Origin of the sequence: Peteryoungia aggregata LMG 23059 (assembly GCF_030814435.1) — a bacterium.
GTDB lineage: Bacteria > Pseudomonadota > Alphaproteobacteria > Rhizobiales > Rhizobiaceae > Allorhizobium > Allorhizobium aggregatum.
Genome location: NZ_JAUSUW010000018.1, coordinates 1 through 57,065 on the forward strand (window position 1 = coordinate 1; position 57,065 = coordinate 57,065).

Here is a 57,065-nt window from a genome sequence, read left to right on the forward strand (position 1 = left end):
AAGAGCCGTCTGTTCGGGAGCAGGTTTCTTCAACATGTCCCAGTGAATCATAAACCCCTGGATGTGACCAGGGGTTTGTCAGCAGTCTGAGGGCGGGCAATGCCCGCCATTTCCATCAAGGTGATCTGCCGTGAGGCTCAGAACTCTTCCCATTCCTGACCGCTTGGCGCGGGCTTCGCACCCATGGCAGAGGCAATCTTGCCGGCCAGTGCCCGGGCGGGAGACGCAACCGGACGGGCGGCTTCGCTCGCGGGTGACGGACGAGCCGGGGAAGCGGGGCGGGCGGTCGCTGGTGCGGGGGCGCTATAGGGCCGTGTGGCCTGAGCCGGCGTTGCCGTGGGGCGCGAAGCTGAACCGAGATTGAACTGGGCAAGGCGGGCGGACAGGGCCTGCACCTCCGATACCAGCGTGTGCGAGGCCGCATTGGTTTCCTCGACCATGGCGGCGTTCTTCTGCGTTCCCTGATCCATGATATTCACGGCCGAGTTGATCTCGGCGAGCCCGGTCGACTGCTCACGGGCGGCTTCGACGATCGCGTGCACGTTGGTGTTGATCTGCTGGACCTCGGCAACGATCGCCGTCAGGGCTTCGCCTGTCTGGTCGACGAGCGAGACACCATGCTTGACCTGATCGCCGGATGCAGTGATCAGCGTCTTGATCTCCTTGGCGGCGTTGGCCGAGCGCTGGGCGAGTTCCCGCACTTCCTGGGCGACGACGGCGAAACCCTTGCCGGCTTCACCGGCGCGGGCGGCCTCCACGCCGGCATTGAGGGCGAGCAGGTTGGTCTGGAAGGCAATTTCGTCGATGACGCCGATAATGTTGGAGATCGACTGCGAGGACTGCTCGATCGCGCTCATGGCATCGATCGCGGAGCGCACGACTTCGCCGGAGCGCTCGGCGCTTTCCTTGGTGCGGCTGACCTGCTGGCCGGCCTCTTCGGCCCGTTGGGTGGATTCGCGGACCGAACGGGTGATCTGCGACAGGGCCGCCGAGGTTTCCTCGACCGACGCAGCCTGCTGTTCGGTGCGGCGGGCCAGATCGTCGGCGGCGGAACGGATCTCGTTGGAGCCGCTCTCAATTGTGGTCGCGTTGTCGCGGAAGGAAATCATCGCAGCGCGCAGCTTCTCGATCGACTCGTTGAAGTTGCCGCGGATCTCGTCGAGAGCAGGCGAGAAGGGCTTTTCGAGCCGGACTGTCATGTCGCCGTCGGACAGGCGGGCAAGTCCGGCGCGCAGTTCGTCGACGACGAAACGGATCTCCTCCTCACGCGCCTTATGACCCTTGGAGCGTTCGACGCGTTCGATTTCTTCCTGCTCGTAGCGGGCTTCGGCTGCCTTTTCGAGATCCACCTTCTTGCGATTGCTTTCCAGGAGAACGGCCAGCGAACGGGAGAGATCCCCCAATTCGTCGGTGCGGTCCTTGTCTGTCAGATGGACGTCGAGCCTGCCTGCTGCAATATCGGTCGTCTGGCCGATCACACGGTTGATGCGACCAATGAAGCGGCGGGCGAGAAGCCAGCCGACAATGATGAGGATCACCGTGGCGCCGGCGATGATGAGCGCCGAGGTCCAGACGGTATGGGTCAGTGCGCCGAGAACGGTGGCACTCGGCACGGCAACGACGACGTTCCAGACGGCCCCGGGGAAGGGCTCGATCTGAACGGCGATTGCCATGCGTTCGATGCCGTCCTTGTCGATCATTGTGCCGACGGCGCCCGGCGTCTTCAGGAGGCCTTCCCAGGCGGAGGCATCCAGGCCACTGTCTTTCAGCGCCTTGCCCATGACAGCCTTGTCGGGATGGCTGACAAAGGCGTTTGCGGACGAGAGCAGCGCGACATAGCCGTCTCCGAGCGGCCGCTTTGCCGCAAGATCGGCGGCCGTCTTGTCGAGGTCGATATCGGCGCCGACATAGCCCAGCGCCTTTCCACCATCGAGCACGGGGATCGAAATGGTCGTCATCAGGACGTCCTTGCCGTCCACCGGATAGACATAGGGTTCAAGGAGAACCGATTTGCCTGTGGTCACGGGCAGGATGTAATAGTCGCCGGCACCGGGCTTGTCGTAGTCGACCAGTACGTCGCTCTTGATCGCACCACCGGCACGGTAGATGTAGGGCATGAAGCGACCGGTCTGGTCGTGAACGGGTTTGCCGGCAAAATCCGCGTCCTTGCCGTCAAAGGCATTGGGTTCCCAGCCGCTCGACACGCCGATGGCACCAGGGAAACCTTCGAGCGTTCGGGTCATCACGGCCATCGCTGTGTCGCGATCGGTGAGGCCCTGGGTGCGGAGGGCGGAAATCGAAGCTTCCATGCCGGCGACCATCTGATGGGCGATGCTGAGCGTCTGGTTGACTTCAGCAGCGGCATCCGAGGCTGCCGTCTGCATCTTGTCGATGCCGGCGCCGCGGATCGTGCCGTAACTCAGGCCGACCAGGGTCGCAGCGACACCGATCGTGGTCACGACGCCCAGACCGACGGTCGAGAAAATGTTTCGGCTGGTAGCGGATTTGAATAACATGGGCCGTTCCCTCATTAGCCTTTGAATGCAAGGCAGCGGACAACGTCCGCTGCGCCGGTCTTGCACCGGCCTTTGAAGCAGACTCTAGCTCTCCATGGTTAAGTAGATATTTATATTCGACTGAACGGTTTTGTTCGCGGCCGCTTGATTGATCGCCGGATTGCGCTGACTGTGACCGCAAATCTGCCAGAGTCGGATGGGGGAGACGATGTTCAAGGACTATGCAGCGTATGATGCGCTGGGGCTCGCGGATCTGATCCGGCGAAAGGAAGTCTCGCCCGCAGAGGTCCTGGAGGCGGCCATAGCGCGCATCGAGGCGATCAACCCGCAGCTCAATGCGGTGGTGCGGCCCTTGTTCGATCGGGCACGCAAGAGAGTGGCCTCAGGTATTGCAGACGGACCGCTTTCGGGCGTGCCGTTCCTGGTCAAGGATCTGCTGGCACAGATCAACGGTGTTCCCACGGGAAATGGCAACCATCTCTGGGCAACGCGGCCCGCCGTTGGCAACAGTGAACTGGTGACACGCTGGGAGCGGGCAGGGCTGGTGATTGCCGGGCGGACCAATACACCGGAGTTCGGCCTGACACCCTATACAGAACCCGCAGCAAACGGGCCGACCCGCAATCCGTGGGATCTCACGCGCACTCCGGGCGGTTCGTCCGGCGGCTCGGCGGCGGCTGTCGCTTCGGGAATGGTGCCAATCGCTTCCGGCGGTGACGGGGGTGGTTCCATCCGCATTCCGGCCTCTGCCTGCGGGGTCTTCGGGATGAAGCCGACGCGGGGGCGAACTCCGGCCGGTCCCTTCATCGGCGAGGCCTGGTCTGGTTTTGCCGTCGAGCATGTGCTGACGCGCTCGGTCCGGGACAGCGCTGCCGTGCTTGATGCGACCCACGGGCCGGACCGCGGCTCGCCGCATCCTTTGCAGACACATGCCGGTACCTTTCTCGATGCCGTCCAGCGGGCGCCGGGACGGCTGAGAATTGCAGTCTCGCGCGAACCCATGCTCGGCAAGGCCGTGGCGCCGGAGGTGATCGCGGCTTTCGACGAGACGGTGAAGCTGCTTGCCGATCTCGGACACGAGGTCCTGGAGGCGGCGCCGCCCGTCGAGCGGGAGGCCTTCTCCATGGCCTTCCTCACGGCTCTTGCCGGAGAACTGCGGGCCGATATCGAGTTCACCGCGAAGACCTTCGGCATCAAAATCCGACCGGGCGACTACGATGCCTCGTCCTTCGGCATGGGATTGCTGGGTGAGGGGTTCACGGCCTCCGACCTGATCACAGCGCATCGCTATCTCACGCTTTCGGCCCGCTCCATCCTCGGCTTCTTCGATGGTGTCGACGTCCTCATGACGCCGGTCCTCTCCTCGCTTCCGGTCAAGATCGGCGCCCTGCAGCCGAGTGCCATCGAGAAGAAACTGCTGACGGTGCTCGGCTATGTCGGTGGCGGGCGGCTACTGAAGAAGCTCGGGATCGCCGAGCAGCTGGCGGCGCAGACCTTCGAGTTCATTCCCTGGACGCCTGTCTTCAACGTCACGGGCCAACCGGCGATGTCGGTGCCTACAGGCTGGTCGCCCGAGGGACTTCCGATCGGCATGCAGTTCGTCGGCCGCTTCGCCGACGAGGACACGCTGTTTGCGCTGGCCGGCCAGCTTGAGATGGCCCGGCCCTGGAAGGACCGGCGTCCGCCGCTCTGATCAGAGCCCGGGGACGACGAGCACCTTGACCTCGCCCGGCTGTGGCGGGTTGCTGACGACCGAGGGGGCCTCATCGAGTGAGACCTTGCGTGAGATCAGTTTTGCCACCTCGATTTTTCCCGAAGCGATCAGGTCTGCGGCGCGCCGATGGGTGAAGGGGTTGAGGAACGAGGTGACCAGCTTTACCTCCCGAAAAAGCAGGTCGAAGGGTTCGATCGTGATCTTCTCGCCCTGGGGCATGACGCCGAGGATGACGGCAGTGCCGCCCGACCGCACCAGCTTTGTCGCCTGAATGACGGTTTCACCGACGCCGGCGCATTCCAGCACGACATCGACGCCGCCGGGAACCAGACCATTGTCGCCGGCGATCTGTGCCAGTACGTCGCCCGCCCCCGGGTCGACGCTGGCCGTCGCGCCCAGTTCCTCGGCCAGCCGGCGGCGGGTCGCCTGCCGTGTGACGAGGATCACCGTTGTCGCGCCCGCCAGCCTGGCGAGTTGGACCGTCAGAAGGCCGATAACGCCTCCTCCGAGGACGACAACGGACGCGCCGGTCTTGATTTCGGCGAGGTCAATGCCGTGAAGGCAGCAGGCGAGCGGCTCGCAGAAGGCGCCGTGCATGGGATCAAGGTCACCGGGAAGAAGGAAGGCCTGCTTGTGGGGGACCACGACATAATCGGCGAAGCCGCCGTCGCGGTGAATGCCGATGGCCCTGAGATTGCGGCAGAGATTGACGCGACCGTTGACGCAATGACTGCAGCGCCCGCAGGCGATATTGGGGTCGCCGGTAATGCGATCACCGATGGCAAAGCCGGAGACGGCTGCCCCAATTCCCTCGACAATGCCGCTGAATTCATGGCCGAGCGTCACGGGCGGCGTACAGGGAAACTCGCCGTGGAAGAGGTGACGATCCGTGCCGCAGACACCGCAAGCCTCGACCCGGACCAGCAGGTCTTCCGGCCCTGGCTTCGGTTTCTCCACTTCACGGTTGAACAGCTGGCCGGTTGCTTCCAGTCGCATCGCCTTCATGTCGCCAATCCTCCCAAAGCGCATCTGCCAAGGAGATTTGCATGCGGGACCGGGCGTGCCAAGCCGCCTGAGCGTGTCATGTCACCTGTCGCGTCCGAGAAAGTTGCATGCCTCGGGTCGACGGAGGCGCCTTCGGTGGCTAGATAGTTCAAGCCGCGACAATCGAGAGATATTCCTTCATGATCACCGTGCATTACCTGGACAATTCCCGCGCCCACCGGATTCTCTGGCTGCTGGAGGAGCTGGGGCTCGACTATCAGGTCACGGTCTATCGTCGGACGAAGGACTATCGCGCGCCAGAGAGCCTGAAGCTTATCCATCCGCTCGGAAAATCTCCGGTCATCGAAGACAAGGGACGAATGATCGCGGAAAGCGGTGCGATCATGGAATATCTGATCGAAACCTATGGCGGCGAGGGCTTGCGGCCGGCGGCCGGTACCGAGGAGCGGCTGCGTTATCGCTACTGGATGCATTATGCCGAGGGGTCTGCCATGCCGCTTCTGGTCATGAAGCTGATTTTTGCCCGTATTCCAGGCCAGGTGCCCTTCTTCATCCGACCTGTTGCAAGGATGATCAGCCAGGGTGTCTCGCGCAAGCTGCTCGATCCCCAGCTCGCCGATCACCTTGATCTGTGGGTCGCCGAGGTTGCGAAGGATGGCTGGTTCGCCGGCAAGGATTTCTCGGCGGCGGATATCGCCATGAGCTTTCCTGTCGAAGCCGGGATGACCCGTATCGCACAAGGGAGGGACACCACCGCGCTGCGTGGCTGGATGGAGCGTGTCCGGGCGCGACCGGCCTATCAGCGGGCACTCGCGCGGGGCGGGGAATATGGTTACGCCAAGAGCTGAAGCCGCGAACCGATCCCCAAGCCGGTCCTGGAGGCCCAGGACCGCATTTCCGTCTTTGGTGCTGGGGAACAGTTCGGCTATCTTCTCATTGTGAGGACTAGAGCGCAGAGGGGAAGCATCATGGAGTGGCGAGGCCGTCGGCAATCGGACAATATCGAGGACCGGCGTGGGCAATCCGCCGGTGGCGGTTCAGGCCGCAGCCCCTTCGGTCGCTCGGGAATCCAGATCCCGATGGGCGGGCGGCGCGGCGGGGGCCTCAGCTTCGGAACCATTATCTTCATTGTCATCATCTATTTCGTCCTGAAAGCCATGGGCATCGACATGCTGCAGGTGCTGGGCGAGGGCAATGTTGGAGGAACCGGCTCAGGATACGAACAGTCGATCGGCCAGCGTCCCGCAGGACAGGCCAGCGATGACGCGACCGCCTTTGTCCGCACCGTTCTGGCCGAGACGGAGACAACCTGGAACGCGATCTTTTCGGCTTCCGGCGAACGATATCGGGAGCCTGTGCTGGTGCTCTTTGCCGGCTCCACAACGTCACCCTGCGGGCAGGCGTCTTCGGCGACCGGTCCGTTCTATTGCCCTGCCGACAGCAAGGTCTATCTCGACACCGAGTTCTTCGACCAGCTGGAGCGACAGTTTGATGCTGCCGGCGATTTCGCCCAGGCCTATGTAATCGCCCATGAAGTCGGGCATCACGTGCAGAACCTGACGGGTGTGCTCCCGGAGTTCAACCGGCAACGCCGCTCGATGGGGCAGCGCGAGGCGAACCAGATGTCGGTGCGGGTCGAACTGCAGGCGGATTGTTATGCCGGAATCTGGGCCAAGTCGGCGGACAAGGCGGGCATCCTTTCCGACGGCGATCTCGAAGAAGCGCTGAATGCCGCTCAGCAGATCGGTGACGACACGCTGCAGAAGCGCAGCCAGGGCTATGTCGTGCCCGACGCCTTCAACCACGGGACATCCGCACAGCGGATGAAGTGGTTCAAGCGCGGCTATGACAGCGGCAAAGTCGGCGCCTGCGATACTTTCTCAGGCGCGATCTGACAGGTCACTTCGGCTATCCGACGACGAGTGCCGTCAGCCACAGGCCGAGCCCGAACACGGTATGGGCCGCAAGGTTGAGGGCCCGAACCTTGTTCGGGTTCGGCGTCTTTGACGCGGCCCAGCCGATGCCGAGGCCCGGTTGCAGCAGGAACCAGCCGGCTGCGACCGTCACGATGCCCCAGATCCATGCCGGGAAAAGGGTGGGTGCTGCAAACCAGGCGGGACCGACCATCAGGGCGAGCATGATGCCGTAGGCGATGCCGACGGCGTAGTGAGAGATCCAGCCGAGTGCCAGTTCATGCCCGTAGGGTTCGGCATCGGCGATGCTGTGGTGAAAGATCTGACCTTTCTTCAGGTGATAGAACCACCGGCCGACGGGCGCCCAATTGGCCTTGGGCTGCTTGAAGACTGCTGTCAGGACGACGGCCCAGAGGTCCATCACAAGCGTTGCGCCGGCGCCAATCAGCGCGCCCTTCCAGATCAATTCCAGCATGCTTTGGCCTTCTCCTGCTGCCGTTTGGAGAATGACCATAGACTGGGAGCAAGGAGTTCGGAAAGGCCGGTTCGAGGGCGAGGTGTCGGCTCGTCGCCTTGTTTTTCATCAATTTCAGTGATGTCATGACCAATAATTCTGCAGTTTGCTGATTTGATATTGCCGGATCGTGGCTGGCGACTTATCCATCTGCGACATGCCGCTCGCCAGTTCCTGGAAGCGGCTTTTTTCGTTGAGATTGAAGCCATGCATACAGATGTCGCCCCGCTTGAAACATACAGCCCCGCACCTGTCGGCGCCGGCAGCTGGATGTCGCATATCCGCGCAACGCTCTCGCTTGGCATTCCGCTGATTGGAGCGCAGCTGGCGCAGCTCGGCATCCACACCACCGACGTGGTGATCGTCGGTCAGCTCGGAGCCGTGCCGCTTGCAGCGATGGTGCTCGCGGGCCAGTTCTTCTTTACGATCTTCATTTTTGGATCGGGCTTCTCCATGGCGGTCATGCCAATGGTGGCGCAGGCCTATGGACGCGGGGATGTGGTGTCGGTGCGGCGGTCGATCCGCATGGGCATGTGGGTGTCCATTCTTTATGTGCTTCTGACCATGCCGCTATTCTTCCACGCCGAGGCGATCCTTTTGTCGCTTGGACAGAAGCCGGAAGTGGCGAAACTTGCGGCCGATTATGTCTTCATCGTCCAGCTTGGCCTCTTGCCGGCCCTGCTGTTTGCCGTGTTGCGTGCGCTTGTCAGCGCAACGGGACGGGCGCGGATCGTGCTTTGGGTCACGATCGGCATTTTGATCCTGAATGCCATCCTCGCCTATACGCTGGTATTCGGTCATTTCGGAATGCCGGCACTCGGGATGACGGGGGCTGCGATCGTGGCCGTCATCGTGCAGTGGGTGAGCGTGATTGCGATGGTCGTCTATATCCAGACCCGTGACGAGACGCGCCGCTACGAGCTCTTTGTCCGCTTCTGGCGTCCTGACTGGCAGGCGTTCCGGGAAGTCCTGACACTCGGCCTGCCGATCAGTGTGACGGTGCTGGCAGAGGTGAGCCTGTTCAGTGCTGCCTCGCTGCTGATGGGCAGGATCGGCACCATCGAGCTTGCCGCCCATGGTATCGCGCTCCAGCTCGCCTCGATCGCCTTTATGCTGCCGCTTGGCCTGTCACAGGCTGCGACCGTTCGAGTGGGGCTTGCGCATGGGCGCCGGAACTATCCGGAACTGGTGCGGGCAGCAATCACCGTTTTCGCCATCGCCGGCCTTCTCTCCTTTGCCGGTGGTGTGTTCTTCCTCCTGGTCCCCGGGCCGCTCGCGTCGATGTTCCTCAATGAAAGCACGCCGGATGCCGCAGCGGTCTTGGCCTTCGCAGGCCCGCTTGTCATCGTCGCCGGGCTTTTCCAGCTGGTTGACGGGTTGCAGGCGATTGCCGCCGGGCTTCTGCGCGGGCTGAAGGATGCACGGGTGCCGATGATCCTGGCGCTCGTCTCCTACTGGCCGATCGGGTTCTTTCTTGCCTGGCTCATGGCCTTCCCGCTCGGGGTGGGGGGCATCGGCATCTGGTACGGCTTCTGCCTGGGGCTTGCGAGCGCCGCCGTCATGCTCTGCCTGCGCTTCTATCTGAAGGTCAGGCGGGAAATGAAAACGGCCCGGGGATGAACCCGGGCCGCCAATTTTCATCAGTCTGACTGCTCTCAGCGTTCGGCGAGTGCCGGTTCGCCCTTGGTCTCGCGCACCATGTTGATGAAGCGGCGGAAGAGGTAGTGGCTGTCCTGCGGGCCGGGCGAGGCTTCCGGGTGGTGCTGGACGGAGAAGACCGGCTTGCCCTTCAAGCGCAGGCCGCAGTTCGTGCCGTCGAACAGCGAAATGTGAGTCTCCTCAACGCTTTCCGGCAGCGACTTCGAGTCGACTGCGAAGCCGTGGTTCATCGAGACGATCTCGACCTTGCCCGTGGTGAAGTCCTTCACCGGATGGTTTGCGCCGTGATGGCCCTGGTGCATCTTCTCGGTCTTGCCGCCAAGCGCGAGGCCCAGCATCTGGTGGCCGAGGCAGATGCCGAAGACCGGCTTGTCGCTCTTCACCAGGGTCTGGATGACGGGAACGGCGTATTCGCCGGTCGCGGCCGGATCTCCCGGGCCGTTCGACAGGAAGACACCATCCGGGGCGAGCGCCAGGATGTCTTCGGCCGAGGTGGTCGCGGGTACGACGGTGACTTTGCAGTCGAGGCCAGCGAAGAGGCGCAGGATGTTGCGCTTCACGCCGAAGTCGACGCAGACGATGTGATGCTTCGCATCAGAAGCGCCGAGCGTTGTGTGGCCTTCGGTCCAGGACCAGGCCTTCTCGCTCCAGACGGAGGACTGGCCGGAGGTTGCGATCTTGGCGAGGTCGAGGCCGACGAGGCCGCTCCAGGCCTTGGCTTCCGCCTTCAGCGCCTCGACGTCGAAGACGCCGTTCGGATCGTGGGCGATGACGGCGTTCGGTGCACCATTCTCGCGGATCCAGGCGGTCAGCGCTCGGGTGTCGATGCCGGAGAGGCCGATGATGCCGCGGGCCTTCAGCCAGACGTCGAGATGGCTTGCGGCACGATAATTTGATGGCTCGGTGATATCGGCCTTGAAGATGGTGCCGACCGCGCCGTGGCGGGCTGCCGGCGTCAGGTCTTCGATGTCTTCGTCATTGGTGCCGACATTGCCGATATGCGGGAAGGTGAAGGTGACGATCTGGCCGAGATAGGACGGATCGGTCAGGATTTCCTCGTATCCGGTGAGGGCCGTGTTGAAGCAGACTTCGGCCTGGACCTTGCCGGTCGCGCCGATGCCATGGCCTTCGATGACGGTGCCGTCGACGAGAACGAGGAGGGCGGTCGGCTTGCGGGTCGTCCAGGGGGCTGTCGCGGTCATGGTCGTTCCTTGTTCGCCCGCGTGCCGGCCCCTTGTCGGAGCGGTCTCGCAGGACCATTTATGTTGCAGATCGAGGGCGCGCGAAGTCGCGCGATTTCAGCCCTGATGACAATTTGCGTGCAGGTGCCGAGCAATAGACGCATGTTAAGGAGAGGTCAATTCCGGAGTTGCCGGAGTGTCTGATTTCTCCCAAGCCATTTCAATGGTTTGCTCAATTCGTTTGCACTGCAGCAGATGTCTGGCTATGAGGACCACTTAACGAACACGGAAAAGCCACAATCACCGAAGGTGAACGGGCGCTTCCCCGGAGAAGAAAATGATACGCGACACGCTCGCCAACTCGCTGAAAGAGGCCCTGAAGGCCAAGGATGTCCGTCGGACATCGACCGTGCGTCTGATCCAGACGGCGATCAAGGATCGTGACATTGCCCATCGCGGCACCGGCAAGGATCCCGTCACGGACGACGAGATCATGCAGATCCTGATGAAGATGATCAAGCAGCGGGACGAGTCGGCCAAGATCTATGCCGACAACGACCGCCCTGAACTCGCCGCGCAGGAGCGGGAGGAAATCGTCATCATCAAGTCCTTCATGCCGGAACAGCTGTCGGAGGATAAGGTGCGCGAACTCTGCGCTGCCGTGATCTCGGAAACCGGCGCCCAGGGCCTGCGCGACATGGGCAAGTGCATCAGCACGCTCAAGGAACGCTATCCTGGCCAAATGGACTTCGGCAAGGCTTCCGGGGTGGTCAAGGACCTCTTGAAATAGGTCGGATCTCGCCGGCTCACATCTTTGGCGCCGCCTTCGGGCGGCGTCTTGCGTTTCAGGGCTTGGAGCGCTTCTGCTCGTCGACGAAATGGCGCAGGACAGCGTTGATCCGGGTCTGGTATCCCTTGCCCGTCGCCTGGAAGAAATCGATGATGTCGGGGTCGAGGCGGATGGAGATCGCCTTCTTTCTGTCCGGGATCACCATCTTGGCCTTGGACCAGTCGATGTCCATGTGGTCCTGCCAGTCGGGATCGTCACGCATTGCGCGCTCGATATCCTCGTCGGTCATGGCATCGACGCGGGCCCAATCGGTCTGGCTCTTTTCGCCCCGCGCTCGCTTTTCCAAAATTTCAGCGATGGTAGTGCGCGTGATATTCTCTTCGCTCATTTTTTCTCGCAACGCGGGCGGATATAATCCGGCAGGCGTTTCCTCTCATGGTGTAGACTGCTGTAATCAATCGGCCGCTTTCCGGGCATGTCGCAAGGATACGAAGTTCGCCGCTGGTCATGTTCTGCGTCTCAAGGCGAGGCCCGGCCAGGGCCAATACAACGTCGTCAAAATCAATCCCGTGCTTATGGCGATTGATGATCCGTTTAGCCTCGTCCCATTCGAAGGCCCATTCTTCCTGCGGAATGTCGTCCAGGCTTCGCATGGTCGAGGCTCTCAAAGTCTATAGTCGCGACTGTATATACAGCTGTGATAACAATCAACCTCTGTGAATAACGGGCACTGCGCGCGAAAGCCTTGGCGCTTCATGACGGCCACGCCTATATGGAGGATCAGCTTCCCAGGGATACAGATGCGTTTTTCCAGCGACTTCCTCGACGAGATCCGTGACCGCGTGCCGATTTCGGCCGTCGTGGGTCGCCGCGTGACGTGGGATCGGAAGAAAACCAATGTCTCCCGGCAGGACTATTGGGCCTGCTGCCCCTTTCATGGCGAGAAGAGCCCGAGCTTTCACTGCGAGGATCGCAAGGGGCGATATCACTGCTTCGGTTGTGGTGTGTCCGGCGACCATTTTCGTTTCCTGACCGACCTAGAAGGCTTGAGCTTCGTCGAGGCGGTACAGCAGGTTGCCGACATGGCCGGCATTGCCATGCCGCAGCCGGATCCGCAGGCCGAGCGTCGCGAGCGCGAGCGCACGACCTTGCAAGACGTCATGGAGATGGCGACACAGTTCTTCCAGGACCAGCTGCAGACGGCAAGCGGCGCGCGGGCGCGGGCCTATCTGCGCGAGCGTGGGCTTTCCGGGCGGACGATCGAGACGTTTCGGCTGGGCTATGCGCCGGAGAGCCGCAATGCGCTCAAGGAGTATCTGGCGTCCAAGGGTGTGCCGAAGGAGCAAATCGAGGCTTGCGGGCTCGTCGTCCACGGGCCGGATATTCCCGTCTCCTATGACCGCTTCCGTGACCGCATCATGTTTCCTATCCTGTCGTCCCGCGACAAGGTCATCGCCTTCGGTGGTCGCGCCATGGCGGCGGATGCGATGGCCAAGTATCTCAATTCCAACGAGACCGAACTCTTCCACAAGGGTAATGTGCTCTACAACTTCTCCCGTGCCAAACGGGCGATGGCCGGTGCTGACGGTGCCGATACGCTGATTGCCGTCGAAGGCTATATGGATGTGATCGCCCTTTATCAGGCGGGGATCGAGAATGCCGTGGCGCCGCTCGGCACGGCGTTGACCGAAAACCAGCTGCAGCTGATGTGGAAGACGACGCCGGTGCCGGTGCTGTGCTTCGACGGCGATGGTGCCGGCCAGCGTGCGGCATTCCGGGCTGTGGATCTGGCGCTGCCGCATATCAAGCCGGGACAGTCGCTGCGCTTCGCCATGCTGCCCGACGGCAAGGATCCGGACGATCTTGTCAAGCGCGACGGACGCCAACCGTTCGACCGGGTGCTGTCAGAGGCGCGGCCGCTTGCCGAGATGGTCTGGATGCGTGAGACGCAAGGTGGTGGTTTCGATACGCCGGAGAAGCGGGCGGAGCTTGAGGCGAAGCTGAAGCAGATCGTCAATGTCATTGGCGACGAAAACGTTCGGCGCCATTACCAGCAGGATGTGCGGGACCGGCTCTACAGCTTCTTCCAGAGCGCCCAGCCCGGGCGTGGCGAGCGCGGCAATTTCCAGGGTGGCGGCCGTGGACAGGGGCAGGGCGCCCGCAATGGCGGACGGCCTCCAGGGCCGGTTGCCTCCAGCCGCGGGGCGATTTCCGATCGGCTGGCGCGTTCGGGGCTCGTGCGCGGTGCGCTTGACCAGCCGACCCTGCGCGAGAGCGTGCTGGCACTCACCATCGTCAATCATCCGCAATTGCTGGAAGACGAGTATGACGAGATCGCCTCGATCGATTACGAAAATGCTGGGTTGCAGAAGCTGTGGTCCTCGCTTCTGACAGCGGTGGCCGAGGCGGGATCGTCGCTGACGCGCGAGGTTCTGATCCAGAAGCTGGAGGCGCATGGTCACGGTACGCTGCTGCGCGGTCTCGATCAGCAGATCCGTAATGCCAGGCTTTGGATCGCAACCGAGATCGCCGCTTCCGAAGATGCGCGAGAGGGATATGGGCAGGCTCTCGCCCTCTACAAGCGTGCGCGGGCGCTGAAGCGTCAGCGGATGGAGCTGGAGCGCGAAATCGCCGAGGCGACTGAGACAGACGATGCCGGTCGCATCGAGCAGGTGATCAGCGCGCTGCACGAGGTTCAGCTCGAGGTTGCACGGATGGAAAACCAGGAGGCGATCATCGACGGGTTCGGAGTGATGTCCGGGCGCGTGAAGGGGGCGGCGACCGGGCACGGCTGATGTAATCGTTTGCACAAATCGGTTGCGCTGAGGCGGCAAATAGGGGATTCAGGTCCTGTTCCATCCTCACCGGACATAAGAGTGGCGCAGAACGAGTACGACTTCATAGCCCGCAACGGGCGCACATTTCGCTCGTTCTGGCGATTGCCGAATGCAATCTGGTGGGTGGCGCGGATCGGCACGTCCGGCTATCCGCCGAGAATCCGTCGCAGGCTCGCGGTGACCAATGTCATCTCGGCCATGGTCAGCCTGATGACCATTCCCTACATCGTGATCTACGCGCTCTACGACTGGTATGGGCTCCTGCCCGCGATCGTCGCCTTTTCGCCGCAGATCGTGCTCTACGCGCTCGCTCCCTTCTTCCATCGTTTCGGGCCGACGTCTGCGGCCCTCTATCTCTGTTCGATCTGGCTGATATTCGGCGTCGGCTACTGCATGTTCTTCGGACGGGAATCGGGCCTGCATTTCTATTTCCTACCGGGGGCTGCCGCATCCATGCTGGTCTTTGGGCCGGAGCGTCTCTTTCTGTCGGCCTGCGTGACGATCGTTGCACTCGCCGCCTTCCTGACGACGGAGGTGGTGTTCGTCGCTCCTCTCGATTTTATCCACGTCGAGCCCGTATTCCTCGACACCCTCTACTATCTGACGGTGCCTTTCGCGTTCCTGCTGATCTTCACGACGTCCTATTTCGCTTTCAAGGAAGCCTCTCAGGCGGAGATGGCGCTCGAATCCGAGCATGAGTTTTCCGAGCGCCTGTTGCAGAACATCCTGCCGCGCGCCGTGGCCATCCGGCTTCGAGACCACCATACGCAACTGGTGGCCGACCAGATTCCGTCTGCGACCATCTTGTTTGCCGATATCGTCGATTTCACGCCGCGCGCGGCGCGGTGGGAGCCACAGCAGGTCATTGCCTTTCTCAGCCGTGTGTTTAGTCAGTTCGATGCGATTGCCAGTGCTCACGACCTGGAAAAGATAAAGACGATCGGCGACGCTTACATGGTGGCCGGCGGTCTGCCGGAGCCGAAAGCCGAGCACGAGGCGGCCGTGGCGCTGATGGCGCTCGACCTTCTCGATTGTTGTCGGCGGATCTCCGAGGAGGTGGGGGAGGCGGTCGAGGTGCGAATCGGTCTCGATTCCGGTCCGGTGGTCGCGGGCGTGATTGGGCCCAACAAGCTGCTCTATGACGTCTGGGGCGATACAGTGAACACGGCAGCCCATATGGAATCCCATGGCGTGGCAGGGCGGATTCAGGTCGCCGATGGGCTGAAGAAGAGGCTGGAGGACCGGTTCGACTTCGAATTTCGCGGTGAGATCGACGTCAAGGGCAAGGGGCGAATGCGCGTATGGTTCCTCACCGGGACCAAGTCCGATGTGGTTGTCGCCGCCTGATGTGTGTACGACTGCCGTGCCCCTTGTTTCTTGGGCCTGATGTCCTACATCTGCGAAGATCGGTGATAAAAACGCCGTTGCACGGCTTGTTTTGTTGATTTTCCCTGTCTGGTCTGCGGAAAGGCTTGACGTCAGGAAAAATTGTGGGAATCACCAATCCAAGCACACAAGGGTGAAGTGGGTTCAGGTGGATCTCTGGTATGATGACCGGTCATGCACGTAATCGAGATTTTGGCGCTGGACCGCAATGCCCATAGTTAATCAGGAATTAAGCAACACTCCGTTAGGTCACTGACAGCTATTCGCCCGGGTGAGTGGTCCGCTCTCCCAATCGTCCGGCGGCCAGCAGCATGATCAGACGTCAGGGAAAGCGACAAGATAAATGGCATCGAAAGTCAAAGAAAACGAAGAAGCCGAAGGCGAACGCGACGGCGCGACGGACGGCCCGCTTCTCGATCTTTCGGATGACGCGGTCAAAAAGATGATCAAGGCCGCCAAGAAGCGCGGCTATGTGACCATGGACGAGTTGAACTCGGTTCTGCCCTCGGAGGAAGTCACCTCCGAGCAGATCGAAGACACGATGGCCATGCTTTCGGACATGGGTATCAACGTCATCGAGGACGAAGACGTCGATGAGCCCCAGGGCGGCGAGGACGACGCCGAAGAGGATGGCGAGAGCGAAGGCGGCGAACTTGCCCCGACCGCCGGCACGGCTGTTGCGACCGCCAAGAAGAAAGAGCCGACCGATCGTACCGACGACCCGGTGCGCATGTATCTGCGCGAAATGGGTTCGGTCGAACTTCTGTCGCGCGAGGGCGAAATCGCGATTGCGAAGCGCATCGAGGCCGGTCGCGAGACGATGATTTCGGGTCTCTGTGAGAGCCCGCTGACCTTCCAGGCGCTGATCATCTGGCGCGACGAGTTGAACGAAGGCACGACCCTTCTGCGCGAGATCATCGATCTCGAAACCACCTATTCCGGCCCTGAAGCCAAGGCTGCCCCGCAGTTCCAGTCTCCTGAAAAAATCGAGGCCGACCGCAAGGCGGCCGAAGAGAAGGAAAAGGAACGCGCCAAGCGCCGTCCGCAGTCTGCTGCCTCCGGCGATGACGACGACATCACGGCCATCGGCGGCGAAGGCATGCCGCCGGAAGAAGAGGAAGAGGACGAGGACGAATCGAACCTGTCGCTGGCCGCGATGGAATCGGAGCTGCGTCCGCAGGTCATGGAGACCCTCGACCTTATCGCCGACACCTACAAGAAGCTGCGCAAGCTGCAGGACCAGCAGGTGGAGGCACGTCTCGCCTGTGCCGGCACGCTGTCGTCCGGCCAGGAGCGTCGCTACAAGGAGCTGAAGGATCAGCTGATCACGGCGGTCAAGTCGCTGTCGCTCAATCAGAACCGCATCGACAGCCTTGTCGAGCAGCTTTACGACATCTCCAAGCGTCTGATGCAGAACGAAGGCCGTCTGCTGCGCCTCGCCGAAAGCTATGGCGTCAAGCGTGACTCGTTCCTCGAACAGTACCAGGGTGCTGAACTCGACCCGAACTGGATGAAGTCGATCGCCAATCTTTCGGCCCGCGGCTGGAAGGATTTTGCGCGCGAGGAAAACCAGACGATCCGCGACATCAGGGGCGAGATCCAGAACCTCGCGACCGAAACCGGCATCTCGATTGCCGAATTCCGCCGCATCGTGTCGATGGTCCAGAAGGGCGAACGCGAAGCGCGCATCGCCAAGAAGGAAATGGTCGAGGCCAACCTGCGTCTCGTCATCTCGATCGCCAAGAAGTACACGAACCGCGGGTTGCAGTTCCTCGACCTCATCCAGGAAGGCAATATCGGCCTGATGAAGGCGGTCGACAAGTTCGAGTATCGTCGCGGCTACAAGTTCTCGACCTATGCGACCTGGTGGATCCGTCAGGCGATCACCCGCTCCATCGCCGACCAGGCCCGCACGATCCGTATTCCGGTGCACATGATCGAAACGATCAACAAGATCGTCCGCACCTCGCGCCAGATGCTGCACGAAATCGGTCGCGAGCCGACGCCGGAAGAGCTGGCCGAAAAGCTCGCAATGCCGCTCGAAAAGGTCCGCAAGGTCCTGAAGATCGCCAAGGAGCCGATCTCGCTCGAAACCCCCGTGGGCGACGAAGAGGATAGCCACCTCGGCGACTTCATCGAGGACAAGAACGCGCTTCTGCCGATCGATGCCGCCATTCAGGCGAACCTGCGCGAGACGACGACCCGTGTTCTCGCATCGCTCACGCCGCGCGAAGAGCGCGTTCTGCGCATGCGCTTCGGCATCGGCATGAACACCGACCATACTCTCGAAGAAGTCGGCCAGCAGTTCTCGGTGACCCGCGAACGTATCCGTCAGATCGAGGCCAAGGCGCTCCGGAAGCTGAAGCATCCGAGCCGGAGCCGCAAGCTGCGGAGCTTCCTGGACAGCTGATCAGGAACACGATCTTTGACATCAGAACCCGTCGGAGCGATCCGGCGGGTTTTTTTCATCAGAGCGGTAGGACAGGGTGGGCACTCGTGCCGCGCCCAATCGTGACGGCTGACTGGCATTGTGGTCATCAAAGCCTTATCTGCCGTGCGAGAAAAGGATGGGTGACGGTGTGGTTGGGGCTGGGATTGGATTGCCACCTCCCTTTTTGCCGCAATCGTCGTTATGGATAACCTCATGGCGGACACGAGGAAGACAGGCTGGCGGCGTCTCGGCGGAGGGATGGCCGTTTCCCTGCTGCTGCATGCGCTTGCGGTGGCTATCTTTCTGTTGAGTTTCGACAGCCCGGTCAATCTTGCCGAAGAGGAAGAAGCCGTGGAGGTGACGCTGGTTGCGCCGCCCGAACAGCCCGAACCGGAGCCGACTCCCGAAGAGCCCGAGGCGGAAGCGGCAGAACCGGAGACACCGGAGCCGCCGTCTGCGCCGCAGCCCGAGGTCGCGCCGCAGCCAGAACCGGAACCTGCGGCGCAGCCACCTGTCCCTGAGCCTGATGTGCCGGAGCCAGAGGTGCCGGATGCAGCGCAGGTTCCCATTCCCGTTCTGAGGCCGGTGGTGCGATTTGGCGAGCGTGACAGCGGGCCGGAACTTTCGCGGGGCACCGAGGTCGAAGCCGAGGCCGCCGAGGAGACACCCGCGACAGAGGATGAGGAGACCGCAGAAGCCACGCCGACTGTCGCGCAGCCGGAGATCACCTTGCCAGAGGCTCCGCCTGCCGAGACGACAGCTGCTGAATCGGCTGAAACAACGAACGAGACCAGCGGTGAGGCGGAAGCGCCAGCCGACGAGCAGTCTTCGGATCGTCCTTCGGAAGCCGCACTCACTGATGCAAAGCTTGAGCCACGCGAGGTCACCGAACTCTTCTCGTCGGCCATATCCGGCGATCAGGCGGCCGTGACGGCCATGGCGGGGCTGACGCGGCAGGAGCGCGGCGACCAGCTCTGCGGCACTGAACTCAGCCAGCAGCTGCGTAACGGCACGCCTGCCTATGTGCCATATTTTCTGCCGATATTGCGTCTGGGAGAGGGCAATGTGGTGGATGTCCCGCTTGCCGCCTTCCGTGAGATCAACGGCGCCTGGATCAACATCGGAGTTCGCTGCGAGGTCGATGATGACGCAACGCAGGTGGTCCGCTTCTCCTTGTCTGTCGGCAAGGCCGTTCCGCGATCGGAGTGGGCCGGGCGCGGCTTTCCCGACACCTGACGGCCTTGAGCACTATCCCAGCGCTCTGCGAATCACCGCCATGAAGATCCGTGCACCGATTTCGGTCAGGCCGTCGGGATAGTCGTAGTCGGGATTGTGCAGGGCCGGGTGATGTTCCCCTGCGCCGAGGAAGAACATGGCTGAGGGGCAGATGGTGCGCAGGCGACCGAAATCTTCCGAGGCCCGCATTGGGAGATTGCCTTCGTTGAAAGCGACTTTCTCGGCCGCCAGTGCTGCCTCCAGATGGGTGACGGCCTCCGGCGCATTCTCGCAGTGGAAGAAGACGTCGTGATAGCTGATGGCGTGCTCAAGGCCTGCCTCCCGGACCGCCTGGCCCACCATTGCCTCCGCCTTCTCGCAAAGCTCGGCCATACGGTCATCGATCAGGGTGCGCAGGGTCACCCAGATCTCGGCGTCGCCGGGGGCGATGCCGAAGGCCTGTTCGCCGAGGACCGCATGTGTGACGGTCGCGAGCGTGAAGTCGATGGCCGGCGGGGCGCCGTGAGATAGGGCAGTCAGCGCCGGCATTAGTCGGGAGATCGTTGCCATGGGCGAAAGGCCGGTTTCCGGCTGGGAGGCATGGGCCGTCTTGCCTGACAGCCTGATCTTCATGCCACGCGAGGCGCAGTTGACCGGTCCGGTCTTCAGCGCAACCGTGCCGAAGGCAAGACCCGGCATGTTGTGCAGCGAATAGGCGAAATCGGGCCGGATCTCTGCGAAGCGCGGGTCGGCCAGCACGGCCGCAGCGCCACTGCCGTCTTCTTCGGCCGGCTGCCAGAGCAGCACCACACGTCCCCGCGCGATGGGTGCGCGCGACAAGCCGGTGGCCAGTGCGAGAAGAATGGTCGAGTGACCGTCATGGCCGCAAAGGTGACCCTTGCCGGTGACGGTCGAGCGGTGGGCGGCTTGCGATTTCTCGTCGATCGGCAGGGCATCGAGCTCGGCGCGGAAGAGCAGGCAAGGTCCTGGCGCTTCCCCTTCGAACACGGCAGCCACCCCGTGGCCACCAAGGTCGGTGAGGACCATCGATGGCGCAAGTGGGCGGAGCGCCTCGACCACACGGTTGGCCGTTTCCCTTTCCTCGCCGGAGACTTCCGGATGGCGGTGCAGGTCCCGCCGGAAGGCTGTGAGCTTGACCATGTCGTGGTCGGTCAGGAACATCGGCATCTCCTCATCATCGGCAACTTCGTCACTATAACAGGGCTGTGACCAGATGAAGTGCCGGGGCTCGCTCATTTCAGCAGATTGATCGCAATCGATGCCATGACCAGGGCGATGATCCCGTCAAGAATGCGCCAGGCGACAGGCCTTGCAAACAAGGGTGCCAGCAGCCGGGCGCCATAGCCGAGGCTGAAGAAGAAGACGAAGGATGCGGTCATGGCGCCAAGCGCAAAGGCGGTTTCGTGATCGGCATAACGGGTCGAAATCGAGCCCAGAAGCACGACGGTGTCCAGGTAGACATGCGGGTTCAGCCAGGTGAAGGCGATGCAGGTGAGGAGGGCGGCATGCAGGCTTGTGGCGGTAGTCTCGCCGGCACCCAGGCTGTTGCCACCCGTCCAGGCGGAATAGAGGCTGCGCAGGGCATAGACGATCAGGAAGGCCGCGCCGCCAAAGCGCATGACGGGTTCCAGCCAGTCCAGACGCGACAGGACCGTTGCAAAGCCGGCGACGCCGAGGGCAATCAGGATGGCGTCCGAGATTGCGCAGGTCAGCACCAGCGGCAGCACATGCTCGCGTCTGAGGCCCTGGCGCAGGATAAAGGCGTTTTGTGCCCCGATCGCGACGATCAGGCTCAGTCCGAGAAGAAAACCGGCGGTGGCGGCAACGAGCATGACAGACCCCTGTGGAATGCCGCTTTGACTAAGTGCCTCCGATTCATTAGAAAAGATAATATATTTAATCGAGCATAAGGATTTCTAATGTTTGATCCAGCGCAGCTTGCTGCCCTGTCGGCGGTGCTCAGAACCGGCAGCTTCGAACGCGCCGCCCAGATGCTGCATGTCACGCAATCGGCTATATCCCAGCGGGTGCGGCAGCTCGAGGAACAGGCCGGGACCTCTCTCGTCATCCGGTCGCAGCCCTGCCGGGCGACGGACGCCGGGGAGCGGCTTTTTCGCCATGCGGAGGAATTGCGAATGCTTGAACAGGGGGTTCGCCGCGATCTCGGCCTCGCCTTGCCAGGCGAGGGGAAGGTGCGGGGCTGGCCGACCCTGCGGCTGGCGGTGAATGCCGACAGTCTGGCCACCTGGTTCGTCCCGGCGATGGCCAAAGTTGAGGCGGTGCTGTTCGATCTCGTGATCGACGACCAGGACCACAGCGCCGACTGGCTGCAGCGCGGCGAGGTGCGGGCGGCGATCAGCGGCTCGCCAAAGCCGGTGCAGGGGTGCGACTGTCGCCCGCTCGGCGCATTGCGTTATCTGGCAACCGCGAGCCCTGCCTTCGTGGAGCGATGGTTCGGTGCGGATGGTGTAACCGCGCAGCGGATTTCAGAGGCGCCTGTGATCACCTTCAACGCCAAGGATCGTTTGCAGACGCGCTGGGCTGAACAGGCGCTGGGTATCGCATCCATGGGGCCTTCCCACTGGCTGCCGTCGAGCCATGCCTTCGTGGATGCCGCGATCGCGGGGCTAGGCTGGGGCATGAATCCCGAGGCACGGGCTGCGACGGCCATTGCCGATGGGCGATTGCAGGAGCTGATCCCCGGGCAGCCGCTCGACGTGCCACTCTACTGGCATGTCAGCCGCACCGTGGCGGGAGCGCTGAAGCCATTGACGGCCGCAGTTCAAAGTGCCGCGAGCGCCGTGCTGCGGCCGATCGGCTGAGGTTGCGACCGCCAGCCGCCCTTGCCGCTGGCCGGCCAAAGACTATCTTCGGCACAGAGAAGGAGATACCCATGTCGCTCGAAAACCAGACGCTTGCCGTGATCGACGCCTTCAATCGTCACGATTTCGACGCCTTGCTCGCGCTGTTCGAGAAGGAGGCTGTTCTCGATCTGCCCGACGGGATCCGGGTGATCGGCAAGGCGGCGTTTCGCGATACGCTGGCAGCCTATGTCCTGCGCCATGACCTCACGCTCGCCGACCAGGTCATCATGACCGATGGCGCGGGTTTTCGAGTGGCGGCCGAATGCACGCTGAATGGGCGGGACCGCCGCCATGTCGATACGGATCAGAAAGAAGACATCGTTTCTTATGCGCTGCCGGCAGTGCTGATCCTGGAGCGGGAGGGCGATCTCTTCAGCCGGCTGAGCCTCTATGCCGGGACACGGCCCTGACACGCCCTCATGCGGAGGCGAGATAGGCTTCCAGCACCGTCACGATCATCGCATGGTCCTCCTCCGACTTGAGGCCGGAGACCGTGATGGCGGCAACGACCCCCGTTCCGCTCACGCGTACGGGGAAGCTGCCGCCATGATCGGCGTATTCGAGGGGATCCAGGCCGATTTCGGGGGAGACGCTGCGGCCACGGGCGCGGTTGAGTTCTCCGACCCGCAGGGATGACTTGTGCATACGCAGCGTGACATTGCTCTTGCGGCGTGCCCAATGGTCGTTGTCCGGGGATGCCCCGGGCAGGGCTGCATGGAAGAGGGTGCGATCAGCGGTGCGGATGTCGATGACAACAGGTGCCTTTTGGGACAGTGCGAGATCTACAAGCCGACGGCCCACCTCAAGCGCGGTCATCTCGTCGAAGCGCTTGAAAACGAGTTCACTTTCCTGCTTCTCGATGGTTTCTATCAGGCTCATCGGTCGTTCGTCCTCCCTGTTTGCGCGGGAGACTACTCAGGCGGATCGGCGCTGGCTAGGGGGAGGGCGTGGTTTCCCCGATGAGAGATGAGGTCTGATCCATGGCGCTGTTGCAGCTGGCAATTTCCACCCGAGGGCAGGGGCTCTACGAATTCACCGAGGCGGCGCGCGACTTTTTGCGCGACAGCGGTGCACCGGAAGGGGTGATGACCGTCTTCGTGCGCCACACCTCATGTTCGCTGCTGATCCAGGAGAATGCAGATCCGTCTGTCCAGGTGGATCTGATGGCCTTCTTTCGTCGGCTGGTGCCGCCGACCACGGATCCCTCCATGAACTACATCAGCCATCGCGACGAGGGGCCGGACGACATGCCGGCGCATATCAAGGCTGCCCTTCTTCCGGTGTCGCTTTCCATTCCTCACGCCGGCGGGCGGCTGCTGCTCGGAACCTGGCAAGGGCTCTATCTCTTCGAGCACCGCGATCGCCCGCATCGCCGTGAGGTGGTGTTGCATGTCTGAGCCGGTGTCATCGGCGTTTTTGACAAGGTGAACACTTGCTGAATGCGGGCTTCGGACTGCGTTCAGCCGCGCCCGCCTAATCTCTCCTCAATCGCTCGCAACGGCGGGATGGCAACGACGGCGCCGAGATGCGTCGGATCAAGGAGAGAGAAAATGATCGGCATGCTTCGCAAACTCGGTCTCGCAGCCCTCGTCTCGGTCATGGCGACGACGGGTCTCGCCACCACGGCGTCCGCCGACAGCTTTGGCTGGGGCGTCTATATCGAAGGCCCGCGCCATGATGGTCGCGGCTGGGATCGACCCGGTCATCGCCCGGGCTGGGACCGTCCCGGCTGGGATCGTCCGCACCGCGGCGAGTGCCGTCCGCATCATGCCGTGGAGAAAGCCCGCTGGAACGGTCTGCGTCGGGCCTTTGTCGCCGACGTGACGCCGCGCCGGGTGGTGGTCGCCGGCATCCGTCACGGGGGGCGCGACCGGATGGTCTTTGCCAATGTGCGTGGCTGCCCGGTCATCCGCTCTTGACGCAAACGGCAGCGGAGCCGACTGGCCTTGGCTCGAACGCCGGAGCCTTGCCCGCCCGCCGCCCGGGCCATGCAGCACAGGGCCAGACAAGACCCCGGCTGCATGGCCCTTCCTTTTTCGTATCGGTCGATCTTGATGCCTTGAAGACGCCGGATTCGATCCCCATATGCCGATCAACCCGCTGGTCCGGGCCCCTCTGGCAAGAGCCTCCGGCGCTCCTGCGATGTCGGACCGTTTTCGACACCGTTGCCGGTTCAAGGACCAGTTCATGCTACGCCACAGTTCCGTTCTCCTAGGCCCCGGCCGCTTTCCCTCGGGTGATTACGCCGGCTTGCAGGCCGGCTGCCCGAAGCCGCGCGTCCAGACTTCGCGGGCCTTCCTTTCATCCTCGCATCGGCAGGAGACGATCCGATGATCGGCGAATGGATCGCATCGCTCTTCGCCGCGTTTGTCATCGACCCGCTCCAGGCCGACATCCAGCAACGCCTCGAGGAGATGAAGGCGCCGGTTGAGGTTGTGACACAGGCTGGAGACTGCCTGCGCACGACAGGGCCGCAGCTCATCGATCGGGCAACGGGTGACCTGTGGTGGGCCGGAACGACGGTGGTCTATGTTGCCACGGGTCTGACGAGCCCGGCCGAGCTTCTCGATGCCGGCAATCCCGCCTGTGCGCCCATCGCCAGCTATCTCACATCCGCGGAAGCGGAAGCCTGATCATGATCGAGGAGGAAGATCGTTCCATGCCGCTTACTGTCATCAATACCACCGCTCTTTCCGCCCACCCGCACGAAGAGGACGGGCTCGGCAGCATTCGTGCCCGTCGCAATCTGCTTGCCGGCTACTGGGCCGGATCCCTGATCGGCTTCGCCGGTGACGATCTCGGGCGGTATGCCCGGGACCTGCATGCCGTCGATCACGTGGTGAGCGGTGATGGTGACGTGATCGCCCGGCTTTCGCGCGATCTGGCAACCGCCGGCCACAGCTTCACGCGCGCCGACATCGAGGCAGCGCTGCGCCGCTTTCATGCGCAGGCGCTGAGAGACACCGGCTGTACCGAATAAGGGTTTTTCGGAGAAGGTTACGTCGTGCCTTCTCCGGAGGCCTCCGGTGAGCTTTGTTGAAATGGTTCAACCGAATATCTTCGTATACTTAATTTCAATCGTTTGTGAGGCATAGGTATGTCAGTCGCCGCGTTGTGATGCGGTCGTGTGATCGACGTCGCGTGGACCATCATGATCCTCCGCCGTTGTCTGGAGGAACCACGCTTGTCCGCTCTGTCCCGCCTCTCATTCCGGAAGTCGTTGACGCTTCTGGCCCTCGTGCCATTGTGTGCCGTGCTCGGTCTCGGCGCCATGATTGGCATCAATGCCTATGGTGACTACAAAAAGCTGCAGGAAGCCCAGGTACTTGCCGATCTCGCTCATGCAGGCGGCGAGCTGATGGTGCTCATGCCGCTGGAAACCGGACCCAACAAGGCCGAGATCCGCACGCGCGCCGATGCGACCTATGCGCGGACGATCGAGACGCTGAACGCGCTTGAGGCGCTCGGCTACAACGACCCGATTACCAAGAAGCTGCGCGGTGATCTGGAGGCGACCTATGCCCGGATGCCGGAGTATCGCCAGAAGCTTGACGCTGGCGACAAGGATCCCATCCTGCCGCTGCGCTATGCCCAACCGACGGCTTCTGCGGCCCTTGCGCTCACCCTGCGCAGCGCCAACCTGACCGACAATGTCGAGCTTTCGTCCAACATCCGCGGCCATCAGGCCCTGATGAAGGTGAACGAGGGCTATCTGGCGATCAACCGGATGGGACAATTCTACATCAGCAATGGCGGCTTCGGAAAACCCGAGGTGTTCCGTTTCTCGTCGCTCATCAACCAGATCCGATCCTTCGATGGTCCGTTCCGCGAACATGCGCGACCGGAGATCGTGGCACGCTATGACGCCTTCTTCGATACGCCGGATGGCAAGGTCGTCGCCGATCTCATCAAGCGCATGGAGAGCCTTGAGGATTATGCCGGCCCCGCCGAAGGGCTGCAGCAGTGGATCGACGTGATGACCAAGCGTCGTGAATATGTCACGGCGATCATCCAGGACAATGCCGCCTATCTGCTCTCGTCGATCGACAGCCGGGTCACCGAGGCACGCCAGCACCTTCTGACCGTTCTTGGAGCCCTTGCGCTGTTCGTGGCCGCCGTGATCGGCGTCGCCATGGCTGTCAGCCGGACATTGGCCGGATCGATCCGCCGGGTGGGGGCCTCGATGGTCGATCTCGCGCGCGGCGAAACGCAGAATTCCATTCCGTTTACCGATCGCTCTGACGAGATCGGCGAAATGGCCCGCTCGGTCGAGGTGTTCCGGGAGGCGGCGATCCGCAATGCGGAGCTCGAAGCCGAGGCGTCCCAGAACCGGGTCCGCGCCGAGCGCGAGCGGGCGGAGATGCAGGCGCGCGCCGAAGCGGATGCAGAGGAGCGCCTGACACGCGCCACGGGAACGCTTGCGGCCGGCCTCAAGCGTCTGGCCTCGGGCGACATGATGTGCGAGATCGACGAGCAGTTTGCGCCGCAGTTCGAGGCGCTGCGCCACGACTTCAACACGTCGGTGCAGCAGCTGCGCTCCGTGCTCGTTTCGGTTGGCGGCTCTGCGCATGCGGTCAGCGGCGGCTCCGGCGAGATTTCGCATGCCTCCGATGACCTCGCCAAGCGCACCGAGCAGCAGGCGGCCTCGCTGGAGGAGACTGCAGCGGCGCTCGAAGAGATCACCTCGAACGTGACGGCCACTTCGCGGCGGACCGGCGAGGCGCGCGATATTGTCCGCACCACACGCAGCCGTGCGGAGCAGTCCGGCGTGGTGGTCGGCAATGCCGTGACCGCCATGGAGCGGATCGAGCATGCGTCGAAGCAGATCAGCCAGATCATCGGCGTGATCGACGAGATCGCCTTCCAGACCAACCTTCTGGCTTTGAATGCAGGTGTTGAAGCCGCACGTGCGGGTGAGGCCGGCAAGGGCTTTGCGGTGGTCGCCCAGGAGGTGCGCGAGCTTGCGCAGCGTTCGGCGAATGCGGCCAAGGAGATCAAGGCGCTGATCGGCAATTCGGAAGTGGCTGTCAGCGAGGGCGTGAAGCTGGTCAACGAGACTGGCGACGGCCTGACCGCAATCGCTGGGCTCGTGCAGGCGATCAACGAGCATATGGATGCGATCGCTTCTGCCGCACAGGAGCAGTCGGTCGGCCTCGGCGAGGTCAATCAGGCGGTCAACCACATGGATCAGGCGACACAGAAGAACGCCGCCATGGTCGAGGAAATGAATGCGGCGTCTGCCGGGCTGGCACAGGAGGCGGCGAGCCTTGCCGAACTGCTCCGCCAGTTCCAGACGGGACAGGAGAGCTCGGCGCCATCCCGTGGCATGTCTGCCCGGACACCCGCGCCGGCCCGCGCACAGGCTTCGGCACCCGTCTCGCCAGCCGCCCCACGCCGCTCCATGCCCGCCGTCTCCGGCAACACAGCGCTTGCCAGGGACAACTGGGAAGAATTCTGAGCCAATTCACGCAAAACCACCAGGCGCCCGGATCGCAACGTCCGGGCGCTTTGCGTTGGGTCTGGCGCTGCGACTTGTTGCTTGACCGGTGGCGGAGTTTGAAATCGGTAGGTTGTGGGCCCGGAGGGAGCGCTCCCCATCGCTTCAGAGCCTTAGAACGCGGGCTTTCAAGGACGGGCTAGGAGGACGTTATGTCCCCCTCCTATGTCTCTGCGTGGCATATCGATGATCCGGCATTCCGTCTCGGTCAGGTCGCCTTGAACCAAAACTGCCTCCAAAAACAGTCTTGCATCATGCTTCCGCTGAATTGGGCATCCACTCGCGTCAACAGGGTCCGAGATTGCTCGTCCCCTGTTGCTGCCAGATCACTGCTTTCCCAGAGCCATCTTTTGCGCGCTCGACATTCCGTCGCGCCAAAACCTCGCGAAGCTGACAGGTTTATGCAGTCGAGCCTGGCACGCCGAAGTGAATTGATACATGATGACCACTCTTCTCTGCTCTTCAACTCGGCTGCCCAGATGGAAGCATCGCGAGGTGTCTATGAACACCGAACGACCGGCTGGACCTGAGATCGCGATTGAGCGGTCTGTACCGATCAGTTGCTCTACAACTTCGTCTTTGACGCGATAATCGATCCCCCTCTGCCCATAATTTATGGCCGCGCTGATTTTGTCCGAATCGGGTGCCGACAAGAATGTGAAGGGTCCATTTTTCGGACTGACGTCGTCGACGTTAATGAACAGCTTGCAGTGTTGGAACGGCAGGTCAGCATTGTCCAAGTGGAACAACTGACTCGATCGGGCCTGCGCCATACCACCCGGTGGTGGTAAGCTGACCAGGACCTTGACCGCAGTCAGAAGGGGAACAAACTTGCAGTACTCGCTCGCCACATCGAGGACATTGCTCTGCAATGCGAAATCAACCAGCAGCCGGTGTTGAAAGTTGTCCTGGCCGGGCTTGTAGACGTTAATGAGGAAGGGTTTCGTTTCTCGCCCTTCGTCGATCAAGTCCTGTCGGGATGCGACCAGAGCTTTTGCGACCTTGACTACTTCAGATGTATCAAGGTTCGGGTCGATATGGTAACCGGTCTCGTTGAGCGCATGCACTGCCGCTTCTGCCTTAGGACTGCCACCGACAAAGGCTTTTTCACGCCGCCTTTGGTCTGCCCCGTCTGTTAGACGATTAATGAATTTGGCAATCTTCTGTGTTCTCGTGCCGCCAAGCCACTCGTTTTCGTTTCTATGGAGCAGCTTGCTCGCCCGATTTCTGATCTTTTCTGACAACATGTTCAAACCTGTGCTCCTTTGTCTCCATCGGACAAACCTTTAGTTGGTCCCTGGGCGTTTGGGTAGGTGGCCCAATCTTTGCCACCCGGTTCAGGTGAGGCACCTGTGAATGGAAGTGAGTACCGCTGATGGTGCTTCCATTCGTCTTGGCACGAAGCACTCGCGGTGCCGTATCGGCATTCAGGATTTGCAGGGTTCTGTCGACGAGGCAAAGCCCTCGAATGATGGATGTGCGACATGTATCACCATCCGTCTCATTTCTCCGGGCTGTGGGCTGAGTGAAATTCTGGGCTACTTCTCTGAGAGCAAGTGCTATCTGGTAGCAAATTCACATCATGCAGGCTGTTTCTTCGATGTCGCTCCAATACAGACCTGAGATTGATGGATTGCGTGCGATCGCCGTCTCTTCAGTCCTTATCTACCACGCAGAATTCCAGTTCGGGCAGGATACTCTACTCGAAGGAGGATTTTTGGGTGTCGATATTTTTTTCGTGCTCAGTGGCTATTTGATCTCCAGGATCATTTTTTCAGCGCTTCTTACAGGGAACTCCCTGTCCATTGTGGATTTCTATGATCGAAGAATCAGGAGAATCCTGCCGGCGCTGCTAGTCGTCATAATAGTATCAACCCCATTGGCGTGGATCTTGCTGGCCCCTTCTGATTTGGAGGAGTTTGCAGGAAGTATCGTGTCTTCGATATTCTCGTATTCCAATATTTTTTTCTATTTTTCTACAACGGAATATGGTTCTGACAGTTCGCTATTGAAGCCATTCATGCATACATGGAGTCTGAGTGTCGAAGAGCAGTTCTATCTATTTTTCCCGTTGATTGCTATTTGGATATATAAAGGCTCCAACATCCGGGCTTTGACGACTTATGCATTCATCATTGTCTCTTCTTTGGGTGTTTCGCATTTTCTATTGTTTTTTGATACCAGTCTGAACTTTTTCATTTCTGTCACGCGTTTTTGGGAGCTTGCGGTCGGGTCCTTGCTCGCTTTTTACGAGCTGCGGTGGCGTACCGTTCACGGTCACTCCTGGATCGGCGCCGTAGGTTTCGCCTTGGTGCTGCTGTCTATTGCCAGTTTCAGTGCCTCAACTCCGCATCCTTCGGTGTTGACTGCTGTCCCGGTGCTTGGCGTGGCGTTGGTTTTGCTTTTCGGTTCATCCGCCACACCACTGGGGCGCATTCTGTCGATCGCTCCGCTCAGATGGATCGGCTTGGTCAGCTACTCGGCCTACTTGTGGCACTTCCCGTTGATGGCGTTTGGCAGGATTGCATTCCCCAATGCGACCAACATTGACAAGTTGCTCTGGATTGCGATGACATTTTTCCTTGCTGTCTTGACTTACTTTGCGATTGAGGTGCCCTTTCGCAATCGACGGCTGATGTCCGCCTCGCGCGTTTATCCCGTGCTTGCAATCCAGGTTGCGCTTATTCTTGGTGGTGCAATTCTGGTTGATGCCAGATCCGGATTTCCTGAGAGGGTCCCGGACCAGGTTCGGCAGGAGAATTTCGATGATAGGGTTCGCTATCAGTCTGACTTTCAGAGATGCCACAAGCTCGCTGCCATGACGGGACCGGCCGATCAGGCATTTTGCAAGTGGGGAAATTTTCCGTCAAATGTCTACCTGGTTGGTGATAGCCACATGGTTGCCCTCGCCTTTGACTTGCGAGCCAAATTGTTGGCTCGGGGGCAAAATCTCATTCTGATGACACGTCCTGGCAGCGCATTCGGGAAAAATCCTCAGCTCGACAAGATGAGAATGACCCAGTTGGCGCGTGCTAGGAATGATGTCGTTATACTCGGTGGTTACCTGCACCGCGAGAGTGACGAATTTTTTGAGGGTAATCGCTCTGCATACGAAGAACTTGTTTCTGATCTTCTCTCACGGGGTAACAAAGTTGTTTTCGTTTATCCTATTCCATCAACATATATAAATCGCGCCAGCTTGTTCCAGGAGTATGTGGTCAATGGCTATCTCAAGGATGTGAAGTCGTCGAGGAATGACTTTGAAAATTCAGCGAGAAAAGCCTACAGATTTCTGGATGGTCTGGGCGGTGTGAATGTCTATCGCGTCTACCCCGAGAGTGTTCTGTGTGATGATCTTTTTTGTTATGGAATTAGAGGTAATGAAATATTGATCAGTGATTTTGACCATCCTTCGACGGTTGCATCAGGTTTTATTAACGACCAATTGCTTTTGAAGTTGTAATGAGCGCAAATTATATTTTCTTGTATTGTTTTCCTGGGTGTGTGTTTTTTTTGTATTTCATTTTTTTGTTTTGTAAAAATCGTTGCGTTCGTGAAGGCTCGAGGTGGAAGTGCTTGGGTTGCCTTGCGTTCGTCACTGCAGATTGACGGCAGAAGCCAGGTTCAATAGCAAAGGCTGGAGCAGGGAGAACTCAAGCAGCTTGTCAGGATTTGCGGTATGACGATATTGGTGACCGGCGGTGCCGGCTTCATTGGGAGCAATTTTGTTCTGGACTGGCTGGCCCACACCGATGAGCCGGTGGTCAATGTGGACAAGCTTACCTATGCCGGCAATCTTCGGAACCTCAGTGCGCTAGAGGGGGACGCGCGGCACTTCTTTCTGCGTGAGGATATATGCGATGGTTCACGGATGCTGGATATCATCGCCACACACAGACCAAGAGCTGTCATCAATTTTGCGGCGGAGTCCCATGTAGATCGGTCGATCGCGGGCCCGGAAGAGTTTATCCAAACCAATGTGGTCGGCTGTTTTCGGCTCTTGGAGGCTGTCCGCGAAGCATCCAATGGATTCTCCGACGCGTGGATGTCGAGTTTCAGATTTGTGCAGGTGTCGACCGATGAGGTCTATGGTAGCCTCACTCCTTCGGCGCCCGCGTTCTCAGAAGCGAACCGATTTGAGCCCAACAGTCCTTATTCAGCGTCCAAAGCGGCCGCGGATCATCTTGCACGGGCCTACTGGCATACCTACGGTTTGCCGACAGTTACCACCAATTGCTCAAACAATTACGGTCCGTTCCATTTTCCTGAAAAGTTGATTCCGCTTTGCATCAACAATGCGCTGGCTGGCCTTCCTTTGCCTCTCTATGGAGACGGTCGCCAGGTCCGGGATTGGCTCTTCGTCCGGGATCATTGCGCCGCCCTGAGGGTCGTGCTCGAGAGGGGGATTCCAGGAGAAACCTATAATATCGGCGGAAAGGCGGAAGTCACAAACCTTGAGGTTGTGCAAATGATTTGTGACATCCTCGATGAATTGCGCCCTGATCCCTTATCTGGCTCATACCGGCGTCTCATCACGTTCGTGAAAGATCGCCCCGGACACGACCGCCGCTATGCGATTGATGCATCAAAGATCGAGTCACAGCTGGGCTGGTATCCTCGCGTTGCTTTCAGAGACGGGCTCCGGCAGACGATAGAATGGTATCTGGACAATGAGGATTGGGTGTCGGGCATTACGAGCGGTGCATATAGGGACTGGATCAGGCGACAATATGGGTCGGGCGAATGAAGATCCTGCTGCTTGGACGAGACGGTCAGGTCGGATTCGAATTGCGACGGGCTCTCGCGCCTTTGGGCGACGTGGTGGCAGTCGGGCGACTTACCTGTGACTTCGAAAATGAGGAGGACATCAAGCGCACAATCAACGCTGTAGGTCCTGACGTTATCGTCAATGCGGCTGCGTTCACCAAGGTTGATCTTGCTGAGCGTGAAACGCAGAGGGCCTATGCCATAAATTCGGAAGCTGTCAGCCTTATCGGCCGTGAAGCAGCGCAGATTGGAGCGCTTGTAGTCCACTATTCGACCGACTATGTTTTCGATGGTCTATCAACCGAGGCATATCGGGAAAACTCGGCGGCCAATCCTCTGGGAACCTATGGCAAGAGCAAGCTTGAGGGCGAGCGGCGCTTGGCGGAAAGTGGGGCTCAGCATCTCATCTTCAGAACGAGTTGGGTCTATGGTCTGCACGGGGGCAATTTTGCAAAGACCATTCTCAAGTTAGCCCGCGAAAGAGAAGAATTAAGCGTCGTCTCGGACCAGTTCGGCGCCCCCACGTCGGCGTGCCTTATCGCTGATGTGACAGCCCACGCTCTCGTCCGGACCAAAGCGCGACCGTCGCTGCAAGGACTTTATCACCTGACAGCAAGTGGGTCTACGAATTGGCACGCTTACGCCTGTCGCCTTGTTGAAAAGGCGCGTGCGGCAGGGCTGCCTCTCCGCGTTGACGTCGGCGGAATCCGCAGTGTGTCCTCTCTTGAATATGCGACGGTCGCGCGTAGGCCGGCGAATTCGCTCCTGGATACGAGCAAGCTTTGTCAAGCTTTCCAGTTCAGGCTTCCGGCCTGGACGGATGGTGTCGATTATTTCCTCGAGCAGTTCATCGGTGATCATGTCACAGCGTAAAGGTATAGTACTTGCCGGAGGATCTGGCACCCGACTTCACCCGGCGACCATTGCTGTGTCCAAGCAGCTTTTACCCGTGTATGACAAGCCGATGATATACTATCCTCTGTCGACGCTTATGCTCGCGGGGATCAGGGAAATACTGATAATCTCGACTCCGCAAGACACGCCGCGCTTCCGGCAACTGTTGGGAGATGGTCGTCAATGGGGGGTGCGCTTTGAATATGCCGTGCAGCCCAGTCCCGGTGGACTTGCGCAGGCTTTCACTATCGGGCGTGAATTCCTCGGGGGATCCCATTCGGTTCTGATCCTGGGGGACAACATCTTCTATGGTCACGACCTCGCGAGGGAGCTTCGTGTCGCGGAACGATCGAATGAAGGAGCCCGGATTTTCGCTTATCACGTCCACGACCCTGCACGGTATGGTGTGGTCGAATTCGGGCCGGATGGACAAGCCATGAGTTTGGAAGAGAAGCCTCTGAAGCCGAAATCAAATTATGCGGTTACCGGATTATACTTCTATGATGGTCAAGCGCCCGACATCGCCATGACGTTGCAACCCTCGGCGCGCGGCGAACTCGAAATCACGGATCTCAATAAAAGGTACCTAGAGCAGGGCCAGCTTAATGTGCAAGTTTTGGGCCGCGGCCACGCCTGGCTTGATACCGGCACTCACGACAGTCTTCTGGATGCCAGCCAGTTTATTGCAACTATAGAAAAGCGCCAGGGTTTGAAAATCGCCTGTCCTGAGGAAATAGCATTCCGAATGGGGTGGATCAGTGCCCCCGAACTGGAGCAATTGGCGTCGTCTTTGCACAAGACATCTTACGGCGAGTATCTGCTCAAAATACTGAACGAGCCGGTTTTCTGATGAGAGCTTATCGCACCCGCATTCACGACGTCATGGTATTCGAGCCCACCGTTTTTGAGGATGGGCGCGGATACTTCTTCGAGAGCTTCAACGAGCAACGGTTCAAAGAGGCGACCGGCGAACCCATTGCTTTCGTTCAGGACAACCAATCCCGAAGCGGGAGAGGGGTGTTGCGCGGCCTTCACTTTCAGGTGGCGCCGAAAGCGCAAGGCAAGCTTGTCCGGGTGCTGTCTGGCGAGATCTTTGATGTCGCGGTTGATCTTCGTCGCGATTCATCCAGCTTCGGATCGTGGGTCGGCGAAGTGCTGTCCTCTGAAAACAGAAAGCAACTGTGGATCCCCGCCGGTTTCGCTCATGGTTTTCAGGTGCTCAGCGACGTGGCCGACGTGTTTTACAAGGCAACAGACTTCTATTCGCCGAAACACGAGCGCTCGATTCGTTGGGACGACAGAGACCTCGCCATTCAGTGGCCGGACCGGCAGCTCCCGAATGTGTCTGAGAAAGACGCGTGTGCGCCGTCCTTTTCTGAATATGTCGCCCATTCTGCGTCCTCTGAAAATCTACCCTAATGCTCCTAGCGCCCAGGTAGGGCGCTTGCTTCAGGTCTCGATTGGACGCTATACCCAGCGCGAACCGCAGATACGGTTCCCAGGAGTGATTTATGAAGGTATTGGTCACCGGCGCAGCAGGCTTCATCGGCTCCGCGCTGTCGCAAAGATTGCTCGAGCGCGGCGATACGGTTATCGGTTTCGACAATCATAACGACTACTATGATCCCTTAATCAAAGATGCGAGGGTCAGTCGAAATCTGAAGCACGGAAATTACGCTCATGTAAGGGCCGATCTCGCGGACAAGGCAGCAGTCGACTCCTGTTTTACCGAATATCGGCCTAGCCGTGTAGTAAATCTCGCCGCCCAAGCGGGGGTCAGGTATTCGATTGACAATCCCCTGGTGTATGCCCAGAGCAACATTACGGGATTTCTGCATGTCCTGGAGGCTTGCCGACACGGCGAAGTGGATCATCTCGTCTACGCCTCAAGCTCGAGCGTATATGGCGCGAATACTTCGATGCCTTTTTCTGTTCACGACAACGTCGACCATCCGCTGTCGCTCTATGCGGCCAGCAAGAAGGCGAATGAGTTGATGGCGCATTGCTACAGCCATTTGTATCATCTTCCGACGACGGGACTGCGCTTCTTCACCGTTTATGGACCATGGGGGCGTCCGGACATGGCGCTTTTCAAGTTCACCCAGGCGATTGTGGAGGGCAGGCCAATCCAAGTGTTCAACCACGGTCAACATCGACGAGACTTCACCTACATAGATGACATTGTTGAAGGCATCGTTCGAGTGCTGGATAGCCCGGCTTGCCCAAACTCGGATTGGGACGGGTCTTCCCCAGACCCTGGGACAAGTGCTGCTCCCTGGCGGGTCTACAACATTGGCAACAGTTCCCCGGTCCATCTCATGGATTACATCAGCGCGCTCGAAGTGGCCTTAGGCAAGAAGGCTGATATAGAGTATCTCCCTCTGCAGCCTGGCGATGTTCCGGATACCTATGCCGACGTTACCGATCTCGCAAACGACTTTGGCTATCGCCCGACTACGACTGTGGCCGAGGGGGTTGCAAGTTTCGTGCACTGGTATCTCGACTACTTCGGAGTGAAGCAATGAACATTTTGGCGGAATCTACCGTGGCGGTTGTGGGCCTCGGCTATGTCGGTTTGCCTCTGGCCATCGAACTGGGAAAGTCCTACCGCACAATTGGATTCGATTTGTCCGAGGCCAAGATCGAGAGCTTCCGTCGGAATTGTGACCCGACGGGCGAGGTGTCGCCAGAAGATTTCGCCAAGGCGAGCCGATTGATGGTAACCACCGATTCTTCTCTCTTGAAGCAGGCCGACATAATTATTGTTGCTGTGCCTACTCCAGTCGGCGAGGCACATGTTCCGGATTTTGGTCCGTTGCGCAGCGCATCTGTGACCGTTGGCCAAAACCTAAAGCATGGTTCGATCGTGGTGTACGAGTCGACGGTTTATCCCGGAGCGACTGAGGAGGTCTGTATACCGCTTCTCGAAATGCACTCCGGTATGCGCTGGAAAGAAGGTTTCCACGTTGGCTATTCGCCCGAGCGTGTTAATCCGGGCGACAAGGAGCGCACGATTACGAAGATCGTCAAGGTCGTGTCTGCCGATGATGCAAAGACTCTTGAAACGCTAAGCGAACTGTACAGCTCAGTGATTACGGCAGGTGTCTATTGCGCTTCGTCAATCAAGGTGGCCGAAGCGGCCAAGGTCATTGAGAACACCCAGCGCGACCTCAATATCGCACTCATGAACGAACTCGCCATCATATTCGACAAGCTGGGTATTGACAGCTCCGAAGTGCTCGCGGCCGCCGGTACGAAATGGAACTTTTTGAACTTCAGGCCTGGCTTGGTCGGTGGCCACTGTATCGGTGTCGATCCCTACTATCTCACGCATAAGGCTGAGATGTTGGGCTATCATCCAGAAGTGATACTCGCTGGCCGGCGCATCAACGACAGTATGCCGAGTTTCATTGCTCAGCAGACTGTCAAATTGATGATCAACGGCGGCAGTTACGTGAAGAATGCCAAGGTTTCGGTCCTGGGTCTCACGTTCAAAGAAAACTGTCCCGATCTTCGCAATTCCAAAGTCGCCGATCTTGTGAAGGAGCTTCAGGAGTACGGATGTCATGTCGTGGTTCACGATCCGCGGGCCTCTAGCGAGGAGGCATTGATGGAGTATGGGATCACCCTTAGCAGCTGGGATCAACTTTCGGGCGCCGACGCGGTTGTGGCTGCGGTGGCCCATCAGGAGTATCTCGAAATGCCAGTCGGGGACCTGACTTCACTACTGAAGCCAGGTGGTGCGTTTGTCGATGTGAAGTCGGCCTACAAGATTGACTCGGAGCCTTTTTCCGGTATTGCGTGCTGGAGGCTCTAGCTTAGCTTGACCGGAAAAACCCCGGCGTTCCCCACAAAATGAAAGGTTTGAGCTTCGATGCTCCCACCTCAAGTCATTGCCGAAATCGGCCAGGCTCATGACGGCAGCTTGGGCATGTTGCATTCGATGATTGACGCCATAGCGGCGACAGGCGCTCGGGTCATCAAATTCCAGATGCATATCGCCGAAGCCGAAAGCAGTGTTCACGACGAATTTCGCGTCAGATTTTCGCGGGTAGATGCGACGCGCTATGACTATTGGAAGCGGATGGAGTTGACGCCCGAGCAATGGGCCGAGGTCAAGTCCCATTGCGAAAGTCTGGGGTGTGAGTTTTTTTGCACACCCTTTTCCGTGCGTGCAGTGAACCTCTTAGAAGATCTCGGCGTGGCGCGTTACAAGGTTGGCTCGGGGGACGTCAACAATCTGCTTCTGCTGGAAGCAATCGCTCGAACGGGCAAGCCCGCGATACTGTCCAGCGGAATGAGCACTCTCGACGAACTGGACCGTGCGGTTGAACTGTTGCGGGGCCGCTGCGGAAGCTTGGCAGTGATGCAATGCACTTCGCAATATCCTGTGAAGCCTGAGCGCTGGGGGCTGAATCACATCGGTGAACTGCGGTCACGCTACGGCTTGCCGACTGGCCTTTCCGATCATTCGGGCACCATCTTTCCTGGGTTGGCTGCTGTGGCGCTTGGGGCGTCACTCATTGAGGTGCATGCCGTCTTCGACAAGCAGATGTTTGGTCCTGACGCGACTTCGTCTCTGTCAATGTCCGAGCTTGGGCAGTTGGTGAAAGGGGTCGGAGATATTGCTACAGCTCTGGCCACCCATGGGTCCAAAAACGACGTCAGTGAGTTTTCGAACATGAGGCGCCTTTTTGGCCGCTCCTTGACGGTCGCAAAAGATTTGCAGCAGGGCTCTGTATTGACCTTCTCCGACTTGGAGGCCGCGAAGCCGGGTGGATATGGAATTGAACCTCGCGAGTATGAACTCGTGCTTGGCAAACGGTTGAAACGATCCCTGACTAGGGGAAGTTTTTTGACGGAAGGCGACATTGAATGAAAAAGAAGGTCTGTATCGTAGTTGCCAGCCGCGCGAACTACGGTCGAATCAAGTCCGTCATGCGAGCAGTGCAGGATCATCCAGATCTTGAGTTGCAGCTAATTGTCAGCGCTTCTGCTCTCTTATATCGGTTCGGGAACGTAATTGATATCATCAAGCAGGACGGTTTCGAAGTTACTTCGAGAATATACTCCATCGTCGAAGGCGAGAACCTGACCACAATGGCCAAATCGGTTGGCCTTGGCATTATGGAACTCACCACCCAGTTCGAGAATCTTCAACCCGACATTGTTCTGACTGTCGCTGACCGATTTGAAACAATGGCGACCGCGATTGCGGCAGCCTACATGAATATTCGAGTGGCCCACACGCAAGGCGGGGAGCTTACCGGTTCAATCGATGAAAGCGTACGGCACTCGATCACAAAGCTCTCCCATCTCCATTTCGTTTCCACCGATTTGGCGCGAGAGCGTGTTCTGCGAATGGGCGAGAATGAAGACTATGTCTTCAATACCGGCTGCCCTTCGATAGACGCCATTGCCGAACTTGATTTGACCTTGCCCAAGGACTTCTTCTTAAGCCACGGCGGTGCCGGACATGAGATTGACATGTCGAAGCCATATCTCGTGGTCTTGCAGCATCCCGTCACGACTGAGTTCGGATCTGGTCTCGATCAAATCAATCAAACATTGGCGGCTGTGGCGGGAACCGGGATGCAGGCCGTTTGGCTATGGCCGAATGTCGATGCGGGGTCTGACGATGTCTCGAAGGGGCTGCGCATGTACCGCGAGCGTAATCGGGACGCGCCAATTCGTTTCTTCCGCAATTTTGCGGTTGAGGATTACGCACGCGTTATCAACAACGCTGCGTGCCTGGTGGGCAATTCTTCTAGCGGGATCCGCGAGTCAGCCTATCTTGGCGTTCCAACAGTGAATGTCGGTTCTCGGCAGCATGCGCGAGAACGAGCGGCAAACGTGACTGATGTTCCCTACTCGGCGACAGCGATCAAAGACGCAATCATCAAGCAGGTGGCGCATGGTCGCTATGAAGCTGATCATCTGTATGGAGACGGCAAGAGCGGCGTGCGCATTGCCAAGCTTCTCGCAGAAGTTGAGGCGCCCATCCAAAAAACTCTAGCTTATTGATCGGATCGATAATGTCTGAGCGGACTTCTGGGGATATCGAGAACTTTGACAAGAGCTGGCGTACTCGCAAGGAGGCGCTCTACAATCACTGGACAGCGGGGCGCCCCAACAATCAGATTCAGCTTGCGTTTCGGTCTCACTGGGAAGTGTTTCGAGAACTCATTGGACCCTTGGCTTCGGCAAAGGGAAAGGTGCTTGAAGTCGGCTGTGGGAGGGGGAGTCTTTCCAGCTATTTTGCCCAGGATGGATGGGACTGTACCCTGCTTGACTACAGTCCAGCCGTGCTAGAGACGGCTAAGGCCGTCTTTTCCAGAAACGGTCACAACGCTGAATACGTTCCGGGCGATGCGAATGCACTGCCGTTTCCCGACGGCTCATTCGACGTCACATGCAGCATCGGTCTGCTTGAGCATTTCGAGAATGTCGGTCGTGTCATGGAGGAGCAGGCGAGAGTATTGAAGCCCGGTGGCTGGTTCCTGGGGTATGTCGTCCCAGAACGTCCAGACAACGTCCAGAGATATTTCAATTGGGTCAATAGGATACTCAAGTTCTTTGCGTCATTTGGCGGAGCTGACAAGAAATCAACTGCTGCGAAGCCAGACATTTACCGGAGCGATTTCCAATCCAGCCATTATGTGGCCGCGTTGAATAATGTCCAGTTTAAGAATCTGACTGTGTTCGGCATGTATCCGATGCCGATGATTAGCCACAGTCCACAATTTCCTTTTTCCTTGCTGCCGAAACCACTGGAACTGGTCTTAACGCGAACGTTTGAGTTTGCGCTTGCTGTCCGCCAGAAGTTGCTCGGTCGTCACGGTTGGATTTGTGACGAGAAAAATGGCCAGGCGTTCCTGATTGCTTTTCAAAAGGGCGGCGACAACGAATGAAAGTCGTCAATGCCGAGTCGCTGGCTTATCCGGCTGAGGCGCGCGCTTTGCTGGCGTCTCTCGGCGAGGTGGTTGAACTCGATGGCGAGAGGAGTTTGTTGATACATGAGGCATCAGATGCGGACATTTTGATTGTTCGGCTCGGCAATCAAATCGACAATGAAGTTCTTTCGGCCTGCAGAAAATTGCGGGTAATCGTGTCTGCCACTACTGGCCTCAACCACGTTGACGTGGAAGAGGCGTCGCGTCGCGGTATTGTTCTTATCAGTCTCAAGGGCGATCTGGCCTTTCTGGAGTCTGTAACAGCCACGGCAGAACACGCCTGGGGGCTTTTGCTGTCGCTCGCACGCCACCAGCTTGCTTCAAGCAGAAGTGTTGTCGAGGGGGAGTGGGATCGGGATCGTTTCAAGGGCACGCAACTGTCAGGCAAGACTATAGGTATTCTAGGTCTCGGTCGGCTCGGTCGGATGGTCGCGGAATATGCCCGTGCATTCCGAATGAACGTTCTCTTTTGTGACCCTCACGTGCATGGCGAGGTGGAAGGAGGGCGAAAAGTCGAAATGCTCGATCTTTTCGAGATGAGTGATGTGGTCTCGGTCCACGCCTCGTTTTCCGAGAGCAATCGCCGTATTGTCAACGCCGACTGTTTTTCTCGGATGAAGAGCACGGCATTTTTTATCAATACGGCGCGTGGTGAACTCGTTGATGAACAGGCTTTGCTGCATGCGCTTGAGCAAAATCGAATCGCTGGCGCCGCCTTGGATGTGCTTGACGCAGAGGCTGGCAAGTCTCATGCGTGGTTCCACGACCATCCTCTGGTCAGGTACTCCCGTCTGAACGAAAATCTCGTTATAACGCCCCACATTGGCGGAGCGACTGCCGAGTCGATGAAGAATGCAGAGATCCATGTCGTCAAAAAGCTAATGGATTTCCTATCAGCCTCTGGCGGCTCGCTGCCGGTCCAGAGATCCGTCTAGAACTGATTTTTAGTCGTCGGAAGACATATGACATGACAGGAGAAATAATAATGAATCGTGCGCCACTGAAAGGCATTGTTCCCGTCGTTGTCGTCCCAATGACTCGCGGAGGTGAGCCAGACGTTGAGGGTATTCACCGCCATATCGAATTTCTGATCTCCGCAGGTGTTGGTGGAATGTGGGCACTCGGGTCCGCCAGCGAAGACATCAACATGTCGGTGAAGCAGCGCCTTAAGGTCGCAAGAGCTACTGCCGAAGCTGTGCGAGGTCGCGTGCCCGTCGTGATGGGTTCTGGTTTGACATCGATCGGGGATATACTCGATTACGCGGAACAACTGTCTGATCTTGAGTTTCATGGACTTCATGTCTTGCCATATGACCTCAAGATGGGAGACGCTCGTCTTATCCATCTGATCGAAACGCTGGCAGACAAGCTGCCGTGGCCGCTGTGGATGTACCATAATCCGAAAAGGGGTCGTCCTTTTACTGACGACATCATCGGCCGCGTGAAGGGTCATCACAATGTCGGTGGAATCAAGATTGGCGGCTACAATCTGACTGAGTTGACGCGGACTATGATGCATAAATCCGCGGATTTTGATGTCGTCGGTGCTGGCGGCGGGCAGCTGTATCAGATGTTGTCCCTAGGGGCAGAGGCGCATACCACCAGCGAAGCTTCCGTGTTCCCAGAGCGATTTATCGAAGTCATCGAAGCGTTCAAGCAAGGAGAATTCTCCAAGGCGCGAGAACTGCAATTCAACATCATTCGCTTCTCCAAGTCCTTGCCCAGGAATGAGAACGGTGAGTATTGCGCCGAGGAGAAGTACATGCTTCAGCTTCGCGGGATGTGCGATGAATGGGTCAATCCACTTTACCGCACCTTGACCGATGCTGAGAAGGCCAAAGTGCGCGAGGCTCTTCTGGCTCATGGTCATGAATGGGCCCGTGACTGATGGGGGATGCCAGTTGCGAAAGGTTTTGGCGGTTATTCCTGCGAAACTCACATCTGTGCGAATTCCCAGAAAAAATCTCGAAAAGCTACTGGAATTAGAGCTATTCCTTTTTTCAGTTCGTGCTGCACAACTCGCAGCCAGCGTCGATCGTGTGGTCGTAAGCAGCGAGAGCACAGAACTGCTTGAACTCGCTGGCAGATATGGTGCTCAGACTGTCCTTCGTCCTGCCGAGCTCTCCGGTGAGCGTGTTACAAATCAGGCAGTAATCGGTCATGTTGTTGAGCAGATGAGGGCCTGCGAAGGTTGGAGTGCCGATCTTGTTGTTTTGTTGCAGCCGACGCATCCATTTCGTGTGCCGGCTGACATCAATGACGCAGTTGCCGCTCTATGCCGAGATCCGGATGCCGACAGCGTTTTCGCTGTGAAACAAGACAAGGGTCTGTTTGGGCGGATGTCTGGTGAGCTCTTTGTGCCCGATGTCGCCTTGCCCAGAGTTCGGGACAAGGAGGAGCGAAGGTTCGTAAATACGGGGAATTTCTACATCTTGAATGTCGCCCGGACGATCGACAGAGGTGTGTTCTTCGGCCACCATATCCTTGGTTTCCCGATCAGCAGGCCGGACTTGGAGATCGATATTGATGAGCCCATAGATCTGGCCGTCGCAAGGGCCATGGCCGAATTCTACGAGCCGGAGCTGAGGAAGTTGGGTTTGTTGGAGGGCCGGCAATGAAGATACTTGGCGTTACCCAAGGGGCGGGACTAACTGTCTACCTCCGATTGGTCGAAATGCTCGCTCGCGAGTTTCCGACATTCGAGGGGGCGGCTTATGTTTCTGACTCGCTTGCATACCGGTCCATTGAACCGCGGGAGCCGAGTTTGCGCGACGGCCGTTTGAAGCTCTTGTTTGAATGGGACATCACTTCCGCCTCGAAGCATACGGAGCCCGACTGGGACTACCTGCGCGAGCAAGAGCAGAGTTTAGGTGATCCAGTCCTGTGGAACGTATTGTTGGCTGACCGGCGGATTTTTTTCGGTCGAGCGTGCAAGTTTCGCCAGGATTATCGCCCCCGTTTCGACCATGAGCAGATGGGTGCCATACTCACGGTGGCTCTTCGGCAAATTCAAGCATTTGTGGATGATTTCAGACCGGACGTCGTGATCGGATTCGGAACGGCCACGTTCGGCGATTACCTTCTGTACAGAATCGCAAAGGTCCGGGGCATTCCATACCTTCTGCTGAAATCCACGAAGATTGGAAACTATGTCTCATTGAACGATGACGCAGTTGCACTCTCCGCTCATATCAAGGACGTCTTAGACGGTCGCCAGCATTTGGACCCGACCACCTTGGATGAAGCCCGCCGTCATATCAGAAGCATCCGCGAGCGCGGCGTGCGTTATGAGGGGGCATTAAAATCCGCAGCAAAGGTTAGGTTCGTGTCAGGGGCTCGAGGGCTCGCCGCAGGTTTGGTGCGCGAGCTCAAAACCGCATTGGATCCTGTGGTGAGGAGCGACAACCATGTCGACAGCACACTTGCCCATGCATGGCACGCGAACTTTCGACAGCCTCTCAGTGCAGCCTTCATCCGCTATCGGCTGAGGGGGGCAATGCTCCAAGTGAAGGATCTGGAAACCGTTGCTGGATACGCATTCTTTCCGCTGCATTTCGAACCGGAAGTATCGATCCAGGTCTTCGGCAGGCCGTTTCAAAACCAGATAGAACTTGTCCGAAACCTTGCACTGGCCCTTCCCGCTGGAATGTTACTGGTGGTCAAGGAGCATCCCCGCTCGGTCGGCTTCCGGCCGCTCGGATACTATCGCAAGCTTCTGGATATTCCGAATGTAAGGCTGGTTGATCCTCAAATTCCCACACATGTCGTCACCCGCGGTTCGTCGCTTGTCGCCGTGATATCCGGAAGCACGGGACTTGAGGCTGCTATATGCGGTAAGCCAGTCCTTGTTTTCGGGACGCCGACCTACAACGCTCTGTCCGACCGAATGATCTGCAGGGTTTCAAATCTCCATTCGCTTGGCTCCGATATCCGTGACTTGCTATCGCGCTACGCGTCCGATGAGACTAACTTGGAGGAGTTCGTGGGCGCGCATATCCAAGGTTCCGTCCCCATCGACCTCTATAGCGTGCTCCTGCGTAAACAGGGCAGGGTAAACGAGGGTCGAACAACAATGTCTGAAGAAGAAAAGCGCCGGACAGATTATGACCAGCTTTCGCGCTACGTAGTAACGCGCATATCGGACGTTGCAGGGAGCAAGACCAGCGATTGAAAAAAAAGGCAGATATTCCAGGGGCTGGTAGAGCGGCAAAGAATCTCGTTGCAGGTTGGATCGTCCAGCTCGCTGGGGTTCTGTACGCTTTCGTCACTGTACCATTGATTACGCGTGCCTTTGGATTCGAAGGGCTGGGGATCTGGCTGATCATACAGCAGGTCAGCGGGCACCTTCAGCTGTTCGAGATCGGAATAAATACAAGCCTTGGTCGATACTTGTCTCGCTTTCTGGCCCAGTCAGATATGCAAAAGCATAATGCGTATCTGTCAGCGGCATTCATCATACTCAGTGGCGCATGCCTTATTGTGCTGCTTTCGACGGCCTTCATCAGCGCCCACCTGGCGGATATATTTGACATAACTTCGAGTTATGGCGCTCAGGCCTTTTGGATGGTCTTGTTCGCAGGGGTGGCTACTGGATTAATGCTGCCCCTTAGGGTCGGCCTCGGCGTCTTGGCAAGTCGCCACCGATTTGACATCATTTCCAAGTGGGAGTTGGTCGTAGTTGCGCTGAAGTTGTTCACCGTGCTCTTGGTGTGCTTTGGTCTCCGCGAGGATGGGCTCGTTTGGCTCAGCCTAGGGGTCTTTGGCTCCATGCTTTTATGCGGTTTTCTGTTGTTTTTTGAGAGTCTTCGGACGCTTCCTGAAAGCCGCATTGCCCTCTCATTCGTTACGTGGGCTTCAGCGAAAGCGTTGCTTAGCATTAGCGCGTCTACTCTCATTATCTCCGCGGCCGCGGTTGTACTTCGCCAAGGAGCTCCGATGTTCGTTGGCGTTCAGTTCGGTGTCGAGGCGGTGCCGCTGCTTGCGCTACCTCTTATGATCGTCACAACGATTGGCCCATTCGTCAATATTACAAACAAACTCATTGCACCCATAGCGAGCCATGCTGATGCCACTCATCAACGTGAAAGACTGTTCAACATAGTTTCCTTCTCGTCTCAATATGCACTTTCGGGTGCTTTTGGTTTGTTATGCGTATTCGCAGCTGTCGGAAAATCATTCTTACTGATTTGGCTCGGTAAAAAAAACCTGTCGCTTGATCAGGTTTTTATAATATATGATAATACTCTATTCGTTCTTGGAAGCTTCTGTCTGAGTATACCAGCCTTGCTGGGCCGCAGTGTAATGTCTTCTGTAGGTCAGCACTGGCAAGCTGCTATTAGTGAAGTTACTTGCGTGTTGTTTGGAATGGCAGTTGGAATGCTGTTGGTGTTTTATTTCGACGCGGAGACCTGGGGGATGGCGGTGGGCGTAGGTGCCACCTACTTGGTGCGCATAATCGGGAGGGTTGTTCCTGCTCTGGCGCAATACTTTTCCGCGTCAATTTTCAAAGTCTACGTTCATATGTGGGGGCGCGCGTTTCTCATTGGCGCGTTTACACTCACTTTGGTTGTGGTTTCGCCCCGCTATCTTGGGGACAATTGGACCAATCGGCTCATCGGCGACATGGTTATCATGTCCATGTGGTCCGTACTGACGTTCGCGTTTGTGGTGAAGATGGAACACCGTGCCCTCCTCATGCAGTACCTTCGGCATCTAGGACGCTAGAGCGGGTCCTGTTCAATCTTGGTCATATCCAGAAGCCCTGCAGTAGTTTTCCCATTCCTTATGCGTGAACCGAGCTGCATCAAGGTACCGACGGCGCCCCATAGGGCATTGATCCTTTCCTCCGCCTGAAGTCGCAGCACGGCCTGACCGTTCGCCATTCGTGTGGATAACGGACCGGCGTAGGGCAGTGGCAAATTGATGGAATTGGCAGCAATGCAAGGAAATGCCTTAAGCCACAGCCAGCCCGGAAAGCCTCGGCAGAATGCCTGTGTCGAGCGCTACAATCGCACCGTCCGATATGAAATGCTTGAGGACGCGCCGGAGTTCGCCACGCAGTGGCTATGGACCTACAACAGCAAACGGCTCAATGTGGGCATAGGCGGCATAACGCCCGCACAGAAACTGAAATTGGCCTCGTGAACTCTACTGCGGAGTCCCGTTCAAAACCCGTGGATTGCCAACCAATGCAAAAAATGTCTGTAAACCAATGTCCGTGCTGTCCAGACGATCGCCTTAAGCGCTTGGAAGTCCGTGAATCTCAGGTGGTGGCTGAGAGATTCCAACAGCTGAACCGTAAAAAGTATGGTGGTTACATGAGCGGTTGGGAGGGGGAGCTTTCGCTTCAGTTGTTTCAATGCGCGGGCTGTGGACATGTTTGGCACGCGGAGCATCCAGATCAAGAATCGCTTTTCGGGATGTATGCACATGGTCGGCGGATGCGCGTGACCTCTGCGGACCGCCCGCCAACCAACCGAATGTGTCGTGAGATGCGGCAGTTCGCACGATTGGTCGGTGCAAGACATCTTGATCAAGGCCTTCTAGATTTTGGTTCTGGTGGAGGGCGTTGGTCTGTGGCTGCAGATCTTGCCGGGTTTCAGGTAACGGCTTACGAGCCCTCAGCTGCTCGGGTGCCGAGTCAATCAAGGATTAGGCAAATCACTGATCTCCGAGAGCTTGAGGGGGCTCAATTCTCTGCGGTAAACCTCGAACAGGTGCTGGAGCACGTGCCGGATCCAATGGGTTTGCTGCAGACGATCAAGTCTCTGATGCAGCCTGGCGGGGTGTTGCGCATATCTGTTCCAGACATATGCAAGCACCTGAACGGAACGTGGTTGGAAGACTATCCGTTTAATGGACGCGAGATGCATATCATGTCGCCATTCGAGCATCTCCATGGCTTTACTCGAAAATCACTGATTTCTTTGCTCGCCCGCTCTGGCTGGAGAATCGTTTCTGGCTTTGATCTGATTTCGGCGTCTCCTCTTCTCTTTTCACGCTATTTCCTCAGTTCTGCAGGGTTGCCAATTTCGAGAACACTGTTGTTTGTGGAACCTCAAGAATGCTGAGGTCGGATAACCGGGCCGGAGCTGAATTCGGGCCGCTTTCCGTCGCCTTTTGTCTGACCGCGTTGCTGCTTCTGCTTGTCATGACGGGCGGTCTCTTGGAATGGCTGGGGATACCCCAATCAGCCAGTCGATTTGCGGTGGAATGTCTTGCGCTTCTTCTGATTGCCTGTGGCGTAAGGCGTTGTGATCGTGCCTCGTTGGTAAGCGTGGCATGCGCGTCCATTCCACTTGTTTTGGCCTGGAGCATCGGAGGGGCAAATGCCTTGGCGAGTGGGGCTTCAGCGCTTCAAATTGCCTTGTTTTCAAGGGAGATCGGTACTCCAGTTCTGTTTATGGCGGCATTCCTTCTGGCTCCTCTTGGGACCAGCGAGCGCCATCACCTACTCAAGCTCCTGCTTTCTCTGACGCTGTTGCAGGTGGCGGTTTGTGTGGTCAAGTTATTCTGGATAGGGGCCAATGAGAAAGGCTGGATCGGCACGATGCACCAATCGGCTGGACAGCTTGGCTTGCTGACGCCGCTGCTTGCCCTCGGGTTTATATGGGCGGTCGCCCTGGTTCATCGCACCCCATGGAAAGTCTTTCTCGTTGCAACGTCCGTCGGATTGGTCGCTGTAGCTTCCGAGAAGCGAGCGCTTCTCGTCATGATGCCATTGGTGCCCATAGGGGTCCTTGTTTGCCACGCAATCTTTCATCGCTTTTTTTGCAAGAGTTATAAGAGGGTATCGGTCTCTCTTCTGGCAAACTATGCGGCTTCTGCATTCATGTCTTGCGTACTCTTGATAGCTCTGGCGCTTTCTTCAATTGATTCACTAAGATCGTCTGATTATTCTAAGCTCGGGGTTAATGGTGTTTTTGAATATATATACGTATATATGACGCGAGATTTTGATTCCGAGATGAACAGGTCGGATTTCTCTGTTGATGAGAACCTTAACATACAGATGGGGCGCCTGCGAATTATAGTCGTTGCTGTGGATATAGTTTCAGATAGTGACTTATACACAATGCTCCTGGGTGGTGGTGGAGGTCGCTTACTGGCGCATCCGAGACTGAATAACGGATCGGATGTCATGTATCGGGAAGTCGGGCTTCGCGGGCCATCAGGTCTGGCGATTCGCCACTTGTTCGAAATTGGCTTTCTCGGCGTTTTTCTCGTATTGGGGTGGATGGGGTGGATGGTGGTCCTCTTGGTCAACAGCGCGGGAAGCGGTGCAAACCAGGTCCTTGTGCTGGGGGCGCTCGGCTGTGTCGGTGTGCTGGCCTTCGATTATCTCATTTACTCAGAATCCGGCTGGTATTCTGGAGTGCTTCTTCCGCTAGTCACATTTCTTGTGGCTCAGGCCATCACGAGTAAGTCTTCTTCGCTCGTGGCATAAGGCAGTGTTTTAAGGTCAAGCCTCCTGAAGGCCGCCAGAGCACGATCACAGAAATGCTATTGAGGTTCTTTCATCGTCGATCGCATGATAATAGCAGCCAGGACTGATCTGCGGTCCCGATTTCTTCCGGGGGAGGGCTCAAGCGCCCACCGTCAGTTCGTTTCAAATATCCAGGAATTCCCGATTGCTGCACATACAAGAATCAACTTTTAGCGGGGTCTATAAGTTTTTGCGGGCCTGCCGCGACGATGGTGTCGACTACCGTCTTACCCCCAAAGCAGAGGCTACACCCTTCGCCAGGTGTTTCGCCATCTACATTTTGCACCTTCTGAGAGATGCTCAGCTGTCGGAACGAGCAATGCACTTCGGAGACGCAGTCGTCTCGGACGTTCGCGCAAAGCGTGGGGCTTTGAACGATGCGGCTGCGCTCAAGAGTAAGCCATACAGGCAACTGCTCACTTTCTCACTGAGCGCCCTTGCTGTGTTGCCGGGCAGGAGCCCGGCTGAACTGAATGACTTGGTCATAGAGCAACTCCCCCAAGATCTGGACCGTGAGCTCCATTTGCATGGATGCCTCAGAGGCGTTGCTGGCAGTGGAAACCAAGCGATGTTTCTAGCGATCTTTCTCCTGCACGCGAGGGACTTTGCCGGTCGGGATACAAGTCGCGATATCGAACTGTGGGTCAGTCGTCACCTGGCATCAATGAACAGCTACGGGTTCTGGGGGGGGCGAACGAAAATGACGCATCTTCAGTTCCAGAACGGCTATCATCAACATGAGATCTTGGAATACCTTGAGGTGGACAACCCGCATTCTACCAGATCGATAGATGCGGTTCTTTCGCTGGCTGATTCAGGCGGACACTTCGCACCCTATCCCGGTGGTGGAGGATGCTATGACTATGATGCAGTCTTCATGCTGACGCCTCACGGAGGAGGCGGAGGGATGCGGGCAAGTGAGCAGTTGCGGACGACGGCCAAGGCGATCATGGGCGAACAAAACTCGGATGGTGGGTTCGCCGAGACGCTGCAGGTGCGCCCAAGATCGATCGCGAATTTCTGGCGGTCGGTAAATCGCGTATATGGAGCGCTTGGCAACGTGCCATTGCTTGTCGAGCGACTGCGGTATGCCGTTGCCTTGCAGCGTCCCAAACATAGCCAGATCCACACTCACTGGAGCGAATACTCGCGGGAGTGGAGCGAATCTGATCTTTGGGATACCTGGTTCCGTCTGCTGGCGATTGCAAGAATCGATGTGTGTCTTGATCCGAAACGGGCGATCGATTGGGGCTTTATCGACTATCCAGGGATCGGGTTTCATCCCTCTCTGAGGGCGCAGCCATGAGATTCCATTACATCTCGCCTTCCACTTTGCCATCGCTGTCTGCCAATTCGGTGCATGTCGCATTGCAATGTGATGCGCTCGGTCGAGAAGGAGTTGACGTTGTGCTTTATGCGAAACGGTCGGTTCCGGAGCCGGCCGCCTTGGCGAGCGCAGTCGGTGAAGCTTACGGCGTCAAGAGTGCACGGCTGAAAATCGTGAGCTACCACAGTACTTCTACCAAGGGAGACAACTTGCGAATTGCTGCAATGGCTGTTTTCGGAGTCCTGATGGATCGGCGTCCCAAGCACGTTCTTTCCCGGAATCTATATGCCGCATTTTTGCTCGCTTGTCTGTTCCGCTTGCCTCTCGTTTTTGAGACGCATCAACTGGAGACGGGCCTTCGCAAATGGATGCAGAGGCTTGTGATGCGCTGCCGTCACGTCACGACAATCGTCATCTCCTCCAGGCTCGAACAGTATCTGACTGAGCACCATGGGGTGCCCCCTTGGAACTGCGTGGTAATGCATGATGCAGCCCCCGATGGCATTGAACCTGTTCCGAGTAGTTCCAGGCGAACTCAACTGATGCAGTTGGTTCCGCTTGCTGATCTGCGCTGGAGGCAGGTTTGCGGATACTTCGGGCATCTGTATCAGGGGCGAGGTATAGAGGTCGTCGAGGCAATGGCAGATGCGAGGCCTGATTGCCTATTTCTAGTCTATGGTGGAAATCCCGAGGAGGTCTCGGCCAAAAGACTGGCGAACACTTCCTCCAATCTCGTGTTCATGGGGCATGTTTACCATCCGGTGGCGCGACAGCTGATGTGTCTGATGGATGTTTTGCTTATGCCTTATCAGGAGAGTGTCTCAATTGGGGTTTCTGGGCATGATACAGCGCGCTGGATGTCCCCGATGAAGATGTTTGAATATATGGGCTCTGGTGTACCAATCATCTCTTCAGATCTTCCCGTCCTGCGTGAGGTTTTGTGCGATGGGCAAAATTGCCGGCTTGCCTTGCCGACGGATGTGTCGGGTTGGGTGACGGCGCTCGACCACTTGCATAGTGAGCCAGGACTTTCTGATCGGCTGGGGAGTGCGGCTCATGTGCAATACCGTGAAAGGCACACATGGAGCGCCAGGGCGAGGGGCATCCTGGTTGCTGCGCGGTGTCTTGCATGACATTCGACGTGTTTATTCTGGTCCCGTCGCCACATCCGACGGGCCCTGTGAAGGGGGCAATCGCGCTGGCGAATGCACTTGTTGCGGTGTGCAATGTCTCATTGGTCTATTTGAAAGAGGGGCCTGGAGCTGATGCCGAAGTGGATACCCGTATTGCGGTCATTTCCTTGGCCAAGACCGGAAGAACGTGGATCCGCAAGTTCCTGGCCTATCGAGCGCTCCTGAAAGCAAGTGGAGGGAGGTCCCGCACGTACTCAATTTCAATGTGCCTCTCGGCTGACATGGTGAACAGTCGGTGCAGGGATCTGGCAGTCATATGTGCAAGCGTGCGCGGTAATCTTCCGGAGAACTACCGTCACGAATACGGCGTTCAGGGCCTCGTCTTGTCTGTGGTGCATATGTGGCTATTGCGGTCATTCGATCATGTGGTCGCCATGACACAAGCCATGGCCGACCAACTGCAGAGGTTGGCCTTCTTGAAGCCGAAAGTCATCGGCAACTTTATCGACGAAATGGCGCTGGAGCCTTATCGAGGCGTACATTCGTCTAACGGCGGTCCGCGCTTGGTCTTTGTCGGTTCCTTAACTTCCCGGAAACAACCCCTTGTGCTCTTAAGCGCTTTTGCAAAGGTGCGTGAGTTTTACCCGAAAGCCACCCTCGACATCTTGGGAGAGGGGCCCCTCAGGCCCGAAGTCGAGGCGTTCATTGTCGCTGAAAATCTAAGCGACCATGTTCGGCTGCGTGGGCAAGTTGAGAACCCCTATCCTGTTCTCGCGTCCGCAGATCTATTCGTATTGCCTTCCAAATCCGAGGGGGTCTCAAGAGCGGCCATGGAGGCGCTTTTCCTGGGCGTGCCATGCGTTCTTCGAGATGTGGATGGCAATGGTGAATTGTTGGGGGTGGGCGGCCCGAGTGCTACATTTCGATCGGACGATGAGCTACCTGTTGTGATTTGCAGGCTATTGGACGATAGACAGGACCTTGTGGGGCGGCGGGGCCCACTTTTGCCCGCCACGTTTAGGCAGCAGACTTCTGCACGCCGATATCTGGACCTTATGGAAAACGCGAAATGACTGCTTCTGAAGATTACTTCAGCTACCTGAAGGGGCGTAGCCTGACGGGTTTGATTTATAGGAACTGGTGGCTTTACCCGCGGATCAGCCGCTATCTGCCAGGATCTGTTCTTGACGTTGGCTGTGGCATTGGTGACTTCCTGCGATTCAGGCGCGATGCAATCGGCGTCGACATAATTCCGGCAGCGGTTGACTGGTGCCGCACCCTTGGACTTGATGCCCGCTTGATGGAGGTGAACCAACTTCCGTTTGGCGATGCGACTTTCGATGGGGTTGTTTTGGACAATGTACTTGAACATGTCGCGGAACCTCACGCTCTGGTCGCCGAGGTGGTTCGGGTGCTCAAGCCGGCGGCAAGGGTAGTCGTGGGCGTCCCAGGACGAAAGGGCTATGCAAGTGATCCAGACCACAAGGTATTCTACGATGAAGCGAAGCTGGTGGGCTTGCTTCAGAATTATGGACTCAAGCAGAAGAAGCTTTTCCACATGCCTGTAGAGGCGAAATTTTTGGATCGATGCCTCTCGCAATACTGCTTGTACGGAGTTTTCGAGCGTGGGTAGTGCTGCAAGCGTCGGAGTTACTGTTTCGATCGTCAGTCACGGACAGGGTAAAATTGTAAGTGCTCTCTTGAGCGATCTTGCGCGTGTAAAGCCTGATGCCAAGGTCATTCTTACCTACAACGTCTCTGAATTGGAGGTTGATCTACCTGAGGTCTTCGCTGAAAATGCAAAGATTATCTGGAACGAGAATCCGAAAGGCTTCGGTGCTAATCACAATCAGGCTTTTCAATACTGTGATGAGCCCTATTTCGTTGTGGTAAATCCAGACATCCGGCTCAGTGATAGCCCGTTTGAGGATTTGGCGCGGCTTTTTTCCGATGATGAGAGTTGCGGTATCTGCGCGCCCAGCGTTGCTGATCCGACTGGAAGCATAGAAGACAGCGCCAGATATTTTCCGACGTTCGGTGGCCTCATCAAGAAAGTGCTGCTGGGAGAGCAGGGGCGTTACCCCGTCATCCAAGGTACCCCCACGACCGTTGATTGGGTAGGAGGTATGTTCCTGATGTTCCGCGCTGACAAGTTCCGTGCGGTTAACGGCTTCGATGAAGGCTACTTTTTATATTACGAAGATGTTGATATCTGCGCCCGATTCTGGCGACGCGGGTGGAAAGTGGTTTACGAACCCCGCGCCCGTGTCACTCACGACGCCCAAAGGGCGAGCCACAAAAGTATTCGCTATCTTCGGTGGCATGTGAGCAGTATGGCTCGATATCTCCTTAAGCATCGCTCCCCCATGAGATTTCTATTTGATTATTGATGCTTTGTGCTGTATTTAAGAAGATACTAATTAATCTTTTGCAGCGCATATTTGTTTGGTTTCCAGCCTAGTTTTTCTGTCGTATCTCCGATGTCTGCTTCAAGATTTCCAATGATTTTCTCCAGGGCAGCGTTATTCTCGAACAGTCTGCTTTTCAAAATTGAAGACGCCAGTTTGCATAGCCACCTTGGCGCCTTCGTCCAGCCAAGTTCTTGAAGAATTTGCTCAGTGGAAACGCTGTTTCCGTCGGCTGCGAGGAAAACTTGATTGGCTGCGTTTGGATGCTCACTTGCGATCAAAAGCAAGTCGCAGAGATTGCTGACATGCAGCAAGGATCGCCTATTTTGGATCAGCCCCAGTGGTGACGGTAAACCTAGTTTTCCCAACTTTGCCAGGGTCGCAATATTACCCTTTACGCCCGGGCCATATACCAGCGTTGGGCGTATAATGACTATTTCCAAGCCTGTGTCTCTGGCGAGTTCCAGCAGGGCTTTTTCAGCTTCCATTTTTGAAATTGCATAAGGCCCCTCAGGGTTAGGGGAGGCGTCTGCCTTGAAAGGGCAGCCCAACTCTGTCCTCTCACCATTGACCTTTATTGTACTTACAAACACAAATCGCCGGACCCCGCAGCGGGCAGCGGAACGGGCAAGATGGAGAGATGCCTCTACGTTGGATTGGCGAAATTCCCTTAAGGGCTCACTCGACCGGTCATTCATCACGTGTACACGAGCGGCGAGGTGAACGATTACCTCCACCCCGTCAAGAAGCGGGTCCCAGTTCATCTCGGTGGTATATGTCGGGATCCGGACCAGCCCTTCCCTATATGTTTGGGATACGCCAATGCATGGATGCGCCCTGCGATGCAGTTCTTCCATCAGGCACGTCCCTACGAAGCCCGAAGCGCCCGTCACCAGAGTGAATGTCATTCCTCAGCATCATCCCGTTGCGAACTGAGTGGGTCTGTCTGCGCCACGTCACCTTCTTCCTGGATTAACGAGAAAAGAATGGCTCTTGCCTCACCGCTGTCCTCGCGATCGACGGCGAGCTGGAGAGCCGCAAGCGCACCACCCAGATCCTGATGGCCGATCGTTGAAGCGTCTGCCCGCATGATCTTCGGGTGTGCCGTGGGTGTGGCGTGGTCACGGTTGTAGAAAAGTTCTTCGAACGGCTTCTCGCCTGGCCGCTTGCCGATCACCTGAATTGCGATTCCATTTTCCGCATTATCCTCACCCCTGATCTTAAATCCGGCGAGGCGGATCATGTTTTCAGCAAGGTCTCCGATACGGACGGGGTTTCCCATGTCGAGAAGAAATACATCGCCACCCTCGGAAAGGGCGCCAGCTTGGACAATGAGTTCTGCGGCTTCGGGGATCGACATGAAGTACCGTGTCATGTCTGGATCCGTTACAGTCACAGGGCCTCCCTTGGCGATTTGCTGCTTAAACAGGGGAACCACGGAACCATTGGACCCGATCACATTGCCAAATCTAACTGCGCAGAATGTCTGCTTGCTCCCGCTCTGCAATGCCTGAGCCGCCCGCTGGCGCACGATCAACTCGGCCCAGCGTTTTGTCGCTCCCATCACGTTGGCCGGCCGCACGGCTTTGTCGGAGGAGATAAGGACGAAACTCGACACATTCTCTGCCGTCGCAGCCTGGGCGAGGGTAAGTGTGCCAAACACGTTGTTACGAATACCCTCAAGGACATTTGCCTCTAAGAGCGGAACGTGTTTGTGGGCCGCGGCGTGATAGAGCACTTCGATCCTGTTTTGCCGGATCGTCCTTCGGACCAGCCGTTCATCGGTAACGGAACCGAGGATCGGCACTATTTCTGGTCCGCCTTTGTTCGTCAGTTCCTGCTCGATCTTGTAGAGAGCATATTCGCTTGCTTCAAAAAGGATAAGTTTGGCTGGTTTCCAAGTTGCGATCAGGCGACAGAGCTCCGACCCGATTGATCCACCGGCTCCGGTCACCATGACGGTCTTTCCGCTGAGCGCGCGCGCCAGCAGACCCTTGTCAGGCGGCACGAACGAGCGTCCGAGCAACTCATCAATCTCGATTTCCCGAATCTGATTGACGATGTATCTGCCATCGACGATGTCAGAAATGTCCGGAACGCTGCGCACCTTTATTCCCAATCCTGCCACGCGGGCGATTACCGCTTGACGCGCTTCTGGTGGGATGGATGACATCGAAAGCACGATCTCGCGAATTCCGTATTGATCAACGAGTCGTGGCAAGTCGAGAGGCGAAAAAACACGGTATCCGCCGATGTCACGGCCATGGTTAACCGGATCGTCGTCAATCAATCCCATCACATACCTGTTCCCGTGGCCACGCAAAGCGCTTGCCAGTTGGGCGGCGGTTGCTCCTGCTCCATAGATAAACGTCGGTTCTTCGTCGCGCCTAAGGCCTGTGCCCGCACTTAGCACCCACTTTGCCGCGAACCTGGAACTACCGATCATGAGCGTCCCAAGCACGAAGTAGAGCACCGGGACCGAACGCGGTACGATGCCTTGACCTGACATTTCGGTGAGGAAGACGATAATGACCCAGCACATCGTTGCGATCATCATCGCTCGGAAGATTGTCCAGATCGCGGCTTCCGGCAGGTAGCGAATTACGGATCTGTAAAGTCCCAAGCGAATGAAGACTGGAATGGCGACCGCAATCGCCATGAAGGCTAAGATTAATCGTTCTGGCGTGATTGCGGGAGACCAGTTGGAAAGGCGCAGTGCATACGCGGCCCAGATCGCGCTGAGCAGCAAAGCACAGTCAATCAGGATCATGACGAGCCGCTTCAAACGCCTTGGAGTGCGAATGATCCGATCGCGAAGTCGGCGAACGAGGGGGTGCCGAACGAGTTCTGAATCTGTCATTGGTTCTCGCCCGTATTCCCTATTTGGTTGTGCGGTTCAATGGGATACGCCCTTCGCGCTGGCGACTTTGAGCGCCGTCAGGATCAATATCCGCAAATCGAACATGAAACCCCGGCGCAGCAGATACTCGGCGTCATAGGCAACTTTCAAGGGAATCTCCAGTTCATCCCGCCCATTGATCTGGGCCCAGCCGGTCAAGCCAGGGGGAAGAGTGTGCACGCCTGCAGTTGTCCGTGCTTCGATGAGGTCGTCTTGGTTGAACAGGGCAGGGCGGGGCCCCACCAGGCTCATCTGCCCCTTCAATATACACCAGAGCTGAGGCAGCTCATCGAGGCTGCTTTTTCTCAAGAAGCCTCCGATCGGGGTCAAATGCCGGGAAGGGTCGCTCAACAGATGTGTGGCGACAACAGGCGTGTCAGCCCGCATGGTGCGGAACTTCGGCATAAGAAAGATGCGGTTGTCTTTCCCGACACGTTTGGACCAGTAAAGCACTGGACCCGGCGAGCTGGCCCGCACGGCAATCGCCACGATTGCCATCGGGATCGCGAAGACCAGTGCAGCGCAAGCTGACATGAGCACATCGAAGAGGCGCTTCAGAACCATATTGCGAAACTTCTCCAATACATTCGCTAGTGCTTCATAGAGCAGTTCATAACGTGTCGCCAGTCTCTTGAGGATGCGGCCGTAGGAACGTC

Annotated in this window: 51 protein-coding genes and 2 pseudogenes (1 of these 53 running past the window's edge); 39 read left to right on the plus strand and 14 right to left on the minus strand. The window is 58.0% G+C overall.

Annotated features, from left to right (window positions below; genetic code table 11):
• Positions 1-137: 137 nt before the first annotated feature.
• Positions 138-2,516 (minus strand): methyl-accepting chemotaxis protein, encoded by a 2,379-nt coding sequence (locus tag J2045_RS21220; RefSeq protein WP_307376869.1) that lies wholly within the window; start codon positions 2,514-2,516, stop codon positions 138-140.
• Positions 2,517-2,724: 208 nt separating this feature from the next.
• Between J2045_RS21220 and J2045_RS21225 the strand changes: the two genes are divergently transcribed.
• Complete coding sequence (locus J2045_RS21225) at positions 2,725-4,209, plus strand: amidase (RefSeq protein WP_307376872.1); 1,485 nt, start codon at positions 2,725-2,727, stop codon at positions 4,207-4,209.
• Here J2045_RS21225 and J2045_RS21230 read toward each other — a convergent pair whose 3' ends face one another.
• Positions 4,210-5,235, minus strand: coding sequence for a zinc-dependent alcohol dehydrogenase family protein (locus J2045_RS21230; protein WP_307376874.1), 1,026 nt, complete (start codon positions 5,233-5,235; stop codon positions 4,210-4,212).
• A gap of 179 nt (positions 5,236-5,414) precedes the next feature.
• Here J2045_RS21230 and J2045_RS21235 point away from each other — a divergent pair, with 179 nt between their 5' ends.
• Positions 5,415-6,083 (plus strand): glutathione S-transferase family protein, encoded by a 669-nt coding sequence (locus J2045_RS21235; protein WP_307376877.1) that lies wholly within the window; start codon positions 5,415-5,417, stop codon positions 6,081-6,083.
• A gap of 120 nt (positions 6,084-6,203) precedes the next feature.
• Positions 6,204-7,130, plus strand: coding sequence for a KPN_02809 family neutral zinc metallopeptidase (ypfJ, locus tag J2045_RS21240; RefSeq protein WP_307376879.1), 927 nt, complete (start codon positions 6,204-6,206; stop codon positions 7,128-7,130).
• Positions 7,131-7,143: 13 nt separating this feature from the next.
• Here the strand turns inward: ypfJ and J2045_RS21245 are convergent, their stop codons facing one another.
• The gene (locus tag J2045_RS21245; RefSeq protein WP_307376882.1) at positions 7,144-7,623 is read right to left on the minus strand and encodes a DUF2938 domain-containing protein; all 480 of its coding nucleotides are present in this window, start codon (positions 7,621-7,623) and stop codon (positions 7,144-7,146) included.
• A 246-nt stretch (positions 7,624-7,869) separates the two neighbouring features.
• Here J2045_RS21245 and J2045_RS21250 point away from each other — a divergent pair, with 246 nt between their 5' ends.
• Positions 7,870-9,282, plus strand: a complete 1,413-nt coding sequence (locus J2045_RS21250) for an MATE family efflux transporter (RefSeq protein WP_307376885.1) — start codon at positions 7,870-7,872, stop codon at positions 9,280-9,282.
• Between the two features lie 35 nt (positions 9,283-9,317).
• On the opposite strand, the gene carA is transcribed toward J2045_RS21250, so the two are convergent.
• The gene (gene carA / locus J2045_RS21255) at positions 9,318-10,523 is read right to left on the minus strand and encodes a glutamine-hydrolyzing carbamoyl-phosphate synthase small subunit (RefSeq protein WP_307376887.1); all 1,206 of its coding nucleotides are present in this window, start codon (positions 10,521-10,523) and stop codon (positions 9,318-9,320) included.
• A gap of 316 nt (positions 10,524-10,839) precedes the next feature.
• Here carA and J2045_RS21260 point away from each other — a divergent pair, with 316 nt between their 5' ends.
• Entirely contained in the window at positions 10,840-11,292 is a 453-nt protein-coding gene (locus tag J2045_RS21260; protein WP_307376889.1) for a GatB/YqeY domain-containing protein, read from the plus strand.
• A 55-nt stretch (positions 11,293-11,347) separates the two neighbouring features.
• Here the strand turns inward: J2045_RS21260 and J2045_RS21265 are convergent, their stop codons facing one another.
• Both J2045_RS21265 and J2045_RS21270 read right to left on the minus strand, forming a co-directional pair.
• Positions 11,348-11,680 carry a BrnA antitoxin family protein gene (locus J2045_RS21265; RefSeq protein ID WP_307376891.1) on the minus strand — a complete coding sequence of 111 codons (333 nt, stop codon included), beginning with the start codon at positions 11,678-11,680 and terminating at the stop codon, positions 11,348-11,350.
• Entirely contained in the window at positions 11,643-11,945 is a 303-nt protein-coding gene (locus J2045_RS21270; protein ID WP_307376893.1) for a BrnT family toxin, read from the minus strand. The genes J2045_RS21265 and J2045_RS21270 overlap by 38 nt, the downstream gene beginning before the upstream one ends.
• A gap of 147 nt (positions 11,946-12,092) precedes the next feature.
• On the opposite strand from J2045_RS21270, the gene dnaG reads away from it, so the two are divergent.
• The 4 genes from dnaG to J2045_RS21290 all read left to right on the plus strand — a co-directional run bounded on the left by dnaG (position 12,093) and on the right by J2045_RS21290 (position 19,182).
• On the plus strand, positions 12,093-14,087 hold the full coding sequence (gene dnaG / locus J2045_RS21275; protein WP_307376897.1) for a DNA primase: 1,995 nt from the start codon (positions 12,093-12,095) through the stop codon (positions 14,085-14,087).
• Positions 14,088-14,168: 81 nt separating this feature from the next.
• On the plus strand, positions 14,169-15,476 hold the full coding sequence (locus J2045_RS21280; RefSeq protein ID WP_307376899.1) for an adenylate/guanylate cyclase domain-containing protein: 1,308 nt from the start codon (positions 14,169-14,171) through the stop codon (positions 15,474-15,476).
• 382 nt (positions 15,477-15,858) lie between these two features.
• Positions 15,859-17,925 carry an RNA polymerase sigma factor RpoD gene (gene rpoD, locus J2045_RS21285; RefSeq protein ID WP_307376902.1) on the plus strand — a complete coding sequence of 689 codons (2,067 nt, stop codon included), beginning with the start codon at positions 15,859-15,861 and terminating at the stop codon, positions 17,923-17,925.
• Between the two features lie 234 nt (positions 17,926-18,159).
• Complete coding sequence (locus J2045_RS21290) at positions 18,160-19,182, plus strand: DUF930 domain-containing protein (RefSeq protein ID WP_307376904.1); 1,023 nt, start codon at positions 18,160-18,162, stop codon at positions 19,180-19,182.
• A gap of 12 nt (positions 19,183-19,194) precedes the next feature.
• On the opposite strand, the gene J2045_RS21295 is transcribed toward J2045_RS21290, so the two are convergent.
• Positions 19,195-20,343, minus strand: a complete 1,149-nt coding sequence (locus J2045_RS21295) for an amidohydrolase (protein ID WP_307376906.1) — start codon at positions 20,341-20,343, stop codon at positions 19,195-19,197.
• Between the two features lie 71 nt (positions 20,344-20,414).
• Entirely contained in the window at positions 20,415-21,014 is a 600-nt protein-coding gene (locus J2045_RS21300) for a LysE/ArgO family amino acid transporter (protein ID WP_307376910.1), read from the minus strand.
• Positions 21,015-21,101: 87 nt separating this feature from the next.
• On the opposite strand from J2045_RS21300, the gene J2045_RS21305 reads away from it, so the two are divergent.
• Both J2045_RS21305 and J2045_RS21310 read left to right on the plus strand, forming a co-directional pair.
• Positions 21,102-22,004 carry a LysR family transcriptional regulator ArgP gene (locus tag J2045_RS21305; protein ID WP_307376913.1) on the plus strand — a complete coding sequence of 301 codons (903 nt, stop codon included), beginning with the start codon at positions 21,102-21,104 and terminating at the stop codon, positions 22,002-22,004.
• A gap of 71 nt (positions 22,005-22,075) precedes the next feature.
• A complete protein-coding gene (locus J2045_RS21310) occupies positions 22,076-22,456 on the plus strand; it encodes a nuclear transport factor 2 family protein (RefSeq protein ID WP_307376917.1) in 381 nt (126 codons plus the stop codon).
• Between the two features lie 7 nt (positions 22,457-22,463).
• Here the strand turns inward: J2045_RS21310 and J2045_RS21315 are convergent, their stop codons facing one another.
• On the minus strand, positions 22,464-22,925 hold the full coding sequence (locus J2045_RS21315; protein WP_307376919.1) for a heme-degrading domain-containing protein: 462 nt from the start codon (positions 22,923-22,925) through the stop codon (positions 22,464-22,466).
• 101 nt (positions 22,926-23,026) lie between these two features.
• On the opposite strand from J2045_RS21315, the gene J2045_RS21320 reads away from it, so the two are divergent.
• The 5 genes from J2045_RS21320 (at position 23,027) to J2045_RS21340 (ending at position 27,504) form a co-directional block, all read left to right on the plus strand.
• Positions 23,027-23,443, plus strand: coding sequence for a secondary thiamine-phosphate synthase enzyme YjbQ (locus J2045_RS21320; RefSeq protein WP_307376922.1), 417 nt, complete (start codon positions 23,027-23,029; stop codon positions 23,441-23,443).
• Between the two features lie 153 nt (positions 23,444-23,596).
• Positions 23,597-23,965: a hypothetical protein gene (locus J2045_RS21325; RefSeq protein ID WP_307376925.1), complete on the plus strand. Its 369-nt coding sequence runs from the start codon at positions 23,597-23,599 to the stop codon at positions 23,963-23,965.
• A 411-nt stretch (positions 23,966-24,376) separates the two neighbouring features.
• Positions 24,377-24,679, plus strand: coding sequence for a hypothetical protein (locus tag J2045_RS21330; protein WP_307376927.1), 303 nt, complete (start codon positions 24,377-24,379; stop codon positions 24,677-24,679).
• 2 nt (positions 24,680-24,681) lie between these two features.
• Positions 24,682-25,026 carry an ATPase inhibitor subunit zeta gene (locus tag J2045_RS21335; protein WP_307376930.1) on the plus strand — a complete coding sequence of 115 codons (345 nt, stop codon included), beginning with the start codon at positions 24,682-24,684 and terminating at the stop codon, positions 25,024-25,026.
• A gap of 291 nt (positions 25,027-25,317) precedes the next feature.
• Complete coding sequence (locus J2045_RS21340; RefSeq protein ID WP_307377031.1) at positions 25,318-27,504, plus strand: methyl-accepting chemotaxis protein; 2,187 nt, start codon at positions 25,318-25,320, stop codon at positions 27,502-27,504.
• A 365-nt stretch (positions 27,505-27,869) separates the two neighbouring features.
• Here the strand turns inward: J2045_RS21340 and J2045_RS21345 are convergent, their stop codons facing one another.
• Complete coding sequence (locus J2045_RS21345) at positions 27,870-28,796, minus strand: phytanoyl-CoA dioxygenase family protein (protein ID WP_307376933.1); 927 nt, start codon at positions 28,794-28,796, stop codon at positions 27,870-27,872.
• Between the two features lie 329 nt (positions 28,797-29,125).
• Here J2045_RS21345 and J2045_RS21350 point away from each other — a divergent pair, with 329 nt between their 5' ends.
• The 23 genes and pseudogenes from J2045_RS21350 to J2045_RS21460 all read left to right on the plus strand — a co-directional run bounded on the left by J2045_RS21350 (position 29,126) and on the right by J2045_RS21460 (position 53,492).
• Positions 29,126-31,006: an acyltransferase family protein gene (locus J2045_RS21350; RefSeq protein WP_307376936.1), complete on the plus strand. Its 1,881-nt coding sequence runs from the start codon at positions 29,126-29,128 to the stop codon at positions 31,004-31,006.
• Between the two features lie 216 nt (positions 31,007-31,222).
• On the plus strand, positions 31,223-32,290 hold the full coding sequence (rfbB, locus tag J2045_RS21355) for a dTDP-glucose 4,6-dehydratase (RefSeq protein WP_166604064.1): 1,068 nt from the start codon (positions 31,223-31,225) through the stop codon (positions 32,288-32,290).
• The gene (gene rfbD / locus J2045_RS21360; RefSeq protein ID WP_307376940.1) at positions 32,287-33,183 is read left to right on the plus strand and encodes a dTDP-4-dehydrorhamnose reductase; all 897 of its coding nucleotides are present in this window, start codon (positions 32,287-32,289) and stop codon (positions 33,181-33,183) included. Before rfbB ends, rfbD begins: the two co-directional genes overlap by 4 nt.
• The gene (gene rfbA, locus J2045_RS21365; RefSeq protein WP_307376943.1) at positions 33,170-34,054 is read left to right on the plus strand and encodes a glucose-1-phosphate thymidylyltransferase RfbA; all 885 of its coding nucleotides are present in this window, start codon (positions 33,170-33,172) and stop codon (positions 34,052-34,054) included. Before rfbD ends, rfbA begins: the two co-directional genes overlap by 14 nt.
• Positions 34,054-34,623: a dTDP-4-dehydrorhamnose 3,5-epimerase gene (rfbC, locus tag J2045_RS21370; protein WP_307376946.1), complete on the plus strand. Its 570-nt coding sequence runs from the start codon at positions 34,054-34,056 to the stop codon at positions 34,621-34,623. Before rfbA ends, rfbC begins: the two co-directional genes overlap by 1 nt.
• A gap of 92 nt (positions 34,624-34,715) precedes the next feature.
• Positions 34,716-35,729 (plus strand): NAD-dependent epimerase, encoded by a 1,014-nt coding sequence (locus tag J2045_RS21375; RefSeq protein ID WP_307376949.1) that lies wholly within the window; start codon positions 34,716-34,718, stop codon positions 35,727-35,729.
• Complete coding sequence (locus J2045_RS21380; RefSeq protein ID WP_307376952.1) at positions 35,726-37,021, plus strand: nucleotide sugar dehydrogenase; 1,296 nt, start codon at positions 35,726-35,728, stop codon at positions 37,019-37,021. The genes J2045_RS21375 and J2045_RS21380 overlap by 4 nt, the downstream gene beginning before the upstream one ends.
• Before the next feature lie 114 nt (positions 37,022-37,135).
• Positions 37,136-38,083: an N-acetylneuraminate synthase family protein gene (locus J2045_RS21385; protein WP_205911505.1), complete on the plus strand. Its 948-nt coding sequence runs from the start codon at positions 37,136-37,138 to the stop codon at positions 38,081-38,083.
• Entirely contained in the window at positions 38,080-39,228 is a 1,149-nt protein-coding gene (gene neuC / locus J2045_RS21390) for a UDP-N-acetylglucosamine 2-epimerase (RefSeq protein WP_166604070.1), read from the plus strand. The genes J2045_RS21385 and neuC overlap by 4 nt, the downstream gene beginning before the upstream one ends.
• 11 nt (positions 39,229-39,239) lie before the next feature.
• Positions 39,240-40,115: a class I SAM-dependent methyltransferase gene (locus J2045_RS21395; protein WP_307376956.1), complete on the plus strand. Its 876-nt coding sequence runs from the start codon at positions 39,240-39,242 to the stop codon at positions 40,113-40,115.
• The gene (locus J2045_RS21400) at positions 40,112-41,092 is read left to right on the plus strand and encodes an NAD(P)-dependent oxidoreductase (RefSeq protein WP_307376959.1); all 981 of its coding nucleotides are present in this window, start codon (positions 40,112-40,114) and stop codon (positions 41,090-41,092) included. Before J2045_RS21395 ends, J2045_RS21400 begins: the two co-directional genes overlap by 4 nt.
• A 50-nt stretch (positions 41,093-41,142) precedes the next feature.
• Positions 41,143-42,045 (plus strand): dihydrodipicolinate synthase family protein, encoded by a 903-nt coding sequence (locus J2045_RS21405; RefSeq protein WP_307376961.1) that lies wholly within the window; start codon positions 41,143-41,145, stop codon positions 42,043-42,045.
• A gap of 13 nt (positions 42,046-42,058) precedes the next feature.
• Positions 42,059-42,775: an acylneuraminate cytidylyltransferase family protein gene (locus J2045_RS21410; protein ID WP_307376963.1), complete on the plus strand. Its 717-nt coding sequence runs from the start codon at positions 42,059-42,061 to the stop codon at positions 42,773-42,775.
• Entirely contained in the window at positions 42,772-44,328 is a 1,557-nt protein-coding gene (locus tag J2045_RS21415; RefSeq protein WP_307376965.1) for a capsular polysaccharide export protein, LipB/KpsS family, read from the plus strand. Before J2045_RS21410 ends, J2045_RS21415 begins: the two co-directional genes overlap by 4 nt.
• On the plus strand, positions 44,325-45,881 hold the full coding sequence (locus J2045_RS21420) for a lipopolysaccharide biosynthesis protein (protein ID WP_307376967.1): 1,557 nt from the start codon (positions 44,325-44,327) through the stop codon (positions 45,879-45,881). The genes J2045_RS21415 and J2045_RS21420 overlap by 4 nt, the downstream gene beginning before the upstream one ends.
• Positions 45,882-46,028: 147 nt before the next feature.
• A pseudogene (locus J2045_RS21425) lies at positions 46,029-46,301 on the plus strand (integrase core domain-containing protein); the annotation flags it as partial.
• 44 nt (positions 46,302-46,345) lie between these two features.
• The gene (locus J2045_RS21430) at positions 46,346-47,227 is read left to right on the plus strand and encodes a class I SAM-dependent methyltransferase (protein ID WP_307376970.1); all 882 of its coding nucleotides are present in this window, start codon (positions 46,346-46,348) and stop codon (positions 47,225-47,227) included.
• On the plus strand, positions 47,221-48,603 hold the full coding sequence (locus tag J2045_RS21435; protein WP_307376973.1) for a hypothetical protein: 1,383 nt from the start codon (positions 47,221-47,223) through the stop codon (positions 48,601-48,603). Before J2045_RS21430 ends, J2045_RS21435 begins: the two co-directional genes overlap by 7 nt.
• A 607-nt stretch (positions 48,604-49,210) precedes the next feature.
• Positions 49,211-49,948 (plus strand): hypothetical protein, encoded by a 738-nt coding sequence (locus tag J2045_RS21440; protein ID WP_307376975.1) that lies wholly within the window; start codon positions 49,211-49,213, stop codon positions 49,946-49,948.
• A complete protein-coding gene (locus tag J2045_RS21445) occupies positions 49,945-51,102 on the plus strand; it encodes a glycosyltransferase family 4 protein (protein ID WP_307376980.1) in 1,158 nt (385 codons plus the stop codon). Before J2045_RS21440 ends, J2045_RS21445 begins: the two co-directional genes overlap by 4 nt.
• Positions 51,099-52,175: a glycosyltransferase gene (locus tag J2045_RS21450; RefSeq protein WP_307376982.1), complete on the plus strand. Its 1,077-nt coding sequence runs from the start codon at positions 51,099-51,101 to the stop codon at positions 52,173-52,175. The genes J2045_RS21445 and J2045_RS21450 overlap by 4 nt, the downstream gene beginning before the upstream one ends.
• Positions 52,172-52,735, plus strand: a complete 564-nt coding sequence (locus J2045_RS21455; RefSeq protein WP_307376984.1) for a class I SAM-dependent methyltransferase — start codon at positions 52,172-52,174, stop codon at positions 52,733-52,735. Before J2045_RS21450 ends, J2045_RS21455 begins: the two co-directional genes overlap by 4 nt.
• The gene (locus tag J2045_RS21460) at positions 52,728-53,492 is read left to right on the plus strand and encodes a glycosyltransferase (RefSeq protein WP_307376986.1); all 765 of its coding nucleotides are present in this window, start codon (positions 52,728-52,730) and stop codon (positions 53,490-53,492) included. Before J2045_RS21455 ends, J2045_RS21460 begins: the two co-directional genes overlap by 8 nt.
• A gap of 26 nt (positions 53,493-53,518) precedes the next feature.
• Here the strand turns inward: J2045_RS21460 and J2045_RS21465 are convergent, their stop codons facing one another.
• The 4 genes and pseudogenes from J2045_RS21465 to J2045_RS21480 all read right to left on the minus strand — a co-directional run.
• Positions 53,519-54,418 carry an NAD-dependent epimerase/dehydratase family protein gene (locus J2045_RS21465; protein ID WP_307376989.1) on the minus strand — a complete coding sequence of 300 codons (900 nt, stop codon included), beginning with the start codon at positions 54,416-54,418 and terminating at the stop codon, positions 53,519-53,521.
• Positions 54,415-56,280, minus strand: coding sequence for a polysaccharide biosynthesis protein (locus J2045_RS21470; RefSeq protein ID WP_307376992.1), 1,866 nt, complete (start codon positions 56,278-56,280; stop codon positions 54,415-54,417). Before J2045_RS21470 ends, J2045_RS21465 begins: the two co-directional genes overlap by 4 nt.
• Positions 56,281-56,406: 126 nt before the next feature.
• Positions 56,407-56,973 (minus strand): sugar transferase, encoded by a 567-nt coding sequence (locus J2045_RS21475; RefSeq protein ID WP_307377034.1) that lies wholly within the window; start codon positions 56,971-56,973, stop codon positions 56,407-56,409.
• 90 nt (positions 56,974-57,063) lie between these two features.
• Positions 57,064-57,065, minus strand: a pseudogene (locus J2045_RS21480) (acyltransferase family protein) (its annotated part continues 934 nt past the right edge of the window); the annotation flags it as partial.

Excerpts from the sequence above, each read along its gene's own strand:
- dnaG (WP_307376897.1), top strand. The coding sequence starts at position 12,093 with ATGCGTTTTTCCAGCGACTTCCTCGACGAGATCCGTGACCGCGTGCCG.
- J2045_RS21305 (WP_307376913.1), top strand. The coding sequence starts at position 21,102 with ATGTTTGATCCAGCGCAGCTTGCTGCCCTGTCGGCGGTGCTCAGAACC.
- J2045_RS21225 (WP_307376872.1), top strand. The coding sequence starts at position 2,725 with ATGTTCAAGGACTATGCAGCGTATGATGCGCTGGGGCTCGCGGATCTG.
- J2045_RS21245 (WP_307376882.1), bottom strand. The coding sequence starts at position 7,623 with ATGCTGGAATTGATCTGGAAGGGCGCGCTGATTGGCGCCGGCGCAACG.
- J2045_RS21445 (WP_307376980.1), top strand. The coding sequence starts at position 49,945 with ATGAGATTCCATTACATCTCGCCTTCCACTTTGCCATCGCTGTCTGCC.
- J2045_RS21270 (WP_307376893.1), bottom strand. The coding sequence starts at position 11,945 with ATGCGAAGCCTGGACGACATTCCGCAGGAAGAATGGGCCTTCGAATGG.
- J2045_RS21265 (WP_307376891.1), bottom strand. The coding sequence starts at position 11,680 with ATGAGCGAAGAGAATATCACGCGCACTACCATCGCTGAAATTTTGGAA.
- J2045_RS21435 (WP_307376973.1), top strand. The coding sequence starts at position 47,221 with ATGCTGAGGTCGGATAACCGGGCCGGAGCTGAATTCGGGCCGCTTTCC.
- J2045_RS21295 (WP_307376906.1), bottom strand. The coding sequence starts at position 20,343 with ATGTTCCTGACCGACCACGACATGGTCAAGCTCACAGCCTTCCGGCGG.
- J2045_RS21290 (WP_307376904.1), top strand. The coding sequence starts at position 18,160 with ATGGCGGACACGAGGAAGACAGGCTGGCGGCGTCTCGGCGGAGGGATG.
- J2045_RS21440 (WP_307376975.1), top strand. The coding sequence starts at position 49,211 with ATGTTTCTAGCGATCTTTCTCCTGCACGCGAGGGACTTTGCCGGTCGG.
- neuC (WP_166604070.1), top strand. The coding sequence starts at position 38,080 with ATGAAAAAGAAGGTCTGTATCGTAGTTGCCAGCCGCGCGAACTACGGT.
- rpoD (WP_307376902.1), top strand. The coding sequence starts at position 15,859 with ATGGCATCGAAAGTCAAAGAAAACGAAGAAGCCGAAGGCGAACGCGAC.
- J2045_RS21330 (WP_307376927.1), top strand. The coding sequence starts at position 24,377 with ATGATCGGCGAATGGATCGCATCGCTCTTCGCCGCGTTTGTCATCGAC.
- J2045_RS21465 (WP_307376989.1), bottom strand. The coding sequence starts at position 54,418 with ATGACATTCACTCTGGTGACGGGCGCTTCGGGCTTCGTAGGGACGTGC.
- J2045_RS21310 (WP_307376917.1), top strand. The coding sequence starts at position 22,076 with ATGTCGCTCGAAAACCAGACGCTTGCCGTGATCGACGCCTTCAATCGT.
- J2045_RS21300 (WP_307376910.1), bottom strand. The coding sequence starts at position 21,014 with ATGCTCGTTGCCGCCACCGCCGGTTTTCTTCTCGGACTGAGCCTGATC.
- J2045_RS21230 (WP_307376874.1), bottom strand. The coding sequence starts at position 5,235 with ATGAAGGCGATGCGACTGGAAGCAACCGGCCAGCTGTTCAACCGTGAA.
- J2045_RS21335 (WP_307376930.1), top strand. The coding sequence starts at position 24,682 with ATGATCGAGGAGGAAGATCGTTCCATGCCGCTTACTGTCATCAATACC.
- J2045_RS21395 (WP_307376956.1), top strand. The coding sequence starts at position 39,240 with ATGTCTGAGCGGACTTCTGGGGATATCGAGAACTTTGACAAGAGCTGG.
- J2045_RS21405 (WP_307376961.1), top strand. The coding sequence starts at position 41,143 with ATGAATCGTGCGCCACTGAAAGGCATTGTTCCCGTCGTTGTCGTCCCA.
- rfbB (WP_166604064.1), top strand. The coding sequence starts at position 31,223 with ATGACGATATTGGTGACCGGCGGTGCCGGCTTCATTGGGAGCAATTTT.
- J2045_RS21250 (WP_307376885.1), top strand. The coding sequence starts at position 7,870 with ATGCATACAGATGTCGCCCCGCTTGAAACATACAGCCCCGCACCTGTC.
- J2045_RS21475 (WP_307377034.1), bottom strand. The coding sequence starts at position 56,973 with ATGGTTCTGAAGCGCCTCTTCGATGTGCTCATGTCAGCTTGCGCTGCA.
- carA (WP_307376887.1), bottom strand. The coding sequence starts at position 10,523 with ATGACCGCGACAGCCCCCTGGACGACCCGCAAGCCGACCGCCCTCCTC.
- J2045_RS21455 (WP_307376984.1), top strand. The coding sequence starts at position 52,172 with ATGACTGCTTCTGAAGATTACTTCAGCTACCTGAAGGGGCGTAGCCTG.
- J2045_RS21220 (WP_307376869.1), bottom strand. The coding sequence starts at position 2,516 with ATGTTATTCAAATCCGCTACCAGCCGAAACATTTTCTCGACCGTCGGT.
- rfbA (WP_307376943.1), top strand. The coding sequence starts at position 33,170 with ATGTCACAGCGTAAAGGTATAGTACTTGCCGGAGGATCTGGCACCCGA.
- J2045_RS21320 (WP_307376922.1), top strand. The coding sequence starts at position 23,027 with ATGGCGCTGTTGCAGCTGGCAATTTCCACCCGAGGGCAGGGGCTCTAC.
- J2045_RS21260 (WP_307376889.1), top strand. The coding sequence starts at position 10,840 with ATGATACGCGACACGCTCGCCAACTCGCTGAAAGAGGCCCTGAAGGCC.
- J2045_RS21415 (WP_307376965.1), top strand. The coding sequence starts at position 42,772 with ATGAAGATACTTGGCGTTACCCAAGGGGCGGGACTAACTGTCTACCTC.
- ypfJ (WP_307376879.1), top strand. The coding sequence starts at position 6,204 with ATGGAGTGGCGAGGCCGTCGGCAATCGGACAATATCGAGGACCGGCGT.
- J2045_RS21325 (WP_307376925.1), top strand. The coding sequence starts at position 23,597 with ATGATCGGCATGCTTCGCAAACTCGGTCTCGCAGCCCTCGTCTCGGTC.
- rfbD (WP_307376940.1), top strand. The coding sequence starts at position 32,287 with ATGAAGATCCTGCTGCTTGGACGAGACGGTCAGGTCGGATTCGAATTG.
- J2045_RS21385 (WP_205911505.1), top strand. The coding sequence starts at position 37,136 with ATGTTGCATTCGATGATTGACGCCATAGCGGCGACAGGCGCTCGGGTC.
- J2045_RS21470 (WP_307376992.1), bottom strand. The coding sequence starts at position 56,280 with ATGATCCTGATTGACTGTGCTTTGCTGCTCAGCGCGATCTGGGCCGCG.
- rfbC (WP_307376946.1), top strand. The coding sequence starts at position 34,054 with ATGAGAGCTTATCGCACCCGCATTCACGACGTCATGGTATTCGAGCCC.
- J2045_RS21235 (WP_307376877.1), top strand. The coding sequence starts at position 5,415 with ATGATCACCGTGCATTACCTGGACAATTCCCGCGCCCACCGGATTCTC.
- J2045_RS21315 (WP_307376919.1), bottom strand. The coding sequence starts at position 22,925 with ATGAGCCTGATAGAAACCATCGAGAAGCAGGAAAGTGAACTCGTTTTC.
- J2045_RS21400 (WP_307376959.1), top strand. The coding sequence starts at position 40,112 with ATGAAAGTCGTCAATGCCGAGTCGCTGGCTTATCCGGCTGAGGCGCGC.
- J2045_RS21380 (WP_307376952.1), top strand. The coding sequence starts at position 35,726 with ATGAACATTTTGGCGGAATCTACCGTGGCGGTTGTGGGCCTCGGCTAT.
- J2045_RS21350 (WP_307376936.1), top strand. The coding sequence starts at position 29,126 with ATGCAGGCTGTTTCTTCGATGTCGCTCCAATACAGACCTGAGATTGAT.
- J2045_RS21430 (WP_307376970.1), top strand. The coding sequence starts at position 46,346 with ATGCAAAAAATGTCTGTAAACCAATGTCCGTGCTGTCCAGACGATCGC.
- J2045_RS21375 (WP_307376949.1), top strand. The coding sequence starts at position 34,716 with ATGAAGGTATTGGTCACCGGCGCAGCAGGCTTCATCGGCTCCGCGCTG.
- J2045_RS21340 (WP_307377031.1), top strand. The coding sequence starts at position 25,318 with ATGATTGGCATCAATGCCTATGGTGACTACAAAAAGCTGCAGGAAGCC.
- J2045_RS21450 (WP_307376982.1), top strand. The coding sequence starts at position 51,099 with ATGACATTCGACGTGTTTATTCTGGTCCCGTCGCCACATCCGACGGGC.